The sequence below is a fragment of the Nonomuraea turcica genome (assembly GCF_030718205.1).
Taxonomy (GTDB): domain Bacteria; phylum Actinomycetota; class Actinomycetes; order Streptosporangiales; family Streptosporangiaceae; genus Nonomuraea.
In genome coordinates, this window is sequence record NZ_JAUZQF010000026.1 from 1 (window position 1) to 55994 (window position 55994).

The window sequence follows — 55994 nt, forward strand, 5'->3', positions numbered from 1 at the left end:
CAATAACCGTCAAAAATGACGGGGTCATACATGTGTGATGCACATGCACTGGCTTTTAACACACTGTTGAGTTCTCAAGAAACGGACGCGTTTTCCGGCGTTTCGTTTCGGTCTTGCGTTATGTCTTTATTCTTTCAGCCGTCCGAATCCTTGTCAAATTGACTGGGCTTCTGGTACAACGCGCACAACACGCCAAGTCCACCGGAGTGGAGGAGGAGTGGGTTGCGCCGCACCGTGTCGGCTTCTAAAGATTAGCAGCGCTCTCAGACCGCTCGGGACGGTTCGTCATGTTCTTCGGACACAGAACGATCACGACCGAACATAGACTCCCCACGTGAGCAGCAACACGCCGCCACTGGCGAAGAAGATTCCTACCGAGCGGACCCACCACGGCGACACCGTCATCGACGAGTACGCCTGGCTGAGCAACAAGGAAGATCCGGATACCAAGGCCTACCTGGAGGCGGAGAACGAGTTCCTCAAACAGCAGACCGGTCACCTCTCCGACCTCCAGGAGCAGGTGTTCCAAGAGATCAAGGGCCGCACCCAGGAGACGGACCTGTCGGTGCCGAGCCGCAAGGGCGCGTGGTGGTACTTCAGCCGCACCGAGGAGGGCAAGCAGTACGCGGTCTCCTGCCGCGTCCCCGCGGACAGCGACGCACCACCGGAGATCACCCCAGGCGGCAAGCTCGACCGCGAGCAGGTGATCCTCGACGGCAACGAGCTCGCCGGCGACAGCGCGTTCTTCTCGATCGGCACCAGCGCCGTCACGCCCGACGGCACGATGCTGGCCTACTCGACCGACTACAAGGGCGACGAGCGCTTCACCCTGAGGTTCAAGAACCTCGAGACGGGTGAGCTGCTGCCCGACGAGATCGCCGACATCTTCTACGGGGGCTCCTGGTCGGCCGACGGCTCGGCGTTCTTCTACACGCGCGTCGACGACGCCTGGCGCCCGTTCCAGGTCTACCGGCACACCCTCGGCACCGAGGAGGACGTGCTGGTCTACGAGGAGACCGACGAACGTTACTGGGTCGGCATCGGGCTGACGCGCAGCGAGCGCTACCTGGTGCTCGGCGCGGGCAGCAAGATCACCAGCGAAGTGCGCATCCTCGACGCGAACGACCCCGCCGGCGAGTTCCGTATCGTCCGGCCCCGGACGACGGGGGTTGAATACAGCGTCGAGCACGCGGGCGACTTCTTCTACATCCTGCACAACGAGAACGCCGAGAACTTCGAGCTGGCCACGGCCCCGCTCGACGACCCGGGCGCCTGGACTCCGATCATCGCGCACCGCGACGACACCAGGCTCCTGGAGATCGACGCGTTCGAGGGCCACGCCGTGGTGCACTTCCGCCGCGATGGGCTGACGGGCCTGAGGGTTCTGCCGTACCCGAGCACGATCGCCGACTGGCGCGAGCGCGTCGAGGCGGCCGAGCGGAACGCGTACGAGATCGACTTCCCCGAGCCGCTGTACGACGTCGGCCCGGCCGGCAATCCGGAGTTCAGCACCAAGCGGCTCAGGCTGGCGTACACGAGCATGGTGACCCCGCCCAGCGTGTACGACTACGAGCTCGACACCCACGAGCTGATCCTGCTCAAGCGGCGCCCGGTGCTCGGCGGCTACGAGCCGGCCGACTACGAGCAGTTCAGGGAGTGGGCCACGACCGAGGACGGGACGAGGATCCCGGTGTCCATCGTGAAGCGGAAGGACGCGAGCAAGCCCGCCCCGACCGTGCTGTACGGGTACGGCAGCTACGAGACCTCCATCGACCCGGGCTTCTCGGTGCCGAGGTTGTCGCTGCTGGACCGCGGGTTCGTCTTCGCCGTCGCGCACGTCAGGGGCGGTGGCGAGATGGGCCGCCACTGGTACGAGGACGGCAAGCTCACCAGGAAGCGCAACACGTTCACCGACTTCGTGGCCGTGGCCAGGCACCTGAAGGCGACCGGCTGGAGCGAGCGGATCATCGCCAGGGGCGGCTCGGCGGGCGGCCTGCTGATGGGTGCGGTGACGAACCTGGCGCCGGAGGAGTTCGCGGGTGTGGTGGCCGAGGTGCCGTTCGTGGACGCGCTCAACACCATCCTGGACCCGTCGCTGCCGCTGACCGTGATCGAATGGGACGAGTGGGGCGACCCCCTGCACAACCCGGACGTGTACGCCTACATGAAGAGCTACACCCCGTACGAGAACGTGGACGGCAGGTCGTACCCGCCAATCCTGGCGATCACGAGCCTGAACGACACCCGCGTCCTCTACCACGAGCCGGCGAAGTGGATCGCCCGGCTGCGCTCGACCGCGCAGGGCGGCCCCTTCCTGCTGAAGACGGAGATGGGGGCGGGTCACGGCGGGCGCAGCGGCCGGTACGACGCCTGGCGCGAGGAGGCGTTCGCGCTCTCCTGGATCATCGAGAGGGGTACGTCATGACGTATCAGGCCGACGAGGGGCGCTATGAGCGCCAGCCGTACAACCGCAGCGGCCGCAGCGGGCTGAAGTTGCCCGCGGTCTCGCTGGGCCTGTGGCACAACTTCGGCGACAACCGGCCGATCGAGAACTCCCGGGCGATCCTGCGGCGGGCGTTCGATCTCGGCGTGACGCACTTCGACCTGGCCAACAACTACGGCGTGCCGTACGGGTCGGCGGAGAAGACCTTCGGCCGGATCATGCACGAAGATTTCCGCAAATATCGGGACGAGCTGGTGATCTCCACCAAGGCCGGGTACGACATGTGGCCCGGCCCGTACGGCGAGTGGGGCTCCCGCAAATACCTCCTGGCCAGCCTGGACCAGTCGCTCCAGCGGATGGGCCTGGACTACGTGGACATCTTCTACAGCCACCGTCCCGACCCGGAGACGCCGCTGGAGGAGACCATGGGGGCGCTGGACCGGGCGGTGCGCTCGGGCAAGGCGCTGTACGCGGGCATCTCCAACTACTCGGCGGAGCAGACCACGCAGGCCGCACGGATCATGCGGGAGCTGGGCACGCCGCTGCTCATCCACCAGCCGTCCTACTCGATGATCAACCGGTGGATCGAGGACGGGCTGCTGGACGCTGTGGAGGAGGCGGGGATGGGCTGCATCGTGTTCTCGCCGCTGGCGCAGGGCGTGCTGACCGACCGCTACCTGGATGGGGTGCCCGCCGACTCGCGGGCCGCCACCAGCCGCTTCCTCTCCCCCGACCGGGTCGACGCGGAACTGGCGCGCGATCTCAACGAGGTCGCCAGGGGCCGGGGGCAGACGCTGGCTCAGATGGCGTTGTCGTGGACGCTCAGGGACCCGCGGGTGACGAGTGTGCTCATCGGCGCGAGCAGCGTGAAACAGCTGGAGGACAACGTGGCCTGCGTGGACGGCCCCGACTTCACCGAGGACGAACTCGAGGCCATCGACAAAATCACAGAGCGCTGTGCCGCTGGAGGTAGGTGAAGGAGGCCCAACCGGGCAGCACCGGCAGCCAGAACGTGAGCAGCCGGTACAACAACACGGCCGACGTGGCCACCGCTTGCGGCACACCTGCCGCGATCAGCGCCAGGATGAGCGCGGTCTCGACCGCGCCCAGCCCGCCGGGTGTGGGTGCGGCCGAGCCGATCGCGTTGGCCGTGAGGTAGACGACGGCGACGGCGGTGAAGCTGATCTCACCGCCGAACGCCGCCACGCAGGCGTACAGACAGGCCACGAACGCGATGGTGATCGTGAGCGTGCCCAGGCCCGCCTCGATCATCTTGAGCGGCGACTGCAGCACGTCGAGCAGCCGCGGCAGCACGTTGCCGAACAGCTTGCGCAGCCGCGACGTGACCATCCTGCGCACCGGCGGCACGCCGAGCACCACGACGACCAGCAGCGCGATGGCCAGCAGCGCCACGACGAGCCCGCGCGACGGCGTGAAGGAGGTGGCGGTGGTCGAGCCGGTGATGTAGGCGAACAGCAGCAGCAGCGAGATGTGGAAGACCAGCATGATCAGCTGCGAGGCGCCCACGCTGGCCACCGCGCTCGCCGGCGTGATGCCGCGCTTTTGCAGGTAGCGGGTGTTGATCGCGACCCCGCCCACGGCCGGCGGCGTCACGAGCTTGACGAACGAGGAAGCGAACTGCACGAGCACGGTACGCCAGAGCGGCAGCGGCTCGGGCACGAATCCCCGCAGCATCAGAGCAGCGGCCACGAAACTGGCGAACGCGGCCACCAGCGCCAGCCCCGACCAGGCCCAGTTGGCCGTGGTGATCACCTTGTAGACGTCCACCTGGCTGAGCTGGTAGAGGACGATGTACGCGGCGATCGTGCTGGCGATGATCGTGATCAGCGTGCGCGGACGGAACCGCTCGAGGCGCAGCTCCTCGACCTTGCCCACCGGCTTGAGCGCGACGATGTGCTCGCGGAGCGCGGCCAGCAGGTTTTTCTCCTTCGCCAGGGCCGAGCGGGTCTCCCTGGTGAGCGCGATGCGCTGGAGCAGCGGCATGGCGGCGGCCAGCGCCTCGGGGCCCATCACGGCCGCCGCGGCCCGCACCGAGCGCTCAGGGCCGACGCGCAGCGCCAGGTAGGTGAGCAACTGGGCGACGTCGAGCCGCAGCAGCAGGTCGCCGGCGGCGATCTCGCCGCTGCGCGCGTCGGTCAGCACGACGCGTCCGTCCCGGTCGAGGTGGATGCTGTCGCCGGTGAGCCGCCGGTGCGCCAGGCGCTGGACCTGCAGCAGCTCGACCTGCTCCCAGATCTGGGCGAGCAGCTCGTCGTCGATGTCCGCGTCGGGCACCTCGTCGAGGGGACGCGTCTCGATGTGCTCGTAGGCGAGCAGCGCTGCCTCGGTGCCGATCTCGCTGGTGCCGAGGAGCCGGGGGGTGCTCGCGCCGGCCGCCTGGGCGGCGTACGCCATGAGCGCCTCGCGCTCCAGCTCGGCCCTGAGCGACCTGATGGCCCGGCGCCTGGTCTCGGAGTTGAGCCTGATGCGCCGCCACAGCCGGTAGGGCAGCCCGGCCACCTGCCGGTCCCGGTCGAGCACGGTGACGTCAAGGCTGCTGCCGTCCTTGAGCCCGATGGCGTAACGGCGGCTGCCCTGGTAGTCGTCCTCGACCCGCCGGGCCGACACCACCATGAACGACAGCTTGCGGAGCGCGGACACCACGGCGCTGCCCGGCGGCCTGGTGTTGGGACTGCCGACGCCGTACAGGGTGGCGTAGCCGATGGCCATGCCGACCACCACGGTCACGATGGCGCTCGGCAGCGTGATCTGCCGGCCGGAGAAGAACGCCAGGATGTAGAGAGCGATCGTGGTCCACATCAGCATGCGCCAGGTGGGGCGGCGCGAGATGCGGACGGCGGTGGCGTACGCGACGACCGAGGTGAGCAGCGTGTTCAGCGGCTCGATGTCCCGGTCGCCGGTCAGCAGCACGCGCAGGTCGTCGAGATTGCCCCCGACGAGCCACTGCCCGAGCAGGAACGACCCGGCCATGCCGATGATCGCGGCGATCAGGCCTTCGGCGACCCGCAGGCCGTCACGGTGGAAGACCCGCTCAACGGCGAACGCCGCGGGCACCACGAGCACGGCCGCACCGCCGAGGAAGGCCGCGATCCTGCTGAGCAGCGGGACGAGCTCCGCGCCCTCCTTGACGTCGGCCTCGAGGCCGATGAGCGTCTGCTTGGCGACGAGGGCGAGCAGGATGACCGCGCCGAGCACGATCAGCGTGGCGAAGAAGCGCAGCAGGTCGGACGGGCGCCGCAGGCGCTGCGGCAACAGCGGCTCTACGACGTAGACGTCGTTGTCCGCGCGTGACTCTGCCACGGCTGGGTCCTCCTCCGCGAGGTCCGCCGCGTCATCTCTTTCCCTGATATCGGCCACCGTCAGCGATTCTGCACCTTCCCGGCCGGACCGTACGATCTCTAGCTTCCAGTGTCCTCAATCCAGAGGCCGCGCAGCAAAGCTACACGGTGGAGCTCCAGGAGTTCATTCGGATTCCGCGACGTAAGCTGAGTCCCATGTCGGGCGAATTGAGGGTATTGGGGGCATGTCCGCTGGACTGCCCGGACACCTGTTCCTGGATCGTCACCGTCAACGATGGCAAGGCCGTCAAGCTACGCGGCAACCCCGACCACCCGTACACGCGAGGCGCGCTCTGCGTGAAGGTCAACCGTTACCTGGAGCACACGCAGGCCGCCGACCGCATTCTCCACCCGCTGCGCCGCGTCGGGCCCAAGGGCTCGGGCCGGTTCGAGCGCATCACGTGGGACGAGGCGCTGGAGGAGATCTCGGTACGGCTGCGCGGCATCGTCGAGGAGCACGGCGGCGAGGCGATCTGGCCCTACCTGGGCACGGGCACGCTGGGCTACCTGCAGGGCGCCGAGGGCGTGGCGGGCCGGCGGTTCTGGAACGTGCTCGGCGCCTCCAAGCACTGGCTCAACATCTGCTCGGCGGCCGGGAACAGCGGGCTCAAGCGTACGAACGGCACCCCGGCCGGCATGGACCCGGAGAACTTCTCGCTGGCCAAGCTGATCCTGCTCTGGGGCACCAACACGCTGACCACCGGTCACCACCTGTGGAAGTTCATCCAGGACGCCCGGGCGAACGGCGCGTACGTGGTCGCCATCGACCCCATCCGCACCAGGACAGCCGATCAGGCCGACGAATACCTGCCGATCAGGCCGGGCACGGACGCGGCGCTCGCGCTCGGCCTGCTCAACGTCGTGCTCGCGGAGAACGCGCAGGACGAGGAGTTCCTGGCCGAGCACACCGAGGGCTGGCCGGAGTTCCGCGAGGAGATCCTGCGCCACCCGGTCGAAAAGGTGTCGGAGATCACCGGCATCCCGGTCGCGGATATCCACAGCCTGGGGATGAGGCTGGCCCACACCCGCCCCACCGCCATCCGCGCCACGCATGGCCTCCAGCGGCACGCGGGAGGCGGCACCGCGTTGCGCACGATCGCCGCCATTCCCGGCGTCACCGGAGACTGGCGGCACCCGGGCGGCGGCATGGCGTTCTCGACCAGCGGCCACGTCCACCTGGACCTCGACACGCGCGAGGACCTGCTGGCCAAGCCGGTCCGCACGCTGGTCATGACCAAGCTGGCCTCGCAACTCGACGACGTGAAATGCCTGTGGGTGTACGCGGCCAACCCGCTCGGCTCGACCCCCGACGGAAACGCGATCAGGCGGCAGCTCGCCCGCGAGGACCTGTTCACGGTCGTCATGGAGCAGTTCCCGACCGACACGGTGGACTATGCCGACATCGTGCTGCCGGCCACCATGCAGACCGAGCACTACGATCTGCACGCCGGGTACGGGCACCTGTACCTGCTGTGGAACGAGCCCGCGGTGGAGCCGGCCGGTGAGTGCCTGTCCACGACGGAGACGTTCCGGCGGCTGGCGGCGCACATGGGGCTGACCGAGCCGTCGTTGTACGACTCGGACCTGGAGCTGGCCGAGCAGCTGCTGTCCAGCGGGCATCCGTCGCTGGAGGGCGTCACGCTCGACCGGCTGCGCAAGGAGGGCTGGGTGCGGATGAACTATCCCAAGCCCTTCACCCCGTTCGCCGACGGTTTCCCGACGCCGTCGGGGCGGCTGCGCTTCCCGCCGACCGGCCGGGCGTACGTCCCGTCCCACACGGCCCAGGCGGAGGGCTCGGCGTACCCGCTGGCGCTGATCACGCCGGCCGCGCACACGTTCCTCAACACGATCTTCGGCAACAACCCCGAGCTGCGGCGGCGGGCCAAGGACCCGGTGGTGCTGGTCAACCCGGCCGACGCGGCGGCCCGCGGCCTGGCGGCAGGCCAGCGGGTACGGGTGCACAACGAGGGCGGCGAGTTCCTGGCCGATGTGGAGATCAGCGACCGGGTGGCGGCCGGGGTGGTGGCCTCGACGAAGGGCCGCTGGCCGAAGCTCAGCCCCGGCGGCGCCAACGCGAACGCCGTCGTGGCCGAGCGGGACGGCGACATGGGCAAGGGCCCCGCCTATCACGACAACCTGGTCGAGATCAGTCCAGCTTGAGCTTGTAACCCTCGTGGGAGGCCGTGAAGCCGAGCGAGTCGTAGAAGCGGTGCGCGTCCTGGCGTGACTTGTCGGAGGTGAGCTGCACCATGGCGCAGCCGCGGGCGCGGGCTCGATCGATCGCCCACTGGATCATCGTGCGGCCGAGCCCTTGCCCGCGCGTGGACGCGGCGACCCTGACCGCCTCGATCAAGCACCTCTCGGCGCCGAGCCGCGACAGCCCGGCCAGGTAGGTGAGCTGCATCGTGCCCACCACCTTCCCGTCACGCTCGGCCACGATCAGCTCGTCGTAGGGGTTGGCGTCGATCCGGTCGAAGGCCGCCAGGTAACGCTCGTCGGCGGGGTCGCCCTCACGGGTGGCCCCCAGGGGATCGTCGGCGAGCATCGCGACGATCGCGGGCACGTCCTCCTTGCGTGCCTGGCGGAAGAGCAGGGACAGCACGTACTGCGACTCCGGGAGGTCGGGCCCCGGCTCCCGTGTGATCACGCCGACCTTCCCGCTCGGCACGAATCCCTTCCGGGCGTAAAGCGCGCGGGCGGCGTGGTTGGCGTCCACGACCCAGAGCCTCACCTCCGCGGCCCCGGCGGCACGGGCCCAGGCGACGGCCTCGTCGACCAGCCGGGAGCCCACGCCCGCGCCCCTCGCCTCCGGCGCCACCCACATGGACACCAGATGGGCCCCGGACTCCTCCAGGCGCCCGCACAAGAGCCCCACGTCCACGCCGTCGCCGGTCGCGGCCACCCACCACTGTGAATGCGGGTCTCTCAGCCACTCAGCCCATTTCTCCGCCGGGAACGCGGCCTCGCTCTCATAGGTGGCCCAGAAGGCGTCCGGGGTGTCCCGGAGAGCCCTCAGCCGCACCTCGCGCAGCCGCGCCTGATCCCCCACGCCAAGAGGCACAATATCGATTTCCTGCATGTCTGAATCATGTCAGGGACAGCTCAGGGTCCTTCCCCGATGCCCCCAAGGGATCCCAAAAGGCACGATTTCCCTATGGAGGAACGTCACATGAACGAAATCAGTCGACGCGATGAGGTCTCGCTTTCGGGCGCCGCCCTGCGTGGCGCCCCTTGGAAGGCCGCCGCCATCGGCGGCGGCGCGGTGAGCGCGGTCAGCTTCGGCCTGGGGGCGCTCACGGGCACTGGCGATCTGGTGTGGGCGCTGGGCCTCGGCATCAGCCTGTTCGCCCTGATCGCCGCGATCGGGGCGGTGTCCAAGCCGAACGAGGGCGACCGGGTGACCCGCCAGGCCCGCGTGTGGTCGCTGCGGCATCCGTGGAAGTTCGCGCTGCTGCCCGCGGGCATCACGGCGGTGCTGGACTACCCGGTGCAGCTGGTGCTGGACGGCGAAGGGGTGTTCGGCTCGGCCGTGGACGCGCTGTGGCACGGCGCGCTGGTCTACCTGATCGCCAGCATCCTGACGCTCACGATGCAGGGCCGGGCGCGCTCCGCCCGGTGACCCGCACCCGTCCTCAGGCGGTCGCCGCTTCCCGCTCGGCCTGGCTCCGGCACACGCAGAACTCGTTGCCCTCGGGGTCGAGCATCGTCACCCAGCCGCTGCCATCGGGCTGGCGAAGGTCGTCATAGACGGTCGCCCCCAGCCCGATCAGCCGCTCCACCTCTTCGTCCCTGGTCCGTCCTTCGGTCCCGTTGACGTCGAGGTGCAGCCGGTTCTTCACGGTCTTGCCTTCGGGCACGCGGATGAACAGCAGGAACGGATCGCGTTCGGTCCGCAGCATCACCTCGTCGTCGCCCGGCTTGTCGCCCTCTCCCAGGGGCAGCCCGGTGGCCTTGCTCCACCAGCCGGCGATCTCGTACGGGTCGGCGGCGTCAATGGTGACGGCATGGATCTCGATCATGCCGCCACCCAACCGGACACCGCCGAAAACGTCAAGGTGGTGTCAGTCCCACCAGACGGTGACCCACCGGTCCCGGGGCACCGGCCACATGCCGAGCTCCAGCACCGTCTCCGCCACTTCCACCGCCCTGGACGGATCGAGGCAGACCCGCCGGCACGCGCTCTCCGCCAGCTCCTCCAGTGACGTGAAACGTTCCAGAGGAGCTTCCCTCTCCTCCACGTGCACGGGGTAGCCGAGCGCCGCCGCCAGCGCCACGCAGTCCTCCGCGATCGGCCGCACCGGCCTGCTCACCCCGTGGAAGTGCTCCCACAGCGGCGTCATCCAGCTCATGGGATGGCGATGCGGCAGCTCCAGCACCACCCGGCCACGCGTGCGCGCGTCGAGCGCCCGCAGGAAGTCGGCCAGATCCGGGACGTTGTAGACCACGTGGGCGGAGATGGACGCGTCAACGACCGGCACCCGGTCCGCCACGTCCGGCCAGCGGCCCTCGATCGTCGTGACCGGCACGCCGAGTTTGTCCGCCCTGAGCGTGAGCCCCTCCAGCATGGGCGCCGAGGTGTCCACCGCGTAGAGGTGGCCGATGCGCGCGCCCAGCGGCAACGACGAAGCGCCGGCTCCCGAGCCCACGTCGAGGAGCGTGCCCTGGTCGGGCAGGGCCTCGGCGAGCCGGGTCATGGTGGGCCCGTCGTCGGGCTCGGCCAGCGCCCTGTCGGTGCGTGTGCCGAACCGCTCCGGCGAATGACTCCACGGATCCGCGGGTGCCTTGGCCAGGATCTCCTCGGGGATTGCCCAGGATTCCAGTCGCTCTCGCCATCTGGCGGCGAGTTCTTCGGCGTCCATGGAGACGAGCATGCCATGCATGACGGGGGTTACCCGCGGGTAGCATTGCAGAGTAAGGTTACTCACCAGTACAGACGCCCCCGGTTCAAGGAGATCTACACCCATGGGCCACTACAAGAGCAATGTTCGCGACCTGGAATTCAACCTCTTCGAGGTCTTCGGGCGACGCGAGATCCTCGGCACAGGGCCCTTTGCGGAAGTGGACGAGGATGTCGCGCGCAGCATCCTTGAAGAGGTCAACAGGCTGGCCACCGGGGTCCTCGCCGACTCCTTCGAGGAAGGCGACAGGCACCCGCCCGTCTTCGATCCGGCGACCGGCAGTGTCGAGATCCCCGAGGGCTTCAAGAAGTCGTACAAGGCGCTGGTCGACGGCGGCTGGGCGCACCTCGATCTGCCCACGGAGCTCGGCGGCCCGGGCATCCCGCGGAGCCTGGCCTGGGCGACGGCCGAGATGGTGCTGGGTGCGAACCCGGCGCTCTACATGTACGCCGCGGGCCCCAACTTCGCCTACACGCTGTGGAAGGTGGGCACCCCGGAGCAGAAGCGCTTCGCCGAGCTGGCCATCGAGCGCGACTGGGGCGCCACCATGGTGCTCACCGAGCCGGACGCCGGCTCGGACGTGGGCGCCGGGCGGGCCAAGGCGGTGCGGCAGCCCGACGGCAGCTGGCACCTCGAGGGCGTCAAGCGCTTCATCACCAGCGCCGAGCATGACATGACGGAGAACATCTTCCACCTGGTCCTGGCCCGCCCCGAGGGCCACGGTCCCGGCACCAAGGGGCTGTCGATGTTCCTGGTGCCGAAGTTCCACGTGAACCTGGAGACCGGCGAGCTCGGCGAGCGCAACGGCGTCTACGTCACGAACGTCGAGAAGAAGATGGGGCTGAAGGTCTCCACGACCTGCGAGCTGACCTTCGGCGAGAAGCACCCGGCGGTCGGCTGGCTGGTCGGCGAGGTGCACGAGGGCATCAAGCAGATGTTCATGGTGATCGAGCACGCGCGCATGATGGTCGGCACCAAGGCCATCGCCACGCTGTCCACCGGTTACCTGAACGCCCTCGAGTACGCCAAGAACCGGGTCCAGGGCGCGGACCTGACGAGGATGACCGACAAGAGCGCCCCGCGGGTGACCACCACCCACCACCCGGACGTGCGGCGCGAGCTCATGCTGCAGAAGGCGTATGCGGAGGGCATGCGGGCCCTGGTGCTCTACACGGCCACGTTCCAGGACACGATCCTGATCAACCCGGACGACCGGCACGCGCACGACATGAACGACCTGCTGCTGCCGATCGTCAAGGGCGTCGGCTCGGAGCGGTCGTACGAGCTGCTCTCCCGTTCGCTGCAGACCCTGGGCGGCTCGGGCTACCTGCAGGACTACCCGATCGAGCAGTACATCCGCGACGCCAAGATCGACTCCCTGTACGAGGGCACGACCGCGATCCAGGGTCTCGACCTGTTCTTCAGGAAGATCCTGCGTAACCAGGGCGCGGCGGTCGGCTCGCTGCTCGGCGAGATCAACGAGTTCGCCGGCTCCGACGCGGGCAACGGCCGGCTCAAGGAGGAGCGCAAGCTGCTGGCCGAGGCCGCCGCCGAGGTCAAGACCATGGGCGACACCATGGCGGGCTGGGCGCTCGGCTCGCTGGACAACCCGGCCGAGGTCTACAAGGTCGGCCTCAACACCACCAGGTTCCTGCTGGCGCTGGGCGACCTGGTGATCGGCTGGCTGCTTCTGCGCCAGGCCGAGGTGGCGCTGGCCAAGCTGGGCGACGGCGAGGACCCGTTCTACCTCGGCAAGATCGGCGCGGCCTCGTTCTTCGCCAAGACCGTGCTGCCCCGGCTGATCGCCGAGCGGCGCGTGCTCACCTCCACCGGCCAGGAGCTCATGGAGCTGCCCGAAGAGGCCTTCTAGAACCTGGTCTCACCACAGAACGCCCGCACTTGTGCGGGCGTTCTTCGTGTCCGGCCTGATGGGTGTGATCACGGTTACGCGGGTATGACCGTCGGCATACTCGCCATTTGCCTGGAGGTCGTCATGGGTGTCGGGGTCAGCATCTTCTTCCTCACGCTCGGCGCCATCCTGAGGTTCGCGATCGAGCCCGACGTGTTCGGACCAGCGGTCCACATGGACGTGGTCGGAATCATCTTCATGATCGTCGGTGGCGTGGGCATCGTGCTGAGCGTCGTGCTGGCCCCGAGGCGGGGCCGCACCTCCGACGACAGGCTCATGCACCGGGAGAACAACCCGCCGGAGATCTAGACGCTCAGCTGCGCGGCCGCCCGCGTCGCCAGGATGGGCTTGATGTGCTGGGCGATCACGGCCTGGTGCTGCGGGTGGTCGCGGTAGACCAGGTAGTCCTCGACGCTGTCGAAGTCGGCCACCACCGCGTAGTCGTGGTTGCCCTGGTTGATGCCGGCGTCCGGGCCCACCGTGTAGGAGCGCAGCTGCGGGATGGCGCCGGGCAGCTTGCGCAGCTCGGCCGTCACCGCGGCCTTCTGCTCGTCGGTCGCGTCGTCGGTCCATGTGAACAGCACGATGTGGCGAATCATGCGGCAAACACTATCGACATCCCTTCACGGGCATGGTTATTCTCAGATTGAGATTGACTCAGAATGAGAAGGACGTGCGCGCGTGGAGGACTTCCTGGCCGACTACAACCCGCGGCTCTACGCCCCGGTCGCGGTGACGGTCGACGTGGTGGCGCTGACCATACGCGACCGGCGGCTGCACGTCCTGATCGTCGAGCGGGGCGTGGAGCCGTACGCGGGGGCGTGGGCGCTGCCCGGCGGGTTCATCAGGCCCGACGAGGAACTGGCCGAGGCGGCGGTGCGCGAGCTGGCCGAGGAGACCGGAGTGGCCACCAGGCCGGCGCACCTCGAGCAGCTCGCCAGCTACGGCAGTCCAGGGCGGGATCCGCGGATGCGCGTGGTGTCGATCTCGTACCTCGCCTTCGCCCCCGACTTGCCCGACCCGCAGGCCGGCACCGACGCGGCGGCGGCCGTCTGGCAGCCGGTGGACGACGTGCCGCCGCTGGCCTTCGACCACGCCCGCATCCTGGCCGACGGGGTCGAGCGAGCCCGGTCGAAGCTGGAGTACACGCCGCTGGCCACGGCGTTCGCAGGCGAGCTGTTCACCATCTCCGACCTGCGGCTGATCTACGAGAGCGTGTGGGGCACGCCGCTGCACGCGGGCAACTTCCACCGCAAGGTCCTGTCCGTGCCCGGGTTCGTCGAGGGCACGGGACAGACCACCGAGACGGGCGGCCCCAAGGGCGGCCCGCGCGCCAAGCTCTACCGCGCCGGCGACGCGCGGCTGCTCCACCCCGCGCTGCTGCGACCGGCGCGCGAGGAGGAAATCCGATGACCTTAAGGAGATAGACCATGGGCAGCGGAATCTGGTCCGCGGACGTCTACACCTCGGCCGCCCGTTACCGCGCGGCCTGCGGCCGCAGCGCCTTCGCCTACAGCGACGAGGGCGCCATGACCACCCATCCCGACCTCGACCCGTACGGCGTCACCCGCGAGAGCCGCGACTCCGCTGAGCACCCTGACTCCTTGGCCGTCGCGGTCCTGTTCGACGTCACGGGATCCATGGGGCGGGTGCCCCGCATCCTGCAGAGCAAGCTGCCCGACCTGCTCGGGTTGCTGCGGCGCAAGCGGTACGCCACCGACCCGCAGATCATGTTCGGCGCGATCGGCGACGCCACCTGCGACCGGGCGCCGCTGCAGATCGGGCAGTTCGAGTCCGACAACCGGATGGACGACCAGCTCGGGATGATCCTGCTGGAGGGCGGGGGCGGCGGGCAGAAGCGGGAATCGTACGAGCTGGCCATGTACTTCATGGCCAGGCACACCTCGATCGACTGCTTGGAGAAGCGCGGCAAGCGCGGCTACCTGTTCATCATCGGCGACGAGATGCCCTATCTGCGGCTGTCCGCGCGGGCGGCCAGGGACGTCATCGGGGACCGCGTGCCGGGGCGCATGCCTGTCGAGCAGATCGCCGACGAGCTCCTGACAAAGTACGACACGTACTTCGTCGTGCCACGCGGGGCCAGCCACGCCGGCGACCGCGACGTCCTCGGCATCTGGCGGCACCTGCTCGGCCAGAACGTGCTGGAGCTCGACGACCTCGGCGCCGTGTGCGAGACCATCGCGCTCACCATCGGGCTCGGCGAGGACGCCATCGATCTGGACGAAGGGCTGAATCACCTGTCCGAGCTGGGTTCGGGCGCGGGCGGGTCGGTGTCGCGGGCGCTCGGCCGGGAACCGCGGCAGCGCGGATGAGTGAGCACGTCATCGTCGTCGACCTCGGGTACGGCGACGCGGGCAAGGGCACCGTCGTGGACTGGCTGTGCGCCACGCGGGACGTGCGGGCGGTGGTGCGCTTCAACGGCGGTGCCCAGGCCGGGCACAATGTGGTGCTGCCCGACGGGCGGCACCACACGTTCGCGCAGTTCGGGGCGGGGACGTTACGCGGGGTGCCGACGCATCTGTCGAGGTTCGTGGTGGTCGATCCGCTGGCGTTGGCGGCGGAGGCGGCGCATCTGGAGCTGCTGGGGGTGCCGGATCCGTTCTCGTTGATCACGGTGGATCGGGACGCGTTGCTCGCGACGCCGTACCACGTCGAAGCCGGACGGCGGCGGGAGCTGGCGCGCGGGCAGGAGCGGCACGGGTCGTGCGGGATGGGTGTCGGGGAGGTGATGGCGTTCTGGCTGCAGCAGGGCCCACAGGCGCCGCGTGCCGGGGATCCGCCCAGGGTGCTGGAGCGCAAGCTGCTGGTCCTGCGGGAGGCGCTCGGCGTGCAGGGGCCGCCTGTGGAGGACTGCGTGGCCGCCTACCAGGCCTTCCAGGAGCGGGTGCGGCTCGTGGACTCGTCCTTCGCGGGACGGCTGTTCGCGTCGGGACCGGTCGTCTTCGAAGGGGCTCAGGGGGTGCTGCTGGATGAGAACTGGGGGTTCGACCCGTACACGACGTGGAGCACGACCACGTTCGACAACGCGGAAGAGCTGCTCGGCGGGGTGGGAGCGGTGCGACTCGGGGTGCTGCGGACATACACGACCAGGCACGGGCCCGGGCCGCTGGTGACCGAGGATCCAGCGCTGGATCCACCCGAGCCGCACAACGTGACCGGGCCGTGGCAGGGGCCGTTCCGGTCGGGGCACTTCGACGCGGTCGCGCACCGGTACGCCGCCGAGGCGGCCGGCGGGGTGGACCTCCTGGCGCTCACCCACCTCGACGTGCCGGTCTCACGGATGTGCGTCGCCTACGATCCCCCGGTCTCTTTCGCGCGGGACGAGGAGCGGACCGCGCGGATGATGCGGGCGCGCCCGATTTTCGAAGACGGTGTATCAGACTGGGTCTCCGCTGTCTCAGACGTCATGGGAGCGCCCGTGTGGATCGCATCGCACGGGCCAACCGCGGAGAGCAAACGTGCTCTCGTGCCGGGCCCGCGGTGATCGCCGGGAGAGGGGTCCTCCCGGCGATCATCGTCTCCCGCTCAGCTCCAGGCGAGGATGGCGAGCGGGTCCTCGAGCATCGCGCCCACGTCGCGTAGGAACAGCGAGCCCAGCTCGCCGTCCACGATCCGGTGGTCGAAGGAGAGCGACAACGTCGTCACCTTGCGGACCGCCAGCTCGCCGTCCACCACCCACGGCATGTCCCTGATCTGGCCGAAGGCCAGGATCGCGGCCTCGCCCGGGTTCAGGATGGGGGTGCCGGTGTCCACGCCGAACACGCCCACGTTGGTGATCGTGATCGTCCCGCCGGCCATCTCGGCGGGCTGGGTACGGCCTGCCCTGGCCGTCTCCGTCAGCTGGACCAGGTGCTTGGCCAGGCCGGGGAGCGACAAGGTGTGGGCATTCTTGATGTTGGGCACCACCAGGCCCCTGGGAGTGGCGGCGGCGATCCCCAGGTTCACGTAGTGCTTGATGACGATCTCCTGGGCCTCCTCGTCCCACGAAGAGTTGATCATGGGGTGCCGTCCGGCCGCCGTCAGCACCGCCTTGGCCACCAGGAGCAGCGGGGAGACCTTGACGTCGGCGAAGTCGGGGAGGGCCCGCAGGCGGTGGACGGCCTCCATGGTCCTCGTCACGTCGATCTGGAGGAACTCGGTGACGTGCGGGGCGGTGTAGGCGCTGGTGACCATGGCCTGGGCGGTCATCTTGCGCACGCCCTTGATGGGGATGCGCTCCTCCCGCGGCAGCGGGCCTTCGGGTATGGCTGCCGCTTCCGGCGCCTCTGCCGCCGTGTGCACGTCCTCACGGGTGATCGAGCCCTGCGGGCCCGTGCCGGTGATCGTAGTGAGGTCCACGCCCAGGTCCTTGGCCAGCTTGCGGACTGGTGGCTTGGCCAGGACCGCTACCCGGCCGGACGCTCCCGGCGCCCCCGGTCCCTCCGGCGCTGCTGGTCCCTCTGGCTCTGCCAGTCCCTGCAGCGCCGCCGGTCCCGCCAGCGCTGCAGGTCCCGCCGGCGCGGTGCCGGTCGGAGGGCGTTTGCGGGGGCGGCGTTTCGTCGCGCCCGTTTTGACGCCGTAGCCGACCAGGACGGACTGGCGCTCCTCCTTGGGGGCCGGGCTGCCGTGGGCGCCGGGCTCCACGGCGCCTTCCGCCGGGGGCTTCGGCACCATGTCGTCGGCCAGCGCCTGGGCCCGGCCAGCGGCACCGCTGGCCCCGGCGACACCGCTGGGCTCGCGGACACCGCCAGGCTCGCGGACACCGCTGGGCTCGGGAACACCGCTGGGCTCGGGAACACCGCTGGGCTCGGCGACACCGGCACGGTCGGCGGCAGCGCGGTCAGCGGCGGCGCCCCGGTCGGCGGTCTCTGTGCCCTTGGGCGCCGTAACACGTGGAGGGGCGCCACCCTCCTCGACGGTGTCGACGGCGATGATCGGGACGCCCACGTCGACCGTCTGGCCCTCCTCGGCCAGCAGGCCGGCCACCACGCCGTCCCACGGGATCGGCAGCTCGACGATGGACTTGGCCGTCTCGATCTCCACGACGATCTGGTTGACCTTGACGTCATCGCCCGCCTTGACGTGCCAGCGGACGATCTCGGCCTCGGTCAGCCCCTCCCCGACGTCCGGGAGCTTGAACTCGCGTCGCATGCTCAACCCCCCTCTCAGTACCCGAAGGTGCGGTCGACGGCGTCGAGCACCCGGTCCAGGTCGGGCAGGTAGTGTTCTTCCAGCTTCGACGGGGGGTAGGGGGTGGAGAAGCCGCCGACCCGCAGGACGGGGGCCTCCAGGTGGTAGAAGCACTGCTCGGTGATCCTGGCCGCGAGCTCGGCCCCGAACCCGCTGTTCACGGGCGCCTCGTGGACGACCACGACCCGCCCGGTCCGGCGTACGGAATCCATGACCACCGGCTCGTCCAGCGGGTTGAGCGAGCGCAGGTCTACGACCTCCAGCGAGCGCCCCTCCTCCTCGGCGGCCGCGGCCGCCTCCAGGCACGTCTTGACCATGGGCCCGTACGCCAGCAGCGTCACATCGGCGCCCTGCCGCACCACCTTGGCCGCGTGCAGCGGCGTCCACCAGTCGGTGGAGGTGGTGTCGATGTCGGCCTTCTCCCAGTAGCGACGCTTCGGCTCGAAGAACAGGACCGGGTCGTCGCTGCGGATGGCCTGCTGGATCATGGTGTACGCGTCCGCCGGGTTGGAGCAGGCGACGACACGCAGCCCGGCGGTGTGGGTGAAGTACGCCTCGGGGGACTCGCTGTGGTGCTCGACCGCGCCGATGCCGCCACCGCACGGGATGCGGACGACCACCGGCAGCTTGATCGCTCCTAGCGACCGCATCGGCATCTTGGCCAGCTGGGTGATGATCTGGTCGGCGGCCGGGAAGACGAAGCCGTCGAACTGGATCTCGCACACCGGCCGGTAACCGCGCAGCGCCAGCCCGATCGCGGTGCCGATGATGCCGGACTCGGCCAGCGGCGTGTCGATGACCCGGTCCTCGCCGAAGTCCTTCTGCAGGCCGTCGGTGACCCGGAAGACGCCGCCCAGCTTGCCGACGTCCTCGCCCATGATGAGAACCTTGGGGTCGTCCTCCATGGCCTTGCGCATGCCCTCGTTGAGCGCCTTGGACAGGCTGAGTACGGTCATCGCTCGAAACCTTCCAAGTACGCGGCGAACTGGGCGCGCTCCCGGTCGATCAGGGCGTGGGGCTCGCTGTAGACGTGGTCGAAGATGTCGAGCGGCTGGGGGTCCTGCATCGCCAGGCAGCGCCGGCGCAGGTCGGCGCCCAGCTGGTCGGCCTCGCCGTCCACCGAGTCGAAGAACGCCTGGTCGGCCAGCTCGTTCTTGAACAGGTAAGCCTTCACCCGCTCGATCGGGTCCTTGAGCTTCCACGCCTCCAGCTCGCTGGCCACGCGGTAACGCGTGGGGTCGTCGGTGGTGGTGTGCGCGCCCATCCGGTACGTGAACGCCTCGATCAGCGTCGGCCCCTGCCCGGTACGTGCCGCCTCCAGCGCCTTGCGGGTGACCGCCAGGCACGCGAACACGTCGTTGCCGTCCACCCGGACCCCCGGGAAGCCGAAGCCGGACGCGCGGCGGTATAGCGGGATGCGGGTCTGCTTCTCCAGCGGCTCGGAGATGGCCCACTGGTTGTTCTGGCAGAAGAACACGATCGGCGCGTTGAACACGCTCGCCCAGATGAACGACTCGTTCACATCGCCCTGCGAGGTGGCGCCGTCGCCGAAGTAGACGATCGTGGCGGCGTTGGCGTCGTCACGCTGGATGCCCATCGCGTACCCGACCGCGTGCAGCGTCTGGCTGCCGATCACGATCGTGTAGAGGTGGAAGTTGTGCTCCTGCGGGTCCCAGCCGCCGTGGTTGACGCCCCTGAACAGGCCGAGCAACTTCACCGGGTCCACGTCGCGGCACCACGCCACGCCGTGCTCGCGGTAAGTGGGGAAGGCCATGTCCACGTCGGTGAGCGCACGCCCTGAGCCGATCTGGGCGGCCTCCTGGCCGAGCAGCGAGGCCCAGATGCCCAGCTCACCTTGGCGCTGCAGCGCCACGGCTTCCAGGTCGATGCGGCGGACGAGCACCAGGTCGCGGTAGAGCGACCGGACGTCCTCCGGGGTCAGGTCGATGTCGTAGTCGGGATGCTCGACCCGCTCTCCCTCGGGGGTGAGCAGCTGGACGAGCTCTGGAGGTGCTTCAGCACCACGAGAGGCGTCGACTGTCACGTGCCACTCCTGATGATCTCGGGGCCGGTGCCGATGGGGTCGCCACCTTCCGGCATTTCTGAAGCACAAACCATGTGGTGGTGGTTCGTGCCTGTTTGGGGCCATAGTGGCAGACATCACAGCCCAGCGCGCAAGCCCCATGCCCTAGCCGTTCCCCTTGCGCCCACAACCACACGCCACCGGTAGGGTAGGGACTGTTGCTGGCGCTCGCTATGCGAACCTGCGGTTGCCCATAGAACTGTAGTTTGATTTCTCTGGGTCGATCGGTTGCGACCGAAGGTAATCGCACGGTAACATTCAGTAACGTCTGGGTGTCCGACTGACGCCCGGTCCCCGCCCCCAGTGGTGTCCGCACCAACGGGACAGCGTCCGGCGGGGCGGTGGCCCAAGAGCCGCACTCCATCCAGGAATGCGAAGTCAGGCCCCGACAACGCGGTTCTCAACCACAGTCCGCCCGGCTCGCCGGACGGACGCGGCATCGGCTTCCACCGGATCGCTGCCCAGCCTCGGCCGGCAGGCGACGAGGCTACGCCGATGTTCGCGTTAGTGATGTAAAACACAGAGATCCGAAGACGCTGGCTTTCCCAACTCCACCCGTTATGCAGGAGGAACGCAGTGGCACGCGTCATCGTGGACGTCATGCTGAAGCCCGAGATCCTCGACCCGCAGGGCCAGGCGATCGCACGAGCGCTGCCCAGGCTCGGCTTCTCCGGCGTCTCGGCCGTTCGGCAAGGCAAGCGTTTCGAGGTCGAGCTCGAGGGCCCGGCCGACGAGGCGGCGCTCGCCGAGGTGCGCAAGATGGCCGAGACGCTGCTGGCCAACACGGTGATCGAGGACTACAGCGTGCGGGTCGAGGGGTAGAAGGAAGATATGCCGCCCCGGTTTCCCCCTGGGTGCTTAAAGCCGGGTTCGGGTGTGCCACAATGCCACGGGCATGCCAACAGTAAATAACAACAGCGTGATTTTGCGGTTAGCCCCGATTTCACAGGGAAACCTACTCCAGGTGACATTCTCGCGCCCGGAGGAGTCCGGTGGATATTGAGTTCTCGTTGGCACTGCCTCGGGATGCGATCGGCATACCGATGGTCAGGCGAGTGCTTGGTGATGCCATGCGTTCACTCAACGTGAGTGAGACGTGCATCGCCGACATGCTGCTCGCCGTGTCCGAGGCGTGCTCCAATGCGGTGCGGCACGGGGGACCCGCCAACCGCTACGAGGTGACGGCGTCGATCGGCTCCGGCCAGTGCGACGTGCGGGTGGCGGACAACGGCAACGGGGTGCCGTCGATCCCGCCGCACTTCCCCCCTCCTGACACCGAGAACGGCCGCGGCCTGCTGATCATGCGTTCCGTGGTCGACGAGATCTCCTTCGGCATCACGCCCGGCCGTGGCACCACGGTCCACCTGCGGAAGCTGCTCGACTGGGACGACGAGGCCGACGCCCGTCCGCGGCAGCTGGCAGCCGTCTGAGCTGCGCGTCCGCGTGACGCACCAGCCGATGCGGACCACGCGGCAGCACCCGATAACCTGAGTAGACCGCCGCCGTCCGCCCCGAAGAGACGGTGGCGCGTGCGCGCGCATTCCTCGGAGGGGACGACTGTCATGAGCGCTGTCCGTGTGGGCGTAGTCACGTTTCCAGGAACTCTCGACGACCAGGACGCCGCCAGAGCCGTGCGCCTCGTGGGCGCCGAGGCGGTTCCGCTGTGGCACGCCGACCACGACCTGAAGGGAGTGGACGCCGTGTTCCTGCCCGGCGGCTTCTCCTACGGCGACTACCTGCGCTGCGGCGCCATCTCGCGGTTCGCGCCGCTCATGGCCGAGCTGATCCCGGCCGCCAAGGCGGGGCTGCCCGTGCTCGGCACGTGCAACGGGTTCCAGATCCTGTGCGAGGCGCACCTGCTGCCCGGCGCGCTGACCCGTAACGCCTCGCTCCACTACGTGTGCCGCGACCAGAAGCTCAGGATCGAGCAGACGTCGACCGCGTGGACCAACTCGTTCGCCCCCGGCCAGGAGATCGTGCTGCCGATCAAGCACGGCGAGGGCCGTTACGTGGCCTCCGACGAGACGCTGGCCGCGCTGGAGGCAAATGACCAGGTGGTCGTGCGTTACATCGGCAACCCCAACGGCTCGCTCAACGACATCGCGGGCATCCGCAACGAGGCGGGCAACGTCGTCGGGCTCATGCCGCACCCCGAGCACGCGGTGGAGGAGCTGGTCGGCGCGCCGAGCACGGACGGCCAGGGCTTCTTCACCTCCATCCTCAAGAAGCTGGTGAACGCATGAGCACCGACAATGTGAAGCGGGCGGCTGAGACGCCCGACGAGCCGATGCCCTTCGCCGAGCTGGGGATGAAGCAGGACGAGTACGACCGGGTCAAGGAGATCCTGGGTCGCCGTCCCACCGGCTCCGAGCTGGCGATCTACAGCGTCATGTGGTCGGAGCACTGCTCGTACAAGTCGTCGAAGGTGCATCTCAAGCAGTTCGCCACCAAGGCGCCCAAGTCCGAGGCGCTGCTCGTGGGCATGGGTGAGAACGCCGGCGTGGTGGACATCGGCGACGGCTGGGCGGCCACGTTCAAGATCGAGTCGCACAACCACCCCTCCTACGTCGAGCCGCACCAGGGCGCCGCCACCGGCGTCGGCGGCATCGTCCGCGACATCATGTCGATGGGCGCGCGCCCGATCGCGGTCATGGACTCGCTGCGCTTCGGCGGCGCGGACGCCGTGGACACGCGCCGGGTGCTGCCCGGTGTGGTCGAGGGCATCAGCCACTACGGCAACTGCCTGGGCCTGCCCAACATCGGCGGCGAGGTCGTCTTCGACCCTTGCTACATCGGCAACCCGCTGGTCAACGCCCTGTGCGTGGGCCTGCTGCGCAAGGACCAGATCAAGCTGGCCACCGCGCCCGGGCCCGGCAACAAGGTCGTGTTGTTCGGCGCGTCCACCGGCCCCGACGGCATCGGCGGGGCCTCGGTCCTGGCGTCGGCGACGTTCGAGGACGAGTCGCAGGCCAAGCGGCCCGCCGTGCAGGTGGGCGACCCCTTCATGGAGAAGCTGCTCATCGAGTGTTGCCTGGAGCTCTACGCGGCCGACGTGGTCGTCGGCATCCAGGACCTCGGCGCGGCCGGCGTCTCGTGCGCCACGACCGAGCTGGCCGCCAAGGGCACCGGCGGCATGCAGGTCGACCTCAACCTGGTCCCGCTCCGCGATCCCTCGCTCCGCCCCGAGGAGATCCTCATGAGCGAGTCGCAGGAGCGCATGATGGCCGTGGTCCGGCCCGACGACATCCCGGCGTTCCTGGCGATCTGCGAGAAGTGGGACGTGCCGGCCACCGTCATCGGCGAGGTCACCGACACCGGCCGTCTGGTGATGACCTGGGACGGCGAGATCATCGTGGACATCCCGCCGGGCACCGCCGCCGACGAGGGGCCCGTCTACGAGCGCCCCTACCATGAGCCGGTCGGCCAGGCCGCGCTCAACGCCGACACCCCCGACCGGCTGGAGCGGCCTGACGACCTGCGGGCCACGCTGCTCCAGCTGCTCGGCTCGCCCAACCTGGCCTCCAAGGAGTGGGTGACCTCCCAGTACGACCGTTATGTCCGCTCCAACACCGTGCTGGCCCAGCCGGCGGACGCGGGCATGGTGCGGATCTCCGAGGTCATGGCGGGCGCGGAGCCGACGACGCGGGGCATCGCCCTGTCGACGGACGGCAACGGCCGTTACGCCAAGCTGGACCCGTACGCGGGGGCGCAGCTCGCGCTGGCCGAGGCGTACCGGAACGTGGCCGTGACCGGCGCCAAGCCGCTGGCCGTCACCAACTGCCTCAACTTCGGCTCCCCCGAGGACCCCGAGGTCATGTGGCAGTTCGCCGAGGCCGTGCGCGGCCTGGCGGACGCGTGCAGGACGCTGGGCGTGCCGGTCACCGGCGGCAACGTGTCCTTCTACAACCAGACGGGTGCGACGGCCATCAACCCGACGCCGGTCGTGGGCGTGCTCGGGGTCATCGAGGACGTGGCCAAGCGGGTGCCGTCCGGGTTCGTCGCGGACGGGCTGCGGGTCGTGCTGCTCGGGGACACGCGCGAGGAGTTCGGCGGCTCGGAGTGGGCGCACGTCGCGCACCGCCACCTCGGCGGGCTGCCGCCTGTGGCCAACCTGGCCGCCGAACAGGCGCTCGCCACCGTGCTGGTGGAGGCCGCCAAGCGGGGGCTGCTCGAAGGCTCGCACGACCTGTCGGACGGCGGGCTGGCCGTGGCGCTGGCCGAGTCGTGCCTGGCGCGCGGCGTCGGGGCGACCGTGGCGCTGCCCGGCGACGCCTTCACCTGCCTGTTCAGCGAGTCGGCGGGGCGGGCGCTGGTCGTAGTGCGGCCGGAGGCCTATGACGAGTTCGCGTCGCTGTGCGGGCGGCACGATGTGCCGTGTTACGGGCTGGGGCACACCGGGGGCTCGGCGCTCGTGGTCGAGGGTGAGTTCGAGGTGGCGGTGGAGGAGCTGCGGGAAACGCACTCCGCGGCGCTTCCCGCATTGTTCGGCTGACGGTTTCCCGGAATGGGCCGGTGCGGGGTTCCCGCGCCGGCCCCTTCGCGTTACTGCTTCTTCATGCAGACCACGTAGACGGTGCCGCTGACGGAAGTGCCATGGTTGCCGCCGCTCACGCCGGAGGTCTTCTGGTCGGCGTCCTGCGTGCTGGAGTTGTTGCCGCTGCCGTTGTCGTCCTTGGCCACGCTGACCGTCCAGCCCGCGCCGTTGCCGCTCGGCGCGCTGCCCATGACGACGGCGTTCTTGAGCACGGCGAAGGAGAAGCCGCCGCCGGTCGCCACTCCGCCGAAGTGGCAGGACGCCGTCGCGGAGCCGAGCGAGCTCAGGGATGCGGTCTTGGTGTAGGTCGTGTAGGTGGCGCCGCTGCCGGGTTCGCCCTTCGGGCCCTGCGGGCCCTTGGGGCCGGTGTCGCCCTTGGGGCCCTCAGGACCGGTGTCGCCCTTCTCGCCCTTGGGCCCGGCGAGGCCGTCTTTCCCGTCCTTGCCGTCTGTGCCGTCCTCACCCTTCGGACCCTGCGGCCCCGCCGGACCCGTGTCGCCCTTCGGGCCCTGGAGGCCCTGCTTGCCCTGAGGGCCGACGGGGCCGACCGGGCCGGTCTCGCCCTTGGGGCCCTGCGGGCCCTCGGGGCCGCGCTCCCCCTGCTGGATGGTCGTGGTGCCCTGGCTGCCTCCGCCGATCAGGACCCGCTCCTCCGTCTTCCTGCACTTCGTCGCCGGGTTCACGATCCGGGCGTAGCGGGACTTCTTGTGCACGCACGCGTGCACTTCACCGGCCGCCGACGATGCGGTGGCGACGCCACCGACGGCGAGGAGCGAGGCGGCGAGCGCGCCGACAGTGGCGAGGGTGAGCGTACGCCCACCACGGACCTTGATGGCCACGGTCTTTCCTTCCACGGAACGAGTGTTGCTCATGTTGTTCATGAGGTTCACGTTTCAACCGTTCCAAGGGGTGACAAGGACTACATAACGTATCTGTCACGATGCGTTCCGTTACTGATGGTTTGACCGATTGTCTCGAACCCGGGTGAGTAAAACGACGCGTTGGCAATGGCGATCTCGGATGCATAATCGGTCTGTGTCAACCGCCGATCCCTCCGCTTACCTGCCTCCGGCCACACAACCAGTCCGTGGCGTGGTCTGGGGGATACACCTGGCCATGCCGCTGCTGGGCCTCTGGCTGCTGCTGGCCCAGCCGACGATCAACATCGAGTGGCACCACAATCCCAGCCACTTCTGGATGATCATCACGGTGGCCGGGATCAACGTGGTGCTCGGCGTGATGATCAGCGAGGCGTCCCGACGGCGCCAGGACGCCCGGCTGTTCCTGGTGTCCATGGTCTTCCTGAGCAGCGCCGGGTTCTTCTTCATGCACGGCCTGGCCACGCCGCAGATCATCCTGCCGACCGGCTCGCTCGGGTTCGACCTGGGTCAGCAGGTCGGGCTCTCGATCGCGGCCGCGTTCGCCTTCGCCTCGGCTCTGCCGCTGGGCGAGCAGCAGGCCAAGCGGGTGCTGGGGTCCCAGCACTTCATCCGCGCGGTGCTCTTCGGCTTCATGATCGTCTGGGGGCTCGCGTCGCTCATCCCCGGACTGACGCCGCTCAGTGAGGCGCCCCCCAAGGAGCCGCTTCCCTGGTTCGCCTGGGCGTCCGTTCCCGGTGTGCTCCTGTACGGCGCGGCGAGCGTGATGATGTTCCTCATTCACCGGCGCCGCCCGTCGGCCATGCTGATCAGTTTGATCACGGCGTACGCGCTGCTGGCCGAGGCCGTGATCGCCGGGATGTCGCAGCTCAACTGGAGGCTGTCCTGGTGGGAGTGGCACCTGCTGCTGACCATGGCCTTCGTCTTCGTGGCCTACAGCGCCTACCTGCAGTTCAGGCGGGAGGGGTCGAGCGCGGGCCTGTTCGACTCGGTGACGCTGGCGGCGACCGTGCGGCGTATCCAGCAGGACTACGACCGGGCGCTTGAGGAGCTGGTCGAGCACGTACGCAGGGGCGAGACGCTGGCCGCGACCCGGCTGTCAGGCAAGTTCCGGCTCAACGAGGGCCAGGCCGCGGTGCTCGACCGGGCCGGCGAGGCGCTGGCTAACGAGCGCGAGCTGTCCGAGCGCCTGGCCGCGCTGGTGGACGTGAGCGCCCAGACCAAGGTCGGCCTGGGCGAGCAGGAGCTGCTGGCCACGTCGCTGGAGCGGGTGCGGCAGGCGTACGGCGACGTCAAGATCGCCCTCGTCGCGGACGGCAAGACGGAGATCGGGTCCCGTGCCTACCGGTTCGCCGGCAGTGACCCGATCAGGCGCGACCACCTGATGGCCTTCCCCCTGACCGTCAAGGGCAAGCTGGCGGGCGTGCTCGAGGTGCCCGTCGGCCGGACGCGCCAGGACGAGGCGCTGGCCGCCACGCTGGCCGGACAGTTGTCGATCTCCCTGGAGAACGCCCGGCTCTACGGGGAGCTGCACACGCTGTTCCACCAGTACATGTCGCCCGACGTGGCGCACGCCCTGCTCGCCGACCCCGGGCAGGCGGCGCTCGGCGGCGAGCTGAAGGAGCTGACCGCGCTCTTCGCCGACCTCAAGGGCTTCACGACGTTCTCGGAGCAGGTCACGCCCGGCGAGATCGTCGAGATGCTCAACCGCTACCACACGGCCGCCGTCCCCTGCATCCTCAACAACGGTGGCACGGTCGTGCAGTTCGTCGGCGACGCGATGCTGGCGTTGTTCAACGCCCCCGCCACGCAGCCCGGGCACGCCAGGGCCGCCTGCAAGGCCGCGCTGGAGATGCAGCGGGCCGCGGCCGAGGTGGCCGAGGAGATGGCGTGGAAGCGCGCGGACGACGTCCCGTGGCCGACGTTCCGGATCGGCGTCAACACGGGGCCGGCCCTGGTCGGCAACATCGGCAGCCCCGAGCTGCGCGGCTTCAACGCGATGGGTGACTGCGTGAACGTGGCCGCCAGGCTCGAGGGCATCGCCGAGCCGGGCACCGTGGTCATCGGAGACACGACGCTCAAGCAACTGGGTCGCGGCGCGAAGGTGAACCCGCTGGGGCGGCTCAGCCTCAAGGGCAAGGAGGAGCTCGTGGCCGCCTACGTTCTCACAGAATTGCCATAGAACAGCGGACCACATATCGACATAATCGGGCGCATGAATCCAGAGCCCGGTGAGTTCCTGTCCATGCTGACCGACGAGGAAGCACAAGCCTTCCGCGCGGCCGGTCGCATCCGGCGCTGGGACCGCGGCACGGCGGTGATGAGCGAGGGCGACACGTCCGACTGGGTGCTCGTGCTGCTCGAAGGCCGGGTGAAGGTCTCCTCGCACACGAGCAGCGGGACCGAGGTCGTCCTCGCCGTACGCGGCCCCGGCGGACTGCTCGGCGACATGTCCGCCATCGACGGCTCCCCGCGCTCGGCCACGGTGACCGCGCTGGAGCCGATCACCGGCATCGTGGTGCGCGACTTCCCGGCGTTCCTGGAGGCTCACGGGCGGATCGCGGTGCTGCTCATGCAGCTCGTCACCGGGCGGCTGCGGGACTCGGACCGCAAGCGCATCGAATACGGCGCGTTCGACACCACGGGGCGCGTGGCCACCCGGCTGATCGAGCTCGCCGAACGCTACGGCGAGAAGACCAACAGCGGTGTACGCGTCGCGCTGCCGCTGTCGCAGGACGAGCTGGCGGGATGGACGGGCGCGTCACGGGAGGCCGTCAGCAAGGCGCTGCGTACCCTGCGCGACCGCGGCCTGATCGAGACCGGCCGGCGGCGCGTGGTGATCCACGACCTCGACGGGCTACGCAAGCGCGCCCGGTAACCCGGCGGACGTACGTCGTACGTCATAGTGGAGGCCATGGTCGCCGTCACCCCCGAAGAAGACAGCCGCCTTCGTTACGCCTGGCGGGTGTGCTCGGTCACCAGCCTGGGGCTGATCCTCATCGGCATCGCCGGCAGCACGCTCAACGTCGCGTTGCCCACGGTGGTGCGGCACTTCCACGCCAGCGCGCTGGAGTCGGGGTGGATCCTGCTGGCGTTCCTGCTGGTCAACACGGCCAGCCTGGTGTTCTTCGGCCGGGTGGCCGATCTGCTGGGCCGGCGCGAGGTGTATCTGGGTGGGTTCGCGCTGTTCACCGTGGCCTCGCTGCTGGCCGGCCTGTCGCCGGACGTCTGGTTCCTGGTCGCGATGCGGGTGCTGCAGGCGGTCGGCGCGGCGATGATCCTCGCGAACGGCACCGTGATCATCACCGACGCCTTCCCGCCGGAGCGGCTCAGCCAGGGGATGGGCGTCTACATCGGCACGTTGTCGGTGGCGCAGCTGGCCGGGCCCACGCTCGGCGGGCTGATCGCGGAGACCGCGGGCTGGCAGTGGATCTTCTGGGTGAACGTGCCGGCCGGGCTGCTCGCGCTCGGCTGGGGCGCGGCGATCTTACGCAAGATGCCCAGGCGGCCGCGGCAGCCGGTGGACGCGCTGGGCAACGTGCTGGTGTTCGCGGCGCTGTCGGCGCTGCTGCTGGCGCTGTCGGAGGCGGGCTCGGGCGGGGTGGGCAGCCCTGTGGTGCTGACCGGGGCGGCGGTGTTCGCGCTGCTGCTGCCGCTGATCGTGCTGGCCGAGCGGCGATCCACCAATCCGGTGCTGGATCTGCGGTTGTTCGGGGGGCGGCTGCTGGCGTACGCGAACCTGGCCTCGTTCTGCAACGCGCTGGCCCGCTCGGCGCTGATCCTGGTGGTGGCGCTGTACTTCCAGGCGGCGAGAGGGCTGGACGCCTTCGAGGCGGGGCTGAGCGTGTTGCCGGTGCCCGTGGGCATCGGGCTGACCTCGCCCATCGTGGGGATGCTGGGCAGGAAGGTGTCGCCGTACGCGCTGTCCATCGGAGGGGCGGTGCTGAGCGCCGCCGGGCTCGGCACGCTGATGCTCACGGCGGACCCGCGCACGCCGTACTGGGTGATCGGGATCGGTTTGTTCGTGGCCGGGTGCGGCAGCGGGACGTTCCTCACCGGCAACACGACTCAGGTGATGAGGGCGCTGCCGCAGGACAGCCTCGGTGTGGTGAACGGCTTCCGCGTCATGGTCATGAACATCGGGATCGTGCTCAGCGTGGGCCTGTCACTCAGCGTCCTGACCAGCAGCGTGGGGCCTGACCTGCGGGCTCAGGTGTACGCGGGCACGCTGTCGGAGCTGTCGCCGGTGGCGGTGGGGCAGCTGATGGAGGGGTTTCAGCACGCGTACGCGGTGTTGTTCACGGTCGCCCTGGCAGGCGCGCTGATGGCCGCCCTGGCCCGGCCTCGCCACCCCTAGCGTGTTACAGAACGTGTCACACATTTTGTGTGGGCACTCTCAATGTACGCACCGATGAGGCCACGGACACGGCTCTGCGCGCACTGGCGGGAGGGACGCGAAGCCGGTCCGAGGCCGTTCGCTACGCCATCATTCGCACGTACAAGGAGATGCTGCTAGAGCAGGCGGCCGCGGATGCGGATCGGTTGCGGAATGATCCTGACGATCAGGCCGAGATGCTCGCCATCCAGCGCTTCATGGGCGTAGCGGAATGCTGAAGTTCGGCCTTATTTGAGGGCGGCGGCCAGCCTGGACTCCACGTCGCGGTAGCGGGCGACCGGGACGAGGTGGACGCCGGCGAAGGCGCCGGAGTCGCGCAGGGCGAGCACCTGCTCGCAGGCGGCCTCCACACCCGCCATGCGATCCGCGGCCACGCGTGCGACCAGGTCGTCGGGGATGGCGATGTCCGGGATCGCGGCGGCGAGGGTGTGGGCATGGCGTTCACTGGCCAGGACCATGACGCCGGCGTAGACCGGCACGTCCACCGGCTGGGCTTCGCGCCAGCGCAACTGCGCCTCCAGCGAGAAGCTGACCTGGGAGAACAAGAAGTCGGCCGTACGCTTCCATGCCGGGATCGGGCGCAGCGCGGCGGCCGCCCCGAGCCGGAACCCCGGCGAGAAGTCCCTGGCTTCCTCGATCATGGAGCGGACCGTCAGGTCGCTGGTCCGGTTGCCGCTCGTCGGCTTGTCACCGTAGACGAAGAGAAACTGATCCACCCCGTACGCCGCCGCCGTCAGCAGGTCGCGGCGGAAGCCGAGCAGGTTGCGGTCGCGGGAGTTGAGGCAGGCGATGCCGCGTCCCCCCATCGCCTCCACCTCGTGGGCCACGGCCACGCTTGACACGGTCGCGCGGCCGATGTGGTTGTCCGGGATGAGGAACGAGTGGGCGATCTTGCCGAGCGTGCCGATCTGGTGCCTGACGTGCTTCAGATCCGGCTTGGTCGGCGGTTCGATCTCGCAGATCAGCTCGAAGGTCACAATCACAACTCTAGCGTCTGGCCGCCAGCGTCTCGATGCCGCTGAGGACGAGGTCGACGCCGAACGTGTCGTACAACATCGCGTCCATCCCGTCGATCAGCGGGCCGGCCATCTCCACCAGATACGGGTACTTCTCGAGAGGCAAGGACTGCAGGCCGGCCCGCTTGGCGCGGACGATGTACTCCTCACCGGGCCGGACGTGCACGGGGGCGTCGGCGATGGCGATGGCGCTCTGCAGCAGGTATTTGCTGATCAGGCAGCTCTCCTCCACGCTGAAACCCGCCGTGCGGGCCAGCCGGAGCGCCTGGTCCCAGACGGCCAGGAAATTCGGCACCGCGATCACGTCGACCTGCTCGAAGACGTGCTTGGCGCACGGGTGCACGCGCAGCGTCCCGACCAGGCCCACCATGAGGTCACGCAACTGCTCCTGCCACGGGCGCTCGTCGGCCGGCTTGGGCGCGAAGCCGGCGATCAGGTGGTCGGCCATGCCGACGAGCAGCTGCTCCTTGTTCTTGTAGTGCCAGTAGAGGGCCATCGGCGTCACGCCGAGGTCCGTGGCCAGACGCCTGATCGTCACGGCGTCGAGTCCTTCGGCGTCGCCGACCTCCAGGGCGTGCTCCGCGATCGCCTGCGCGGTCAGTTTTCCCATCACGGTTGACAACTATACGCCGTACAAGTTCAACTATACGCCGTACAAGTACAGCGTATAGGAGGCATTTGTCATGCGCTGGTGGGCGCTGATCGCGGTGACCTTGGGCACCTTCATGACCTATCTCGACAACAACGTGGGCAACGTCGCCTTACCCACCATCCAGCGGGAGCTCGGGCTCACGATCTCGGGGCTGGAGTGGATCGTGAGCTCGTACATCCTGGTCTTCGCGGGGCTCATGCTGGCCGGTGGGCGGCTCGCGGACGTGTTCGGGGCCCGCAGGGTGTTCCTCGGCGGGCTCGCGATCTTCACGGTGGCCTCACTGGCGGCCGGGTTCGCCACCAGCGGAGGCGTGCTCATCGCGGCGCGGGCCGTGCAAGGGGTGGGGGCGGCGCTGCTCACGCCGACCGCGCTGGCGCTGATCGGGCAGATCTTCCCCGATCCCGGCGAGCGCGGCCGGGCCGTGGGCATCTGGAGCGCCTCGGGGGCGCTGTCCATGGCGCTCGGCCCGGTGACGGGCGGCTTCATCACGGAGAACCTGCACTGGGGCTGGATCTATCTGATCAATGTGCCGATCGGACTGGTGACGTTCGGGATCGCGCTGTGGGCGCTCCAGCCCGCGTTCACCGAGCTCCGGCGGGTGCGTCACAGCCTCGACCTGCCGGGGCTGATCACGTCGGCGCTGGCGCTGTTCGCGCTGACGTACGCGCTCATCGAGGGCGAACGGGCCGGCTGGACCTCGCCGGAGATCCTGGCCACGCTCGGCGTGTTCGCGGCCGCGGCGGTCGCGTTCGTGCTGGTCGAGGCGCGGGCCGCGGAGCCGATGATCGTGATGTCGCTGTTCAGGTCCCCGACGTTCACCGGCGGGCTGCTCACCAGCGGGATCTGGTCGTTCGGGGTGTTCGGGATCTACTTCTTCAGCGCGCTCTGGTTGCAGAACGTGCTCGGCTTCTCCCCGACTGAGGCGGGCGCGTCGTTCGTGCCCATGGCCCTGGTCATGGCCGTGATGGCGATCCTGTCCCAGCGGGTGAGCGCGCGGCTGGGCATCGGCCCGACGGTGGCGCTCGGGATGGCGCTCATGGGCGCGGCCATCTACCTGCTCTCCGGAGTCGGCGCCGACGCCGACTACGCCGACGTGGCACCCTGGTTCCTCCTGTACGGGCTCGGCGGCGGCCTGCTGGTGCCGCTGACCGCCGCCATCCTCAGCGGGATGCCCAAGGACCGCTCCGGCGTCGCCTCGGGCATGCTGAACGTCTCACGCGAGGTGTTCGGGCTGCTCGGCATCACCGTGCTGGGGGCGATCCTGACCTCCAGGCAGAGCGCGAGCGACCGGGCGCCGCTCGCCGCCTTCCTTGACGCTTACCAGTTCACGCTGGTGGTCGCGGCGGTGGTGGTGCTGGCGGCGATCCCGGTCGCGCTCTACGCGCTCCGCAGCCGAAGGGAAGAGCCTCAGGCGGCGGCCTCCGTCACCGTCGGGTCCTCGAACTGAGTGCGGTAAAGCTCCTCGTAGCGGCCGCCGACAGCGAGCAGCTCGGCGTGTGTGCCGCGCTCCACCACGCGGCCGTCCTCGATCACCAGGATGAGATCGGCGGCGCGGATCGTGGAGAGCCGGTGCGCGATCACCACGGCGGTCCGGCCCGCGAGCGCCTCGCCGAGCGCCGCCTGCACGGCCGCCTCCGAGGTCGAGTCGAGCGCCGCCGTGGCCTCGTCCAGGATGACCACCCTGGGCCTGGCCAGCAGCAGCCGGGCGATCGTGAGCCGCTGGCGCTCGCCGCCCGACAGGCGGTAACCGCGCTCGCCGACCACGGTGTCGAGCCCGTCGGGCAACGACTCGATCAGGGTCGCCAGCCTGGCCCTGGTGAGCGCGTCCCAGATCTCGTCCTCGGTCGCCTCCGGCCGGGCCAGCAGCAGGTTGGCCCGGATCGTTTCGTGGAACAGGTGACCGTCCTGGGTGACCATGCCGAGCGTGTCGCGGATGGCGTCGAAGGTCAGGTCGCGCACGTCCACGCCGCCGAGCCGGACCGCGCCGGAGTCGACGTCGTACAGCCGAGGCAGGAGCTGGGCGATCGTGGACTTGCCCGCGCCCGACGAGCCGACCAGCGCCACCATCTGGCCGGGCTCGGCCCGGAACGAGACGCCGTGCAGCACCTCGACGCCGCCGCGCGTGTCGAGCGCGGCCACCTCCTCCAGCGAGGCGAGCGAGACCTTGTCGGCCGACGGGTACGCGAACCGCACGTCCTCGAACTCGACCGCGACCGGCCCGTCAGGCACCTGCCCGGCGTCCGGCTTCTCCTGGATGAGCGGCTTCAGGTCGAGCACCTCGAAGACCCGCTCGAAGCTGACGACCGCGCTCATGATGTCCACGCGGGCGCTGGCCAGCGCGGTCAGCGGGGCGTACAGGCGGGTGAGCAGCATGGCCATCGCCACGAGCGCGCCCGGCGCCAGCTGGGCACGCAGGGCGTAGAAGCCGCCGAGCCCGTACACCAGGGCCAGGGCCAGCGCCGAGACCAGGGTCAGCGCGGTGACGAAGGCCGACTGGGTCATGGCGGAGCGCACGCCGATGTCCCGCACCCGCCTGGCCCGGCTCGCGAACTCGGCCGACTCGTGCGCGGGCCGGCCGAACAACTTCACCAGCGTCGCGCCCGGCGCGGAGAACCGCTCGGTCATCTGGGTGCCCATGGCCGCGTTGTGGTCGGCGGCCTCCCGGCGCAACCGGGCGATCCTGGTGCCCATCCGCCGGGCGGGCAGCACGAAGATCGGCAAGAGCAGCAGCGCGAGCAGAGTGATCTGCCAGGAGATGCTGATCATCGCCGTGAGCGTCAACGCGAGCGTCACGAGGTTGCCGACCACGCCGGACAGGGTGTCGGTGAACGCCCGCTGCGCCCCGATCACGTCGTTGTTGAGGCGGCTCACCAGCGCGCCGGTGCGGGTCCTGGTGAAGAACGCGATCGGCATGCGCTGCACGTGGTCGAAGACGGCCGTACGCAGGTCCAGGATCAGACTCTCACCGAGTCCCGCGGACAACCACCTGTTGATCAGCCCGAGCCCCGCCTCGGCGACGGCCAGGCCCGCGATCGCCAGGGCCACCATGACGACCACGTCCAGTGGCTCCGCATTGAAGATCGCGTCAACCACACGGCCGGCGAGCAGCGGAGAGGCCACCGCCAGACCTGCCATCACCACGCTGAGCACCATGAACAGCGCCAGTCTCCGGCGGTGCGGGCGGGCGAAGCCGCCGATGCGCCGAAGCGTCGCCCTGGACAGGGGGCGACGCTCCGGCCGGTTGTTCATCGAATACAGCTGGTGCCAAGCGGTCATTTCCATGCTCATGGCATGGAACGCTACTTCCTCAAGTTAAGTTGAGGTCAAGCGCCGATCTTCTTGCCCTTGCTGTGCCAGACCACGGCGACCGAGGGGCGCGGCTGGCTGCCGCCTCCGTCGGGCCAGTGGCTGCTCGGCTGCTCCGGGGTGGCGTCGTCGGTCTCGCCCGGGTGCTGCACGGCCACGAACACGCTGCGCTGGTCCTGGGTGATCAGCGGGCCGCAGGTCTCGGCGCCGACGGGGACCGTGAGGAACTGGCGCAGGTAGCCGCGCTCCTTGCCGCGGACGGGCATCACGAACAGGCCGTCGTTGGTGCCGAGCGCGTTGCCGTCCGTGGAGATCCACAGGTTGCCGTCGCGGTCGAACGCCAGGTTGTCCGGGCACGAGATCGGCGAGACCTTCGACTTGTCGAAGCCGGCGAAGTACGTCGCGGCGTCGTTCGGGTCACCGCAGACCAGCGGCAGCGACCAGGCGAACTTCGTCGCGGCCGCGTCGTTGCGCTGCTCGACGATCTCCAGCACGTGGCCGTGCTTGTTGGAGGGACGCGGGTTGGCCTCGTCCACCTGGACCGCGGTGCGGTTGCTGTTGTTGGTCAGCGCCACGTAGATGGCACCGGTGACCGGGTTGCGCTCGACGTCCTCCGGGCGGTCCATCTTGGTCGCGCCCACCTTGTCGGCGGCCACGCGGGTGTAGACCAGGACCTGCTCGGCGGTCATGCCGTCCACGAACGACTTCTTGCCCGAGACCAGCGGGATCCACTCGCCGGAGCCGTCGAACAGGCCGTCGGCGGGCAGCTTGCCGGTGCCGTCGATCTCGGACGCCGGGCTGTCGCCGGTGAACTTGGCCACGTAGAGAGTGCCCTCGTCCAGCAGCGTCCGGTTGTGCCGCTCGTTTCCGGGGATGTAGCGGTCCTTGGAGACGAACTTGTAGACGTACTCGAAGCGCGCGTCGTCACCCATGTACGCGACCAGGCGGCCGTCCCTGGCGATCGACGTGGTCGCGGCCTCGTGCTTGAAGCGGCCGAGCGCGGTGCGCTTGATCGGCGTGGAGTCGGGATCGAACGGGTCGATCTCCACGATCCAGCCGAACCTGTTGGCCTCGTGGGGGTGCTTGGCCAGGTCGAAGCGCTCCTCGACACGGTCGAACCTGCGGCTGCTCGACGGGGTGCCGTTGGTGAGCGTGTAGCGAGTGGCGTACTGCTTCTGCTCCGCAGGCACCTTGTCGGCGTTGACGAAGTACTGGTCGAAGTTCTCCTCGGCGGTCAGCACCGTGCCCCACGGGGTGGTGCCGCCCGCGCAGTTGTTGAGCATGCCGACCGGCTTGAGACCCTGGGGGTCGGCGGCCGTCTTGAGCAGGTCGCTGCCGGCGGCCGGACCGCTGAACTTCATGGGGGTCTGAGCGGTGATGCGCCGGTTGTAGCGGCGACGACCGCTGGTGACCAGCTTCCATTGGCCGCTGCCCTCGCGGGCGATCTCCACGATCGAGCCGCCGTGCGCGGCCAGCCCGATCTTGATCTGCTCCTCGGTCGCGGTGGCCCCGCCCGTGTAGCCGCGGAACATCAGCGTCTCGTCGCTGTACTCGTGGTTCACCCAGAGCAGCCCACGGTCGCGGCCCATCGGGAACAGCGTCACGAAGTCGCAGTTGTAGCCGAACTGCTTGTTCTGGGCCTCGGCGGTCTGCTTCTCGTAGTCGAAGGCCGGCGCGCCGGGCAGCACCGGGTCGCCCCAGCGCACCACAACAGAGGAGCTGTAGCCGTCCGGGACGGTCAGCGCGTCTTCTTTGTTCGGCGCCACAGGGGTGAAACGCAGGTCGCTCCCAGACCAGCCGCGATCGGTTGCGGCCGCCTCGGGGTCGGCGGCGAGCGCCGGGGCCGCCCCGGCCACGCCCACGCCCGCCACCAGAGCGCCCAGGGCGCCGGCGCGCAGCACGCCGCGGCGCGACAGCGCCTCCTTCACCACATCGCCGAAGTACGCGTTGTCAGAGGTGTTGCCGTCCTCGTGCGCGCACGCGTTGCCGCAGCGGAACTGACAGGTCAGCGCAGATCGGCCACCTTTGTGCGGGGTGGATAGCAGCGGCAGCAGCCGCCGGCCTCCCATGAGGTTCGCCACAGGTCCTCCAGATAAGTGCGCGGTTGTACGGCGGGGACGCTACGGCCACCGCTGAAACCGTAGGTGAACGAAGACCTCCGTCTCGATGAACGCTTCCCGGGAGACAATAGTGGGGTGCCGGCACGCAAAATAGAGCCAGAACGGCTGAAATCAGCCCTCGATGACCAGTTGATCGCCCTCGACGAACCTTCCTACGACGGGCCCGCGTCCGCCCTGCCCGACGCGCTCGTCGCCGCGGTGCTGGCCGCCTACGACCGGGGGCTGCGGCCGGAGCGTGACGCGGCCAGGCACGCGGTGCGTTACCTGCTCGACAAGCTGGCCGCCGCCGCGCCCGGCAGGACCGTCGAGATCCGCGTCCCGCCGTACGCCGCCGTCCAGGCCATCGCCGGCCCTCGGCACACGCGGGGCACGCCGCCGAACGTGGTCGAGACCGACGGGCGGACCTGGATCGAGCTCGCGCTGGGCCGGCTGACATGGGAGGAGGCCATGGCGAAAGGCGCGATCTCCGCCAGCGGATCACGCGCCGATCTGTCAGAGCACCTGCCGCTGCGCTAGCGGCCGGCCCCGCTCATCCAGGGGAACCTCTCCTCGAAGCAGCGGTCGACCTGATCGCTGGGGAGGTAGGCGCATTGCTGGACCACGTTCCAGAACCAGAGGGCCACGATCGAGAAGAGCACCAGGGACAGGACGCTGATCACGATGCCGGCGATGGCGCGGCCCCTGCCCGCGTGCCTGGCCAGTGCCACGCACCCGAAGACGATCGACAGGATCGCGGTGATCAAGCCGGTGAAGCAGACGAACACCAGGAAAGGGCTCGCCACGCCGAGCACCAGCGCGGCCGTGGCCAGGCCCTGGCCGGTCCTGTCCTGCTGCTCGGGCTGCGGGTAGGGAGGGCCCGGGTGGCCGTACGGGGCTCCGGGCGGGGGCGGCCCGTAACCCGGCGGGCCGCCGTACGGGCTGGACGGGATGGTGCCGGGGACGCTGGGCGGCTGCTCCGGTGGGCCTGCGGCGTACTGGCCGTACGGGCTGACGGGTGGCTGGCCGCTCTGGGCCCCCTGCTCGTACCGGGACGGCGCCGGCCTGCTCGGCGGCTCCTCCTCCCGTGGCGCGCCTTCCCAGCCGGGATACCGCGGCGTGGCGCCAGGAATCGGGTACGCCTGGGTCGTCTCGGCGTCGCCGACCGACGGCTCCGGGGTCTCGGGCGCGGTGGGCAGGTCGGGGTGCGTGGGCTCGACCGGCCGCGGCTCATGCGTGGGCTCGGCCGGCCGCGGCTCGTGCGTGGGCGGCACGTCAGGCGGCGGCACCACGGGTGGCGCCGGCGCGATCGGCTCCTCGTCCTCGCGGGCCGGCGGCTCCGGCTCCGCCTCAGGCTCGTAGGGCCTGGGCTCGTAGGGCCCAGGCGTGGGCGGGCGCTCCTCCTGCCCTGGCCGCTCGTTCTCCTCGGCGCCCTCGCGCCACCACTCGGGCGCGTGCTCACCCTCTTCCGGACGGTCCTCGCGTGGGTCCTTCCCCTGGCGCGGCTCGTTCGGATCCCCAGATGTGGTCACGTCTGCGTCTCCCGACGGGTTTGCATGCCGGATACTTCACCCTTTCGCGGAGGGCGTCGGCTAAACCACATGACACGGTAAGAGGCCGCCCATACTTGGGTCTCCATGCACCAAAGCGGCAGGCGACGGGCAAGATGAGGGCATGCTGGACGAGACCCTGTCGTACGCATTGATCAAGCTCATGAAGGCGCAGCGCAACCAGCTGGCCGCGGCCCTGGCGCCGCTCGGCCTCCACGTGGGACAGGAGATGCTGCTCAACCAGCTGTGGCGCGAGGACGCGCTGACGCAGGGCGAGCTCATCGCCAGGCTGGGCGTCGAGCCGCCGACCGTGACGAAGACCCTGCAGCGGCTGGAGCGGGCCGGCTTCGTCTATCGGGCGCCCGATCCTGACCGGCCGCGGGTGGGCCGCGTGCACCTCACCGACGCGGGCAAGGCGCTGCGCGAGCCGGTCGAGGAGATCTGGACCAAGATGGACGAGAACCTCCTGCGCGGCCTGGCCGACGCCGAACGCGATCTGCTCACCCGCCTCGTCCGCGCCAAGCGCCTCTAGTCCTTTCACTTCCAGCGAACGGCCCTTGCGTGGCCACCACACTTCGAGTTAGCTGGCTAATTAGTCGGCTAATCTCACTTTTGAGGGGAAATTTACATGCATGTGCTCATCACCGGTGGTTCGTCGGGCGTCGGCGCCGCGACCGCGCTCGCGTACGCCCAATCAGGCGCGCGCGTCACGATCACCTACAAGTCCGGCGCGGATCGGGCGGCCGAGATCGTCAAGCGGATCGAGGCGGAAGGCGGCGAGGCGGCGGCCGTCCACCTGGATCTGGAGGACCACACGACGATCGCGCCCGCCGTCGCCCAGGCCGGCCCGGTGGACGCGCTCATCGCGAACGCCGTGCGCTGGGGCACGATCATGCCCAACAGCATTCCTTTCGAGGACGTGCCCGCCGCGGAGTGGACGGCCGCCCTGCACGCCAACGTCGTCGGCAACGCCCTGCTCGCCCAGGCCGTGCTGCCCGAGATGAGGCGGCGCGGGTTCGGCAGGATCGTGTTCGTGTCGTCCGGGGCGGCCGAGGAGGGACTGCCGGGTCCCGGCCCGTACGGCACCGCGAAGATGGCCCTGCACGGCATGGCCCGCGCCCTGGCCTGGGAGGCCGGCAGGGACGGCATCCTGGTGAACGTGGTCGTCGCCGGCCTCACGATCACCGGCGTCTCCCGCCCCATCCCGCAATCGGCCCTGGACCAGATCGCCGCCCGCACGCCCAGCCGCCGCCTGTCGACGGCCGACGACCTGGCCGCGCTGATCGTCTTCCTCGGCTCCGCCGCCAACCGCAACGTCACCGGGGAGTTCGTCCGTGACGGATCCAATGCGGGCAGGTCATCCCACGCGCTGTGATATCGACCCGGGGTGCGAGCACGGATTCGGTCAACCTAGACTGAGGCATGTGCTGAAGGGCGACGGCCGACTCGGCCATGACCTGGACCTCGATGACCGCGCTCCTAAAGACGCCTGTGGCGTCTTCGGCGTCTGGGCTCCGGGCGAGGAAGTCTCAAAACTGACCTACTACGGGCTGTACGCGTTGCAGCACCGCGGCCAGGAGTCCGCGGGCATCGCAGTCAGTGAGGGCAGCCGCATTCTCGTTTACAAGGACATGGGCCTGGTGGCTCAGGTCTTCGACGAGTCTGTGCTGGGCACCCTCCGCGGTCACCTGGCCATCGGCCACTGCCGCTATTCCACGACCGGATCGAGTGTGTGGGAGAACGCGCAGCCCACGCTGAGCTCCACCGACGTCGGTGGCCTCGCGCTCGCGCACAACGGCAACCTGATCAACACTCCGGAGCTGGCCCAGCGCCTGACTCCGGGGTCCACCAGGGCCACCACCGACACCGAGGTCCTGACCACGCTGCTGGCCCAGGACCGCACCCGCTCCGTCGAGGACGCGGCCGCCGAGCTGCTTCCGCAGGTCAAGGGCGCCTACTCGCTGGTGTTCATGGACGAGAAGACGCTCTACGCGGCCCGCGATCCGCAGGGCATCCGCCCGATGGTGCTCGGCCGTCTCGAGCGCGGCTGGGTGGTGGCCTCGGAGACGGCCGCGCTCGACATCGTGGGCGCCACGTTCGTCCGCGAGATCGAGCCGGGCGAGCTGCTCACCATCGACGAGCGCGGCGTGCGGTCGCGCCGCTTCGCGCTGGCCGAGCCGAAGGGCTGCCTGTTCGAATACGTCTACCTCGCCCGCCCCGACACCACCATCGCGGGACGCGGCGTGCAGGTCACCCGGGTCGAGGTGGGCCGCGTGCTGGCCCGCGAGCATCCCGTGGAGGCCGACCTGGTCATCCCCACGCCGGAGTCCGGCACCCCGGCCGCCGTGGGTTACGCCCAGGAGAGCGGGATCCCCTACGGGCAGGGCCTGGTCAAAAACTCCTACGTGGGCCGCACCTTCATCCAGCCCTCCCAGACCATCCGCCAGCTCGGCATCCGGCTCAAGCTCAACCCACTGCGCGAGGTCGTCGAGGGCAAGCGGCTGGTGGTCGTGGACGACTCGATCGTGCGGGGCAACACCCAGCGCGCCATCGTCAAGATGTTGCGCGAGGCGGGGGCGCGTGAGGTGCACGTACGCATCTCCTCGCCGCCCGTGGCCTGGCCGTGCTTCTACGGCATCGACTTCGCCACCAGGGCCGAGCTGATCGCGGGCTCGCTGACCGTGGAGGAGATTCGGGCCTCGCTCGGCGCCGACTCCCTCGGCTACATCTCCCTGGAGGGCCTCACCAAGGCCACCACGATTCCGGCCGACCGCCTCTGCCGGGCCTGTTTCGACGGCTCGTACCCGATCCCCATCGACCAGGACAACGTGGGCAAGTTCGTGTTGGAGACGAAGGCGTGAGCGAGCGTAGCGAGCGAACCATGGACACAGCAGTACAAGTGCTCACGCTGCCGACGAAGGAGGCTGCGTGAGTACGTACGAGGCCGCAGGGGTGGACATCGCGGCCGGTGAGCGGGCCGTCGACCTGATGAAGAGCAAGGTGGCGCGCTCGCGGCGGCCCGAGGTGGTCGACGACGCCAGCGGCTTCGCCGGCCTGTTCGACGCCTCGGCCCTGCTGCGCTACCAGCGGCCGCTGCTGGCCACCTCCACCGACGGCGTGGGCACCAAGGTCATGATCGCCCAGCAGTACGGCAAGCACGACACCATCGGCATCGACCTGGTGGGCATGGTCCTGGACGATCTCGTGGTCTGCGGAGCCGAGCCGCTGTTCATGACCGACTACATCGCCTGCGGCAAGGTGGTGCCCGAGCGCGTCGCCGAGATCGTCGGCGGCGTGGCCGAAGGCTGCCGCCTGGCCGGAGCCGCGCTCGTGGGCGGCGAGACGGCCGAGCACCCGGGCGCGATGGGGCCGGACGAATACGACCTGGCGGGGGCCGGCACGGGGGTCGTGGAGGCCGCCGCCATGCTCGGGCCCTCCCTCGTCCAGGAAGGCGACGTGGTGCTGGGGCTCGCCTCCTCCGGCGTGCACTCCAACGGCTACTCGCTGGTGCGCCACATCCTGCGTGAGGCCTCGCTGTCGCTCGACACGGTGCCGCCCGAGCTGGAGCGGCCGCTGGGTGAGGAGCTGCTCGAGCCGACCCGCATTTATTCGCTCGACTGCCTTGAGCTGGCTCGTACGGGGACGGTCCACGCGTTCGCGCACATCACGGGTGGCGGGATCGAGGGCAACGTGTCCCGCTCACTTCCCGGGCACCTGGACGCCTTGCTCGACCGCTCATCCTGGACACCTCCCCCGATCTTCGGCCTGCTGGCCGGGCATGGGCGGGTGGCCCAGAAGGACATGGACCGCACCTTCAACCTGGGAGTCGGCATGGCGGCCATCGTCGCCCCCGACGCCGCCGACGCCGCGATCCGCCTCCTCGGCGACCGCGGCCTGCCCGCCTGGGCCATGGGCGAAGTCGTCCCAGGCACCGGCCACGCCCGCTACCGCTGACCCCGCCGCACCTCCACGCCTCCTGGCCGACGCGGGCGCGCCAAGGCAACGGCGCCCGTGCTCGGCCGACTGCTGACGCGGCGGCGAGCACGACCCAGGCGGACGCTGACTCAGGTGCTCTTGTGGCGCTGGTAGTAGCGGGCCACGCGCACGCGGTTGCCGCACAGGTCGGGTGAGCACCAGCGGCGGCGCGGGTGTGCGGGCAGGAACACCATGCGGCAGTCGGGGCCCTCGCAGCCCCGGATCCGGCCCGCGGCCGGGTCGGTGAGCAGGTCGGCCGCGGCCTCGGCGAGCTGGGCGAGCAGGCGGGCCAGGTCGTCGCCGTCCCGGCCCGTGCCCGTGCGGAAGGTGCCGTCCCGCCACTCCAGCACACGGTAGGGCGGCGCGGCGCGAGCCGCCTCGTTGAGCGCGGCGACCGCCGCGTCCGGCGGCGGTGCGCCCTCGCGCACGGCGTTGAGCGCCGACTCCACCTGGCCGCGCAGGCGGCGGACGGCCGCCAGCCCAGCGGCCGTGAGCGGGGCCGACGGCAGGGTGAGCCGATCGGCCTGGCGGGCGAGCCACGTCTGGAAGTCCCCGGGCGCGTCAAGGGCGTCGAAGTCCCGCGTGCGGGTGTTGACCAGGTCCAGCGCGAGCGGCTCACCGATCAGGAACTCCATGGCCCTAATGGTACATCCCAGGGTTGACCCATTAGATGTCGCACGCTTATAACTAATGCATCTTCCACCGAAAGAGGCATTAGTCATGAACATTCCCGAGGTGCGGCACGGGTTCGTGGACGTGGACGGCGTGCGAGTCTTCTACCGGGAGGCAGGGCCGCGAGACGCGCTGCCGGTGCTGCTACTGCACGGCTTCCCGTCCGCCTCACACCAATACAGGCGGCTGATGGACGCGCTGGGCGACCGCTACCGACTGGTCGCGCCCGACTACCCGGGGTTCGGGCACACGCAGGCGCCCGACGGCTTCGTCTACTCCTTCGACCGGCTCGCCGACGTGGTCGAGGGCTTCGTGCGGGCGATCGGGCTCGAGCGGTTCGTGTGGTACGCGTTCGACTTCGGCGGCCCGGTGGGCTTCCGGGTCGCCGCCCGGCATCCCGAGTGGATCGCCGCCTTGATCGTGCAGAACGCCAACGCCTACGACGAGGGGCTCTCCGACGTCGCGCGCAAGACCATCGGCGCCCCGCCCGAGGAGCTGTTCACCTTGCCGGTCACGCGGAGCCAGTACGAGGACGGCACGGCCGACCCGTCACTGATCGCGCCCGACGGATGGACACTCGACCAGCACTTCCTGGATCTGCCCGGACGCAAGCAGGCACAACTGGCGCTCGCGCTCGACTACCGGTCGAACCTGGAGCTGTATCCCGCCTGGCAGGCATGGCTGCGCGAGCACCGCCCGCCCACGCTGGTGCTCTGGGGGCGGGGAGACGCGATCTTCCTGGAGGCCGGCGCGCACGCGTACCGGCACGACGTGCCCGAGGCCGAGGTGCATGTGTTCGACACCGGGCACTTCGCGCTGGAGGAGAAGCTTCCAGAGATCGCCCCGCTCATCGCCGGATTCCTTTCCCGGCAAGCGTGACGAAAGCCCCACGGTTGCCCGTGGGGCCCGACGAACGTGGGCGAGGATCCGGCACGCCGGGCCCTCGGCCACGTCAACCAGGAGTGTGGCTATCGACGGCCGGACGGACGGCTGTCGTCGTCGTCTCCGGTGTCATAGTCATCGGCGTAATCGGCATAGCGATCCGCCAGCTCATCGTTGAGGTCGTCGGCGTCGTCACTGCGGCTGGAGTCTCCGACCCCGAGTTCGTCGCGAAGACGGTCAAGATCCGTGCCACCGCTGTTGTACTTCAGCTGGCGAGCAACCTTGACCTGCTTGGCCTTTGCTCGGCCGCGCCCCATTGGCTCGACCCCCTCGTGTGGGGTCGTCCCCGACCCCTCGTCGCTAACGCACCACACACTGACGCCGCCTGACTTTGGGCGTCAGCCTATCGTTCGCCTATTACCGTACCTGTTTTGTGCCCAGCTCGGTACGCCGTATGGGCGTGGGGCGTCAGTGGCCCAGCCAAATAGCCCGAATACGCCCGACTTCCGACATTCTGCGCTCAGCTAGCCTATCCGCTGCGACCGCGGGAGGAACGCCCTCATCCGCCGCGATTCGGAAGATCTTCAGAGTCGTGTCATAGATCTGGGCGGCCTTGGACCTGGCCCGATCCATGTCGAAGCCCTTGATCTCGTCGGCGACCTGGATCACCCCGCCGGAATTGACGACGTAGTCCGGCGCGTACAGGATCCCGCGTTCGGCGAGTTGCTTCTCGACGCCCGGGTGAGCGAGTTGATTGTTGGCCGCACCGCAAACGATTTTCGCTTTCAGCCGAGCCACGGTGTCGTCATCGAGCGCGCCGCCCAGCGCGCACGGCGCGAACACGTCGATGTCGGCCGACGTCAGGGCCCTGGCATCGGCCACCACGTCCACTTCCGGGTGCCGCAGGCGGACGCGTTCGATCGCCTTGGGGCTCACGTCGCAGATCACGACCTCGGCGCCGTCTTCACGCAGGAGCTCGACCAGACGGTGGCCCACCTTGCCGACCCCTTCGACGCCGACCCGCTTGCCGTGCAGCGACGGTGTGCCGTAAACCCGCTCAGCCGAGGCACGCATGCCCTGGAATACGCCGAACGCCGTCAGGATGGACGAATCCCCCGCCCCGCCGTTAGCCACGGTGCGGCCGGTGACGAAGCGCGACTCACGGGCGACGATGTCCATGTCCTCGCTGTAGGTGCCGACGTCGCAGGCGGTGATGTAGCGGCCGCCGAGCGACTCGACGAACCTGCCGTACGCGCGCAGCAGCGCCTCGTTCTTGTCCTGGGCCGGATCGCCGATGATGACGGCCTTGCCGCCGCCCAGGTCCAGGCCGGCCAGGGCGTTCTTATACGCCATGCCCTTGGCCAGGTTGAGCACGTCGGCGAGGGCCGCATGCTCGCTCTCGTACGGATAGAACCTGGTGCCGCCCAACGCCGGCCCGAGGGCGGTGTTGTGGATGGCGATGATGGCACGCAGGCCGCTCTGCTCGTCGGCGCAGAACACGACCTGCTCGTGGACGTCCTTGTGGGACGAGCCGAAGACGTCGGTCACGGTAGTGACTCCCTGTCCGGTCCGCCGCACCGTTGCGGCGGAGATCACCTCACAGAGTAGTAAGCCACAACGGTGCATGCAGGGTCGCTTCGTGACACGATGCCTCCGTGCTGCCCTATGCCGCCTACCTCCGCGTCTATGAGCCACTGACCGCGTTCGCCGAGTCCGAGCGCAAGGTGTGGGCCGATTACGCCGACTCACGGGACCGCCCGCGCCGCGCGAACGCGCTCAATGCGGAGCACGGCGAGTCGGTGATGCGCCTGCTCGGCATGCCCCCTCAACCCGTTCCCGCTCAGGAGAGTCCCAACGCCTATCTACGGCGTGTTGAAGACCGTCTGTACGTGTGCCCCTGGCAAAGCCGTCTGCGCTCATGGCTGGCGTTCTCAAGGCTGCGCGGGGCGACTCCCGCGAAGCTGATGGACCGCCTCGTGCCCAAGGGCGTGGCCGAGCAGATCGCCGACGACTTCGACCGGTTCAAGCGCCAGGTCGACTCGTCCGCGTTGCGCACGCACATTCGCACTACGGCGTGGCATGTGCCGCCATCGTGGTTCGTGCCGTTTGATGGGAACGAGCGCTGGCTGGTGCTCGGCTCCTCCACTCCTGGGCAGGACGTGAAGACGACGGCGACCGGACGCAACCTCATCTACGTCACCTCCATGGCGCAGGCCAGGAGGCGGGCGGCGCGGGCACTCAATGTGCTGCGCAGGCATCTGGGCGAGGTGTCGGCCAACTTCGACGTGGAGGACATCGCGCGGTGGCTGGAGGAGTTCCACCCGCATTCGCTGGTCGAGCTGGACTACGGCGGTCTCGTGCATCTCATGAACGACGACGCGCTGCAGGCGGACCAGTCGGTGGCGGAGCTCGCGGCGGCTCTGACGGGCCTGGACACGGGTCAAGAAGAACTTGCCTACGCCATGTACCAGAGGGTGATCCTCCGGTGGAAGTCAATGCAACAGCTGGAATCTGCCAACTGAACCCCAATACGGCCGTCTGACCTGCATGAGTAGGTCACGTCTCACGGCTGCTCTCTTCTGCGAACTGAGTAGTTTGCCGTTTTCACTGCGATACCACGAACCGTGTCGCTAGAATCACCGAGCGTGACATGGCCACGGGGGCGGGCAGTTGGGTCAAAGAAGGGCTCGCCAATCGCTCTGCGTGGCGGTATGGTCACATCGGGTGATACCGCATATGGCTCAGAAAAGCCGCACGCTCTGGGCCGTAGGTGGACATCCGTGACACGCGCAAAGGCAGTCACAGGATCGCGAAGCCGGTCCACACGGAGGAGAGGCCGCACAAATGTCAGCTCGTACACCCGAGGCCGAGCCACTGCTTACGCCCGCTGAGGTCGCCACCATGTTCAGGGTCGACCCCAAGACCGTCACGCGGTGGGCCAAGGCGGGCAAGTTGACGTCGATTCGCACCCTGGGCGGTCATCGGCGTTACCGGGAGACCGAGGTTCGGGCACTGCTCGCGGGCATTCCGCAGCAGCGCTCGGAGTGACCAGAGGCTCGTGACTCACGAACCTCAGGGGGGTTGAGGGGTGGACCAGGCTGACTGGGCCCGGTCCACCACTGTTGGGAGCTGGCGCCGCCCGCCCGGCGCCATCCTTCCTGCTCACCCCAGACGCTGCAGCAGCTCCGCCACATCATCGTCGTGGGTGGCGGCAACCCCTAGCAGCGCCGCCATCTGGGCGACGAGCATGCGCTCGAGCGTCGGACGCTCGATGTCGCGATGCTCCAGCCAGTCGAGACCCGCCGTCTCCACGGAGGCGATCCACGACCGCAGCGTCGTGCGCAGCACCGGGCTCGGCTCCTCGACGCCCATTTGCTTCTGGATGAGGCGGAAAAGCCGCCGCCGCACGCCGTCCACGATCTCGCCGATCTCGCCCGTCCTGTTGGCCGGGCCGCCGCGCAGCAGCGCCGCGAATCCGGCCGCGTGCTCCTCGACGAAGTCGAAATACCGCTTGAGCCCGGAGGCCAGCTCGTCCAGCGGCCTTCCGCCGTTCTGCGGACGCAACCGGGACTCCAGCTGCTCCGCCGCGCTCTTCAGCGCGGCCACGTAGAGCTCCTGCTTGCCGCCGAAGTAGTGGTAGACCAAGGCTCGAGAGGCGCCTGCCGCCGACGCCACGTCGTCGATCGAGACGTCCTCCGCGTCGCGGGTGCTGAACAGCTCCAGAGCGGCCGCCATGAGCTCCTCGCGACGGCGGTCCACGCTGAGCCTGCGCCGTGCCGGCCGTGCCGTCTCGGCTGACTTCCCGCTTGTCACATCTGCACAGTATCGAATGGCTGACGTGTGCATATCCGGTCAATATCGGCATCTTGGAGTCAATCGGTGACGGAGGCCGTACCCTGCGGCTAACTCGATCGTTTGGTCAGACAGGTGCCCGTATCCGCATCGCGGGGGAGACACATGTCAGGACCGCCCGTCAACACTTCAACCATCACTGAGCTCAGAGAGGTAGATGCCCTGCCTCGGCCCAGACCGACCATCCGCAACGTCGCCGAGCGAGCCGGCGTCTCGAAATCGCTGGTCTCTCTCGTGCTACGCGGATCCCCGCACGTGAGTGAGCACCGGCGCCAAGCGGTGCTGCAGGCCGCCCGCGAGCTCGGCTACCGGCCGAACGCGGTCGCACGCAGCCTGGTCGAAGGCCGTACACACCTCGTCGGCGCGCTCGTCGCCGACCTGCACAACCCGTTCTATGCCGAGTTCCTCGACGGCCTGCAGGAGAGCCTGCACGGCGACGGCCTGCGCATGCTGATCGGGAACAGCCAGTGGGATCCGGCGTTCGAGGACGAGGCCGTGGAGGCCTTCCTCGAGCTCAGGGTCGACGGGCTGGTCCTGCTGGGCATCCCGCCGACCAGCGAGACGCTGATCGAGGCCACCGCCTACACGCCGACCGTCGTCGTCGGGGAACGTGACATCGAGCTCGACAGCGTCGACATCGTGGTCGACGACGACCAGCTCGGCGCCCGCCTGGCCATCGACCACCTGGTCGAGCTCGGCCACAAGCGCATCGCGCACATCGAGGGCCCGCGCTCGTCGCGCTGCGAGGGATATCTCGTGGCGATGCGCAGGCACTCGCTGGCGCCGTACATCATGGTCGAGGCCGCGAACTCCTCGGAGGACGGCGGCCGGGAGGCGGCGATGGCGCTGCTGACCCGCGACCCCAGGCCCACGGCGATCTTCGCCGCCAATGACGTGGTCGCGCTCGGCGTGCTGTCAGCCGCGAGCGAACTGGGCCTGACCGTGCCGGATGACCTCTCCGTGGTGGGGTACGACAACACGCACCTGTCGGCCTCCCGGCACATATCGCTGACCTCGGTCGACCAGCCCCGCCGTGCGATGGGCAGGTCGGCAGCCGCGCTGCTGAGCGACCGGATCGGAGAACCCGCCAAGGTCGCCCGCATGCGTGAGATCCGCCCCGAGCTGATCGTCCGCCGCAGCACCGGGCAGGCCAAAACTGAGTGACGACTCTGCCAAGCAGGCTGCCACTGCGGGGGCCTGCTAGAGCAGGTTTCGCCCAAGGCTGGGTCAAGCCGCGTGGCGTCGTGGCCGCACGGCGGTTTACTCGGCAGGGTCATGCTATTTGTGGCCGGATCCATCCGACCACGATCTGATCCGGGGGAACAGTCATGCGTGATCCGGAACTGGTGTCCTGCGCCCAGCGCGCGGCGGCCGAGCTCGAGCGCGCCTGGGGGCACTGGCGCGCGGGCAGGGGGCGGGGCGTCGACGCCGGCGCCGAATCGGTCGCCAGCTACGTCGCCCACTCCCTCGACCATCCGTGGGGTCGCCCCCGCGTCGTCCTCGGTCTCGACGCCGAGGACGCGCGGGAGCTGGCCGCCCTGCTGGATCGTCAGGAGGTCGGCGCACCGGGGTTCTCATAACGACGGTTTGAGTACCGGGTTTCCCGTAAGTTGGAGGCCATGCGTGCTCTACCAGCGTCAGTATTCGCCGTCTGCGGCCTGATCGCCTCCGCGTGCGGCGGCACCGGCTCCGGTGGCGCCGCGGCAGGTCAGGCCGCTCCCGCGACCGCCGTGCAGCAGCAGGCTCCGGCACAGCGGCAGGCCACGGCGAAGGACGGACCGACGGAGAGCAAGCCGCTGGACGGCAAGGTCGTCGTCATCGACCCCGGCCACAACGGCGGCAACCGGCGCGCCCCTGCGGCCATCAACCGCAAGGTCAACGTGCTGACCAAGTGGAAGCCCTGCGACACGACCGGCACCGCCACCAACAACGGCTACAGCGAGGCCGCCTTCACGTGGGACGTGTCCACCCGCCTCGCCAAGATCCTCAGGAGTCGCGGCGCCACGGTCAAGCTGACCAGGACGAGCAACACGGGCGTCGGCCCGTGCATCACCGAGCGCGCCGCGATCGGCAACAAGGCCGAGGCGGACGCCGCAATCTCCGTGCACGCCGACGGCTCGGCCGCGGGCAACCGCGGCTTCCACGTCATCATCCCCAAGAAGATCAACGGGCCCGTGGACAAGGTCGTGAGCAGGTCCAACAGGCTCGGCCTGGCCGTACGCGACGCCTTCGCCGAGGGCACCGGCCTGCCCTACTCCACCTACATCGGCCGCGACGCCCTGAGCTACCGCAACGACCTGGGCGGTCTCAACCTGTCGACCGTGCCGAAGATCTTCATCGAGTCCGGCAACATGCGCAACGCGGTCGAGGCGGCCAAGTTCCAGGACCCGAAGTTCCGGCAGAAGATCGCGGTGGCGCTGGCGAACGGATTGCAGCACTATCTCGAAGCATGATTCCTCGCCCTGAGCTGCTCACCCACCTGTCCGCCTCTTATGAGCTGACCGCGGGCGCCACCGTGTCCGGCGACCTGGTGGACGCCGTGCGCCTGGCCCTCCCGGTGCTCGACCTGCGTCCCGGCGACTCGGGTGAGATCGACGTCCGGCGGGATCCCGCGCTGGGTGAGGAGGCCTACCGGCTGACGGTCGGCTCGCGGGGCGTTGAGATCGTGGCCGGCGGGCGGGCCGGCGCCTTCTACGCGGCGCAGTCGCTGCACCAGCTGCTGCCCGGCGCCTCTTACCGGTCCGCTGGGCCCGCGTCGTGGACTGCGCCCGGGGTGCGGATCGAGGACGCGCCGCGGTTCTCCTGGCGAGGGTTGCATCTGGACGTGGCCCGGCATTTCTTCCCCAAGCGGGAGATCCTGCGCCTGGTGGACCTGATGGCGGTGCACAAGCTCAACCGGCTCCACCTGCACCTGGTGGACGACCAGGGGTGGCGGGTGGAGAGCAGGGCCTACCCGCTGCTGCACGAGGTCGCCTCCCACCGGACGCGTACGGCGGTCAACTCCTACGGGGAGCCGGAGGCGTACGACGACGTCCCGCACGGCGGCTACTACACGCTCGACGACCTGGCGGAGATCGGGGCCTATGCCCGGGCGCGGTGCGTCACGGTCGTTCCCGAGATCGACGTGCCGGGGCACGCGTCGGCGATCCTCGCGGCGTACCCGGCGTTCGGGGCCACCGGCGAGCGGCACGACGTGCTGGACCGGTGGGGCATCTCCCCCGCGATCCTGTCACCGCTGCCGCCGACCGTGGAGTTCCTGGCCACGATCTTCGACGAGCTGATGGGGGCGCTGGGCGAGACACCATACGTCCACATCGGCGGGGACGAGGTGGTGCTCGACCATTGGGCCGGGTCGGCGGAGATCACGGCGTACCGGGACTCACTGGGCCTGGCCACCGCCAACGACCTGCAGGCGTGGTTCCTGCGGCGGCTGGCGGACACGCTGGCCGAGCGGGGGGCGCGGGCCGTGGTCTGGGACGAGGCGTTCGTCAGCGGCGGGCTGCGGCAGGACACCGTCGTCATGCCGTGGCGCGGCATGGGCGTGGGCCGGCGCGCCGCGGCCGCCGGGCACGACGTGGTGGCCACGCCGGTGTTCCCGCTGTACTTCGACTACGCCGAGTCGGCCACGGCCGACGAGCCGATGGCCATCGGGGACGCGATCACCGTCGAGGATGTGGCCGCGTTCCGTCCCGCGCCTGAGGAATGGACGGACGAGGAGCGCGCCCGGGTCGTGGGGGCGCAGGCGCAGTTGTGGACCGAGCGGGTGCCGGACGCCCGCACGGTGGACTACCGCATGTGGCCGCGGGCCTGCGCGCTCGCCGAGGTGGCCTGGTCGGGCACCGGCCAGGAGGGCTTCGCCGGGCGGCTGGAGGAGCACCTGGGGCGGCTGGACGCGATCGGGGTGGAGTATCGCCCGCTCGCCGGGCCGCGCCCGTGGCAGCGGCGGCGGCCGCACCGGCCGAGCGGCGTGCGGGTGGCGGACGTGATGTCCCGCATCGAGGGCATGACGCACGACCCCGAGTCCACCCGGCCGAGCATGTAGCTCAGAAGGCCGGGCGGTCGTTGAGTATGCGCTGGAACAGCCGGTGGTCCTGCCACTTGCCGTCGATCTCCAGATAGCGCGGCGCGAGGCCGTAGGGCTCGAAGCCGCACTTGAGCAGGACGCGCTGCGAGGCGGCGTTGTGGAGCACCGTGGCGGCCGCGATCCTGTGCAGGCCCAGGTCCTGGTCGGCCATCCTGCACACCTCCACGACGGCCCTGCTGGCCAGGCCGCGGCCGGTGTAGCGGGCGTCCATCCAGTAGCCGAGGTCGGCGCTGAGCCACGGCCCGCGGACGATGGTGTTGAGCGTCATACGTCCGACGATCTCGTCGCCGTCGGCGAGCACCCACGGCACCGTCCGGCCCGCCGCCTGCTGCTCCAGCACGTCCTCGAGCCGGCGGGCCTGCCCGCGCAGCGTGAAGAACTCCTCGGGCCGGCGCGGCTCCCATGGCCGCAGGTGGTCGCGGTTGCGGACATAGGCACGGAGCATGGCTTCGGCGTCCTGCTTGGTGGCCAGGCGCAGGACGACGTCGTCGATCAGGGACACGGCTTCGATCACCGTCCCACGATAGTGGGCTAGGCGGTGCGGCCGATGGCCTCCGTAATCGACTTCAGCCCGTGGCGGCGTGCGCGCTTGGCGAGCCGGCGGTGGATGCGAGCGGCCCAGAACGGCCCGCCGTAGATCCAGCCCGTGTAGCCCTGGACCAGCGTCGCGCCCGCCAAGAGGCGCTCCCAGACGTCGTCCTCGTCCTCCACCCCACCGGCCGACACCAGCGTGAGGCGGTCGCCGACCCGCGCGCGCAGGCGCCGCAGCACCTCCAGCGAGCGGCCCTTGAGCGGCCGTCCTGACAGGCCACCGGTCTCGCCGCCGTGCTTGATCGTGGTGTTGGTCGCGATGATCCCGTCAAGGCCGAGCTCCAAAGCCAGGTCGGCGATCGCGTCCACGTCCTCGTCGGCGAGGTCGGGGGCGATCTTCACCAGCAGCGGAGTGCGGCGGGGCGTGTTGTCCGCGACCTCCTTGACCGCGGTGAGCAGCGGACGCAGCAGCGACACGGCCTGCAGATTGCGCAGCCCGGGCGTGTTGGGAGAGCTGACGTTGACCACCAGATAGTCGGCCAGCGGGGCCAGCTGCTTGGCGCTGGTCACGTAGTCGGCCGCGGCCTCGGACTCGGGGACCACCTTGGTCTTGCCGATGTTCACCCCGACCACGACGGGCAGGCCCCGTGTGCGGCGCAGGCGGCGGGCGGCGGCCGCGGCGCCGGCGTTGTTGAAGCCCATCCTGTTGATCACGGCGCGCTCTTTGACGAGGCGGAACAGGCGCGGGCGCGGGTTGCCCGGCTGCGCGTGGGCGGTGATGGTGCCGACCTCGACGTGCCCGAAGCCGAGCGCCGCGACCGCCTCCGCGCAGGCGGCGTCCTTGTCGAAACCGGCGGCCAGCCCCAGCGGGCCGGGGAAGTGCACGCCGAACGCGGTCACGCGCAGGACCGGGTCGTGCGGCGCGAGCGCACGGTGCAGCAGCCGCTTGAGCAGCGGCAGCCGCGCGAGGAGCGCGAGGGCGCTCACCGTCAGATGGTGCACGGCCTCGGCGTCGAAACGCCGCAAGACCTGCGTGAACACAAGGCGATACATCACGGGTCAGGCTACCAACCCGGCCTCGTGGGCGATGATCGCGGCCTGGACGCGGTTGCGGACGTCGAGCCGGGTGAGGATGGCGCTCACGTACGCCTTCACGGTGCCCTCCACGATGTGCATCCTGCGCGCGATCTCGGCATTGGACAACCCGGCGCCGAGCAGGGCGAGCACCTCGCGTTCGCGCTCGGTGAGCGCCTCGATGCGGTCGCGCGCCCGCGCGCCCCTGGCCATTCTGCCGCCGGAGAGCTGCGCGATGACCCGCTGCGCGACCTTGGGCGACAGGTAGGCCGCGCCTTCGGCCACCGCGTGGATCCCGGCGATCAGCTCGCGCGGGTCGCCCGACTTCAGCAGGAAACCCGCGGCGCCGACGTCGAGCGCCTTGGCGATGTAGTCGTCCTCCCCGAATGTGGTCAGCATCACCACGGCCGTCTCCGGGGCGACCCTGCGGATCTCGGCCGCGGCGCCGAGCCCGTCGAGCCTCGGCATGCGGATGTCGAGCAGCGCCACGTCCGGGCGGTGGCCGATGGCCAGGTCGACGGCCTGCCTGCCGTCGCCCGCCTCGGCGACCACGTCGAGCGAGGGGTCGGTCGTGAGGATCGCGCGCACCCCGGCACGGATCATGGCTTCGTCGTCGGCGAGGAGGATACGGATCACGGCTCTATAGTGGCCGACATGGCTCAGGTGAAGATGTACGGCCGCCGGGACGTGTGGTCCGGGCGGCAGCGGGAGATTTCGGACCTGGTGCAGTCGTGCCTGGTGAGCGCGTGGGGGTTGCCCGAGGACAAGCGGTTCCACCGGTTCCTGCTGCTGGACGCCGACGACTTCGTGTGCCCGCAGCGGAGCGAGCGCTACCTGATCCTCGAGGTGGTCTGCTTCACCGGGCGCACCGACGACGCCAAGCGGGCGCTGATCCGGGAGCTCTACGACAAGTGGCCGCACGACCCCGAGGACCTGGAGATCACCATCATCGAGATGCCCAAGGTCAACTGGGGAATTCGTGGTGTTCCCGCTGATGAGCTCACCCTGTCGTACAAGGTGGAGGTCTAGCGAAGAGGTGAGTTCGGGCGGACGGTATGGTCCGACTCATGAGCACTCACTATGACGTCGTCGTTCTCGGCGCGGGTCCGGGAGGATACACGGCCGCGGTCCGCGCCGCCCAGCTCGGGCTGCGCGCCGCGGTCGTCGAGGAGAAATACTGGGGTGGCGTCTGCCTGAACGTCGGCTGCATCCCCTCCAAGGCGCTGCTGCGCAACGCCGAGCTGGCCCACATCTTCCACAACGAGGCCAAGACCTTCGGCATCAGCGGCGAGGTCACCTTCGATTACGGCGCGGCCTTCCAGCGCAGCCGCAAGGTGGCCGACGGGCGGGTCAAGGGCGTTCACTACTTGATGAAGAAGAACGCCATCACGGAGTACGACGGCCGCGGCACGTTCCTGGACGCGAACACCATCCAGGTCAACGGCGAGACGATCACGTTCTCCCACTGCATCATCGCGGCCGGCGCGACCACCCGGTTGATCCCGGGCACGCAGTTGTCCGAGCGGGTGGTGACGTACGAGGAGCAGATTCTCACCGAGGAGCTGCCGGGCAGCATCATCATCGCGGGCGCCGGCGCCATCGGGGTGGAGTTCGCGTACGTGCTGCACAACTACGGCGTCAAGGTGACGATCGTGGAGTTCCTGGACCGGGTCGTGCCTCTGGAGGACGAGGAGGTCTCGGCGGAGCTGGCCAAGCGCTACAAGCGGCTCGGCATCGAGGTGATGACCTCGACCCGGGTGGACGGCATCGAGGACACCGGCGCCTCCGTCAAGGTCACCGTCACCAAGAACGGCCAGCAGCAGGTGCTCGAGGCGGACAAGGTCCTGCAGGCCATCGGGTTCCAGCCGCGGGTGGACGGCTACGGCCTGGAGAAGACCGGCGTGGCGCTGACCGACCGCGGCGCGATCGCGGTGGATGGGCGCCTCCGGACGAACGTGCCGCACATCTTCGCCATCGGCGACGTCACCGCCAAGCTGATGCTGGCGCACGCCGCGGAGTCCATGGGCATCATCGCCGCCGAGACCATCGCGGGCGCGGAGACCATGGAGCTGGACTACGTGATGATCCCGCGGGCGACCTACTGCCAGCCGCAGGTGGCCAGCTTCGGCTACACCGAGACGCAGGCCCGCGACCTGGGCTACGACGTGAAGGTCGCGAAGTTCCCGTTCACCGCGAACGGCAAGGCGCACGGCCTGGGCGACGCCGCCGGGTTCGTCAAGATCATCAGCGATGACACGCATGGCGAGCTGCTCGGCGCCCACCTGATCGGGCCCGAGGTCACCGAGCTGCTGCCGGAGCTGACCCTGGCCCAGCAGTGGGACCTGACGGTGCACGAGGTGGCGCGCAACGTCCACGCGCACCCGACGCTCGGCGAGGCGGTCAAGGAGGCGATCCACGGCCTGGCCGGCCACATGATCAACATGTGATCGGGGCTCAGGGGCGCGCGGCCCCCGGAGTGCGTCGCGGGTCGCCGGCGGCGAGCTCCGAGTCGAGCGTCTGGCCGGCGGCGATCGCTTCACGCAGGCTCCCGGTCAGGGCGTCGGCCTGGTCGATCAGCTGACGCAGACCCTCCGTGTCGCCGGTCTTGGCCAGC

At 69.5% G+C, this 55994-nt stretch carries 53 protein-coding genes and 1 pseudogene (1 of these 54 running past the window's edge); 31 read left to right on the forward strand and 23 right to left on the reverse strand.

The window, feature by feature from the left end:
* Positions 1 to 334: 334 nt before the first annotated feature.
* Both Q9G87_RS46940 and mgrA read left to right on the forward strand, forming a co-directional pair.
* The gene (locus Q9G87_RS46940; RefSeq protein ID WP_305923157.1) at positions 335 to 2425 is read left to right on the forward strand and encodes a S9 family peptidase; all 2091 of its coding nucleotides are present in this window, start codon (positions 335 to 337) and stop codon (positions 2423 to 2425) included.
* Entirely contained in the window at positions 2422 to 3420 is a 999-nt protein-coding gene (mgrA, locus tag Q9G87_RS46945) for an L-glyceraldehyde 3-phosphate reductase (protein WP_305923158.1), read from the forward strand. The genes Q9G87_RS46940 and mgrA overlap by 4 nt, the downstream gene beginning before the upstream one ends.
* Here mgrA and Q9G87_RS46950 read toward each other — a convergent pair.
* The gene (locus Q9G87_RS46950; protein WP_305923159.1) at positions 3389 to 5764 is read right to left on the reverse strand and encodes a lysylphosphatidylglycerol synthase transmembrane domain-containing protein; all 2376 of its coding nucleotides are present in this window, start codon (positions 5762 to 5764) and stop codon (positions 3389 to 3391) included. The genes mgrA and Q9G87_RS46950 overlap by 32 nt on opposite strands.
* Positions 5765 to 5958: 194 nt before the next feature.
* On the opposite strand from Q9G87_RS46950, the gene Q9G87_RS46955 reads away from it, so the two are divergent.
* A complete protein-coding gene (locus Q9G87_RS46955; RefSeq protein ID WP_305923160.1) occupies positions 5959 to 7962 on the forward strand; it encodes a molybdopterin-containing oxidoreductase family protein in 2004 nt (667 codons plus the stop codon).
* Here Q9G87_RS46955 and Q9G87_RS46960 read toward each other — a convergent pair.
* Positions 7949 to 8347, reverse strand: a complete 399-nt coding sequence (locus tag Q9G87_RS46960) for a GNAT family N-acetyltransferase (protein ID WP_305923308.1) — start codon at positions 8345 to 8347, stop codon at positions 7949 to 7951. The genes Q9G87_RS46955 and Q9G87_RS46960 overlap by 14 nt on opposite strands.
* Before the next feature lie 120 nt (positions 8348 to 8467).
* Positions 8468 to 8881 (reverse strand): annotated as a pseudogene (locus Q9G87_RS46965) (N-acetyltransferase family protein); the annotation flags it as partial.
* Between the two features lie 90 nt (positions 8882 to 8971).
* Here Q9G87_RS46965 and Q9G87_RS46970 point away from each other — a divergent pair.
* Entirely contained in the window at positions 8972 to 9421 is a 450-nt protein-coding gene (locus tag Q9G87_RS46970; RefSeq protein WP_305923161.1) for a hypothetical protein, read from the forward strand.
* Positions 9422 to 9434: 13 nt separating this feature from the next.
* On the opposite strand, the gene Q9G87_RS46975 is transcribed toward Q9G87_RS46970, so the two are convergent.
* Both Q9G87_RS46975 and Q9G87_RS46980 read right to left on the reverse strand, forming a co-directional pair.
* On the reverse strand, positions 9435 to 9821 hold the full coding sequence (locus tag Q9G87_RS46975; RefSeq protein WP_305923162.1) for a VOC family protein: 387 nt from the start codon (positions 9819 to 9821) through the stop codon (positions 9435 to 9437).
* Between the two features lie 42 nt (positions 9822 to 9863).
* Positions 9864 to 10661 carry a class I SAM-dependent methyltransferase gene (locus Q9G87_RS46980; protein WP_305923163.1) on the reverse strand — a complete coding sequence of 266 codons (798 nt, stop codon included), beginning with the start codon at positions 10659 to 10661 and terminating at the stop codon, positions 9864 to 9866.
* Between the two features lie 103 nt (positions 10662 to 10764).
* Between Q9G87_RS46980 and Q9G87_RS46985 the strand changes: the two genes are divergently transcribed.
* Together Q9G87_RS46985 and Q9G87_RS46990 are read left to right on the forward strand one after the other, a co-directional pair.
* Positions 10765 to 12570 (forward strand): acyl-CoA dehydrogenase, encoded by a 1806-nt coding sequence (locus Q9G87_RS46985; RefSeq protein ID WP_305923164.1) that lies wholly within the window; start codon positions 10765 to 10767, stop codon positions 12568 to 12570.
* An 84-nt stretch (positions 12571 to 12654) separates the two neighbouring features.
* Positions 12655 to 12918 (forward strand): hypothetical protein, encoded by a 264-nt coding sequence (locus tag Q9G87_RS46990; RefSeq protein WP_305923165.1) that lies wholly within the window; start codon positions 12655 to 12657, stop codon positions 12916 to 12918.
* Here Q9G87_RS46990 and Q9G87_RS46995 read toward each other — a convergent pair.
* Positions 12915 to 13208 carry a Dabb family protein gene (locus Q9G87_RS46995; RefSeq protein ID WP_305923166.1) on the reverse strand — a complete coding sequence of 98 codons (294 nt, stop codon included), beginning with the start codon at positions 13206 to 13208 and terminating at the stop codon, positions 12915 to 12917. The two genes, Q9G87_RS46990 and Q9G87_RS46995, sit on opposite strands and share 4 nt — an antisense overlap.
* Before the next feature lie 82 nt (positions 13209 to 13290).
* On the opposite strand from Q9G87_RS46995, the gene Q9G87_RS47000 reads away from it, so the two are divergent.
* From Q9G87_RS47000 to Q9G87_RS47010, 3 genes are read left to right on the forward strand one after another with little or no spacing between them, the layout of a single operon-like run.
* Positions 13291 to 14022: an NUDIX hydrolase gene (locus Q9G87_RS47000; RefSeq protein WP_305923167.1), complete on the forward strand. Its 732-nt coding sequence runs from the start codon at positions 13291 to 13293 to the stop codon at positions 14020 to 14022.
* Between the two features lie 17 nt (positions 14023 to 14039).
* Entirely contained in the window at positions 14040 to 14942 is a 903-nt protein-coding gene (locus Q9G87_RS47005; RefSeq protein ID WP_305923168.1) for a hypothetical protein, read from the forward strand.
* A complete protein-coding gene (locus tag Q9G87_RS47010; RefSeq protein WP_305923169.1) occupies positions 14939 to 16114 on the forward strand; it encodes an adenylosuccinate synthetase in 1176 nt (391 codons plus the stop codon). Before Q9G87_RS47005 ends, Q9G87_RS47010 begins: the two co-directional genes overlap by 4 nt.
* 41 nt (positions 16115 to 16155) lie before the next feature.
* Here the strand turns inward: Q9G87_RS47010 and Q9G87_RS47015 are convergent, their stop codons facing one another.
* From Q9G87_RS47015 to pdhA, 3 genes are read right to left on the reverse strand one after another with little or no spacing between them, the layout of a single operon-like run.
* Positions 16156 to 17760 carry a dihydrolipoamide acetyltransferase family protein gene (locus Q9G87_RS47015; protein WP_305923170.1) on the reverse strand — a complete coding sequence of 535 codons (1605 nt, stop codon included), beginning with the start codon at positions 17758 to 17760 and terminating at the stop codon, positions 16156 to 16158.
* A 14-nt stretch (positions 17761 to 17774) separates the two neighbouring features.
* A complete protein-coding gene (locus tag Q9G87_RS47020) occupies positions 17775 to 18755 on the reverse strand; it encodes an alpha-ketoacid dehydrogenase subunit beta (protein WP_305923171.1) in 981 nt (326 codons plus the stop codon).
* Entirely contained in the window at positions 18752 to 19843 is a 1092-nt protein-coding gene (gene pdhA / locus Q9G87_RS47025; protein ID WP_305923172.1) for a pyruvate dehydrogenase (acetyl-transferring) E1 component subunit alpha, read from the reverse strand. The genes Q9G87_RS47020 and pdhA overlap by 4 nt, the downstream gene beginning before the upstream one ends.
* Positions 19844 to 20458: 615 nt before the next feature.
* Here pdhA and purS point away from each other — a divergent pair.
* The 4 genes from purS (at position 20459) to purL (ending at position 24374) form a co-directional block, all read left to right on the forward strand.
* Positions 20459 to 20704: a phosphoribosylformylglycinamidine synthase subunit PurS gene (purS, locus tag Q9G87_RS47030; protein ID WP_305923173.1), complete on the forward strand. Its 246-nt coding sequence runs from the start codon at positions 20459 to 20461 to the stop codon at positions 20702 to 20704.
* A 221-nt stretch (positions 20705 to 20925) separates the two neighbouring features.
* Positions 20926 to 21312, forward strand: coding sequence for an ATP-binding protein (locus Q9G87_RS47035; protein ID WP_305923309.1), 387 nt, complete (start codon positions 20926 to 20928; stop codon positions 21310 to 21312).
* 132 nt (positions 21313 to 21444) lie between these two features.
* Positions 21445 to 22125, forward strand: coding sequence for a phosphoribosylformylglycinamidine synthase subunit PurQ (gene purQ / locus Q9G87_RS47040; protein WP_305923174.1), 681 nt, complete (start codon positions 21445 to 21447; stop codon positions 22123 to 22125).
* A complete protein-coding gene (gene purL / locus Q9G87_RS47045) occupies positions 22122 to 24374 on the forward strand; it encodes a phosphoribosylformylglycinamidine synthase subunit PurL (RefSeq protein WP_305923175.1) in 2253 nt (750 codons plus the stop codon). The genes purQ and purL overlap by 4 nt, the downstream gene beginning before the upstream one ends.
* Before the next feature lie 50 nt (positions 24375 to 24424).
* Here the strand turns inward: purL and Q9G87_RS47050 are convergent, their stop codons facing one another.
* Positions 24425 to 25288: a collagen-like domain-containing protein gene (locus Q9G87_RS47050; RefSeq protein WP_305923176.1), complete on the reverse strand. Its 864-nt coding sequence runs from the start codon at positions 25286 to 25288 to the stop codon at positions 24425 to 24427.
* 163 nt (positions 25289 to 25451) lie between these two features.
* Here Q9G87_RS47050 and Q9G87_RS47055 point away from each other — a divergent pair, with 163 nt between their 5' ends.
* From Q9G87_RS47055 to Q9G87_RS47065, 3 genes are read left to right on the forward strand one after another with little or no spacing between them, the layout of a single operon-like run.
* On the forward strand, positions 25452 to 27476 hold the full coding sequence (locus Q9G87_RS47055) for an adenylate/guanylate cyclase domain-containing protein (protein WP_305923177.1): 2025 nt from the start codon (positions 25452 to 25454) through the stop codon (positions 27474 to 27476).
* A gap of 33 nt (positions 27477 to 27509) precedes the next feature.
* The gene (locus Q9G87_RS47060; RefSeq protein ID WP_305923178.1) at positions 27510 to 28172 is read left to right on the forward strand and encodes a Crp/Fnr family transcriptional regulator; all 663 of its coding nucleotides are present in this window, start codon (positions 27510 to 27512) and stop codon (positions 28170 to 28172) included.
* A gap of 36 nt (positions 28173 to 28208) precedes the next feature.
* Positions 28209 to 29651, forward strand: coding sequence for an MFS transporter (locus Q9G87_RS47065; protein WP_305923179.1), 1443 nt, complete (start codon positions 28209 to 28211; stop codon positions 29649 to 29651).
* Positions 29652 to 29917: 266 nt separating this feature from the next.
* Here the strand turns inward: Q9G87_RS47065 and Q9G87_RS47070 are convergent, their stop codons facing one another.
* Both Q9G87_RS47070 and Q9G87_RS47075 read right to left on the reverse strand, forming a co-directional pair.
* Complete coding sequence (locus Q9G87_RS47070; RefSeq protein WP_305923180.1) at positions 29918 to 30667, reverse strand: methylenetetrahydrofolate reductase; 750 nt, start codon at positions 30665 to 30667, stop codon at positions 29918 to 29920.
* Between the two features lie 10 nt (positions 30668 to 30677).
* Positions 30678 to 31316: a TetR/AcrR family transcriptional regulator gene (locus tag Q9G87_RS47075; RefSeq protein ID WP_305923310.1), complete on the reverse strand. Its 639-nt coding sequence runs from the start codon at positions 31314 to 31316 to the stop codon at positions 30678 to 30680.
* 73 nt (positions 31317 to 31389) lie between these two features.
* On the opposite strand from Q9G87_RS47075, the gene Q9G87_RS47080 reads away from it, so the two are divergent.
* Entirely contained in the window at positions 31390 to 32805 is a 1416-nt protein-coding gene (locus Q9G87_RS47080) for an MFS transporter (RefSeq protein ID WP_305923181.1), read from the forward strand.
* Here Q9G87_RS47080 and Q9G87_RS47085 read toward each other — a convergent pair.
* On the reverse strand, positions 32766 to 34646 hold the full coding sequence (locus Q9G87_RS47085; RefSeq protein WP_305923182.1) for an ABC transporter ATP-binding protein: 1881 nt from the start codon (positions 34644 to 34646) through the stop codon (positions 32766 to 32768). The two genes, Q9G87_RS47080 and Q9G87_RS47085, sit on opposite strands and share 40 nt — an antisense overlap.
* Before the next feature lie 35 nt (positions 34647 to 34681).
* A complete protein-coding gene (locus tag Q9G87_RS47090; protein ID WP_305923311.1) occupies positions 34682 to 36733 on the reverse strand; it encodes a PhoX family protein in 2052 nt (683 codons plus the stop codon).
* Between the two features lie 126 nt (positions 36734 to 36859).
* On the opposite strand from Q9G87_RS47090, the gene Q9G87_RS47095 reads away from it, so the two are divergent.
* Entirely contained in the window at positions 36860 to 37300 is a 441-nt protein-coding gene (locus Q9G87_RS47095) for a sterol carrier family protein (protein WP_305923183.1), read from the forward strand.
* Here Q9G87_RS47095 and Q9G87_RS47100 read toward each other — a convergent pair.
* Entirely contained in the window at positions 37297 to 38292 is a 996-nt protein-coding gene (locus Q9G87_RS47100; protein WP_305923184.1) for a DUF4190 domain-containing protein, read from the reverse strand. The two genes, Q9G87_RS47095 and Q9G87_RS47100, sit on opposite strands and share 4 nt — an antisense overlap.
* A 142-nt stretch (positions 38293 to 38434) precedes the next feature.
* On the opposite strand from Q9G87_RS47100, the gene Q9G87_RS47105 reads away from it, so the two are divergent.
* The 4 genes from Q9G87_RS47105 (at position 38435) to purM (ending at position 42264) form a co-directional block, all read left to right on the forward strand.
* The gene (locus tag Q9G87_RS47105) at positions 38435 to 38842 is read left to right on the forward strand and encodes a MarR family winged helix-turn-helix transcriptional regulator (protein WP_305923185.1); all 408 of its coding nucleotides are present in this window, start codon (positions 38435 to 38437) and stop codon (positions 38840 to 38842) included.
* A 96-nt stretch (positions 38843 to 38938) separates the two neighbouring features.
* Positions 38939 to 39685 carry an SDR family NAD(P)-dependent oxidoreductase gene (locus tag Q9G87_RS47110; protein ID WP_305923186.1) on the forward strand — a complete coding sequence of 249 codons (747 nt, stop codon included), beginning with the start codon at positions 38939 to 38941 and terminating at the stop codon, positions 39683 to 39685.
* A 49-nt stretch (positions 39686 to 39734) separates the two neighbouring features.
* On the forward strand, positions 39735 to 41171 hold the full coding sequence (purF, locus tag Q9G87_RS47115) for an amidophosphoribosyltransferase (RefSeq protein ID WP_305923187.1): 1437 nt from the start codon (positions 39735 to 39737) through the stop codon (positions 41169 to 41171).
* Positions 41172 to 41238: 67 nt separating this feature from the next.
* On the forward strand, positions 41239 to 42264 hold the full coding sequence (gene purM / locus Q9G87_RS47120; protein ID WP_305923188.1) for a phosphoribosylformylglycinamidine cyclo-ligase: 1026 nt from the start codon (positions 41239 to 41241) through the stop codon (positions 42262 to 42264).
* 110 nt (positions 42265 to 42374) lie between these two features.
* On the opposite strand, the gene Q9G87_RS47125 is transcribed toward purM, so the two are convergent.
* Positions 42375 to 42920, reverse strand: a complete 546-nt coding sequence (locus Q9G87_RS47125; RefSeq protein WP_305923189.1) for a CGNR zinc finger domain-containing protein — start codon at positions 42918 to 42920, stop codon at positions 42375 to 42377.
* An 85-nt stretch (positions 42921 to 43005) separates the two neighbouring features.
* Here Q9G87_RS47125 and Q9G87_RS47130 point away from each other — a divergent pair, with 85 nt between their 5' ends.
* Positions 43006 to 43836 carry an alpha/beta fold hydrolase gene (locus tag Q9G87_RS47130; protein ID WP_305923190.1) on the forward strand — a complete coding sequence of 277 codons (831 nt, stop codon included), beginning with the start codon at positions 43006 to 43008 and terminating at the stop codon, positions 43834 to 43836.
* Between the two features lie 89 nt (positions 43837 to 43925).
* Here the strand turns inward: Q9G87_RS47130 and Q9G87_RS47135 are convergent, their stop codons facing one another.
* Positions 43926 to 44156: a DUF3073 domain-containing protein gene (locus Q9G87_RS47135; protein WP_305923191.1), complete on the reverse strand. Its 231-nt coding sequence runs from the start codon at positions 44154 to 44156 to the stop codon at positions 43926 to 43928.
* A 151-nt stretch (positions 44157 to 44307) separates the two neighbouring features.
* Positions 44308 to 45387 carry a Glu/Leu/Phe/Val family dehydrogenase gene (locus tag Q9G87_RS47140; protein ID WP_305923192.1) on the reverse strand — a complete coding sequence of 360 codons (1080 nt, stop codon included), beginning with the start codon at positions 45385 to 45387 and terminating at the stop codon, positions 44308 to 44310.
* Positions 45388 to 45494: 107 nt separating this feature from the next.
* Here Q9G87_RS47140 and Q9G87_RS47145 point away from each other — a divergent pair, with 107 nt between their 5' ends.
* The gene (locus tag Q9G87_RS47145; protein ID WP_305923193.1) at positions 45495 to 46361 is read left to right on the forward strand and encodes a hypothetical protein; all 867 of its coding nucleotides are present in this window, start codon (positions 45495 to 45497) and stop codon (positions 46359 to 46361) included.
* 322 nt (positions 46362 to 46683) lie between these two features.
* On the forward strand, positions 46684 to 46887 hold the full coding sequence (bldC, locus tag Q9G87_RS47150; RefSeq protein ID WP_013133571.1) for a developmental transcriptional regulator BldC: 204 nt from the start codon (positions 46684 to 46686) through the stop codon (positions 46885 to 46887).
* A gap of 114 nt (positions 46888 to 47001) precedes the next feature.
* Here the strand turns inward: bldC and Q9G87_RS47155 are convergent, their stop codons facing one another.
* The gene (locus Q9G87_RS47155; RefSeq protein WP_305923194.1) at positions 47002 to 47652 is read right to left on the reverse strand and encodes a TetR/AcrR family transcriptional regulator; all 651 of its coding nucleotides are present in this window, start codon (positions 47650 to 47652) and stop codon (positions 47002 to 47004) included.
* A gap of 144 nt (positions 47653 to 47796) precedes the next feature.
* Here Q9G87_RS47155 and Q9G87_RS47160 point away from each other — a divergent pair, with 144 nt between their 5' ends.
* From Q9G87_RS47160 to Q9G87_RS47175, 4 genes are all read left to right on the forward strand, one after another.
* On the forward strand, positions 47797 to 48855 hold the full coding sequence (locus Q9G87_RS47160) for a LacI family DNA-binding transcriptional regulator (protein ID WP_305923195.1): 1059 nt from the start codon (positions 47797 to 47799) through the stop codon (positions 48853 to 48855).
* 164 nt (positions 48856 to 49019) lie between these two features.
* A complete protein-coding gene (locus tag Q9G87_RS47165; protein ID WP_127937030.1) occupies positions 49020 to 49271 on the forward strand; it encodes a hypothetical protein in 252 nt (83 codons plus the stop codon).
* Positions 49272 to 49310: 39 nt separating this feature from the next.
* Positions 49311 to 50144, forward strand: coding sequence for an N-acetylmuramoyl-L-alanine amidase (locus tag Q9G87_RS47170; protein WP_305923196.1), 834 nt, complete (start codon positions 49311 to 49313; stop codon positions 50142 to 50144).
* Positions 50141 to 51733, forward strand: coding sequence for a beta-N-acetylhexosaminidase (locus Q9G87_RS47175; protein ID WP_305923197.1), 1593 nt, complete (start codon positions 50141 to 50143; stop codon positions 51731 to 51733). Before Q9G87_RS47170 ends, Q9G87_RS47175 begins: the two co-directional genes overlap by 4 nt.
* 1 nt (position 51734) lies before the next feature.
* Here the strand turns inward: Q9G87_RS47175 and Q9G87_RS47180 are convergent, their stop codons facing one another.
* From Q9G87_RS47180 to Q9G87_RS47190, 3 genes are read right to left on the reverse strand one after another with little or no spacing between them, the layout of a single operon-like run.
* Positions 51735 to 52289 (reverse strand): GNAT family N-acetyltransferase, encoded by a 555-nt coding sequence (locus Q9G87_RS47180; RefSeq protein ID WP_305923198.1) that lies wholly within the window; start codon positions 52287 to 52289, stop codon positions 51735 to 51737.
* 17 nt (positions 52290 to 52306) lie between these two features.
* On the reverse strand, positions 52307 to 53359 hold the full coding sequence (locus Q9G87_RS47185) for a quinone-dependent dihydroorotate dehydrogenase (protein ID WP_305923199.1): 1053 nt from the start codon (positions 53357 to 53359) through the stop codon (positions 52307 to 52309).
* Positions 53360 to 53365: 6 nt separating this feature from the next.
* The gene (locus Q9G87_RS47190) at positions 53366 to 54016 is read right to left on the reverse strand and encodes a response regulator (protein ID WP_305923200.1); all 651 of its coding nucleotides are present in this window, start codon (positions 54014 to 54016) and stop codon (positions 53366 to 53368) included.
* A gap of 18 nt (positions 54017 to 54034) precedes the next feature.
* Here Q9G87_RS47190 and Q9G87_RS47195 point away from each other — a divergent pair, with 18 nt between their 5' ends.
* Both Q9G87_RS47195 and lpdA read left to right on the forward strand, forming a co-directional pair.
* Positions 54035 to 54409 (forward strand): tautomerase family protein, encoded by a 375-nt coding sequence (locus tag Q9G87_RS47195; RefSeq protein WP_305923201.1) that lies wholly within the window; start codon positions 54035 to 54037, stop codon positions 54407 to 54409.
* Positions 54410 to 54447: 38 nt separating this feature from the next.
* Positions 54448 to 55827, forward strand: coding sequence for a dihydrolipoyl dehydrogenase (lpdA, locus tag Q9G87_RS47200; protein WP_305923202.1), 1380 nt, complete (start codon positions 54448 to 54450; stop codon positions 55825 to 55827).
* 7 nt (positions 55828 to 55834) lie between these two features.
* On the opposite strand, the gene Q9G87_RS47205 is transcribed toward lpdA, so the two are convergent.
* On the reverse strand, positions 55835 to 55994 hold the end of the coding sequence (locus Q9G87_RS47205; RefSeq protein ID WP_305923203.1) for a hypothetical protein. It continues 701 nt past the right edge of the window; 160 of the gene's 861 nt are visible here — the last part of the coding sequence; its start codon lies off the right edge, out of view; it ends in the stop codon at positions 55835 to 55837.

Bases quoted from the DNA above. Each gene is read 5' to 3' on its own strand.
- Q9G87_RS46985 (WP_305923164.1), top strand. From the start codon at position 10,765: ATGGGCCACTACAAGAGCAATGTTCGCGACCTGGAATTCAACCTCTTC.
- Q9G87_RS47080 (WP_305923181.1), top strand. From the start codon at position 31,390: ATGCGCTGGTGGGCGCTGATCGCGGTGACCTTGGGCACCTTCATGACC.
- Q9G87_RS46975 (WP_305923162.1), bottom strand. From the start codon at position 9,821: ATGATCGAGATCCATGCCGTCACCATTGACGCCGCCGACCCGTACGAG.
- Q9G87_RS47020 (WP_305923171.1), bottom strand. From the start codon at position 18,755: ATGACCGTACTCAGCCTGTCCAAGGCGCTCAACGAGGGCATGCGCAAG.
- Q9G87_RS47110 (WP_305923186.1), top strand. From the start codon at position 38,939: ATGCATGTGCTCATCACCGGTGGTTCGTCGGGCGTCGGCGCCGCGACC.
- Q9G87_RS47135 (WP_305923191.1), bottom strand. From the start codon at position 44,156: ATGGGGCGCGGCCGAGCAAAGGCCAAGCAGGTCAAGGTTGCTCGCCAG.
- Q9G87_RS47015 (WP_305923170.1), bottom strand. From the start codon at position 17,760: ATGCGACGCGAGTTCAAGCTCCCGGACGTCGGGGAGGGGCTGACCGAG.
- bldC (WP_013133571.1), top strand. From the start codon at position 46,684: ATGTCAGCTCGTACACCCGAGGCCGAGCCACTGCTTACGCCCGCTGAG.
- purL (WP_305923175.1), top strand. From the start codon at position 22,122: ATGAGCACCGACAATGTGAAGCGGGCGGCTGAGACGCCCGACGAGCCG.
- Q9G87_RS47130 (WP_305923190.1), top strand. From the start codon at position 43,006: ATGAACATTCCCGAGGTGCGGCACGGGTTCGTGGACGTGGACGGCGTG.
- Q9G87_RS47065 (WP_305923179.1), top strand. From the start codon at position 28,209: ATGGTCGCCGTCACCCCCGAAGAAGACAGCCGCCTTCGTTACGCCTGG.
- Q9G87_RS47185 (WP_305923199.1), bottom strand. From the start codon at position 53,359: ATGTATCGCCTTGTGTTCACGCAGGTCTTGCGGCGTTTCGACGCCGAG.
- Q9G87_RS47035 (WP_305923309.1), top strand. From the start codon at position 20,926: ATGGTCAGGCGAGTGCTTGGTGATGCCATGCGTTCACTCAACGTGAGT.
- Q9G87_RS47085 (WP_305923182.1), bottom strand. From the start codon at position 34,646: ATGAGCATGGAAATGACCGCTTGGCACCAGCTGTATTCGATGAACAAC.
- lpdA (WP_305923202.1), top strand. From the start codon at position 54,448: ATGAGCACTCACTATGACGTCGTCGTTCTCGGCGCGGGTCCGGGAGGA.
- Q9G87_RS46990 (WP_305923165.1), top strand. From the start codon at position 12,655: ATGACCGTCGGCATACTCGCCATTTGCCTGGAGGTCGTCATGGGTGTC.
- mgrA (WP_305923158.1), top strand. From the start codon at position 2,422: ATGACGTATCAGGCCGACGAGGGGCGCTATGAGCGCCAGCCGTACAAC.
- Q9G87_RS47195 (WP_305923201.1), top strand. From the start codon at position 54,035: ATGGCTCAGGTGAAGATGTACGGCCGCCGGGACGTGTGGTCCGGGCGG.
- Q9G87_RS47105 (WP_305923185.1), top strand. From the start codon at position 38,435: ATGCTGGACGAGACCCTGTCGTACGCATTGATCAAGCTCATGAAGGCG.
- Q9G87_RS46960 (WP_305923308.1), bottom strand. From the start codon at position 8,347: ATGCTCGCCGACGATCCCCTGGGGGCCACCCGTGAGGGCGACCCCGCC.
- Q9G87_RS46955 (WP_305923160.1), top strand. From the start codon at position 5,959: ATGTCGGGCGAATTGAGGGTATTGGGGGCATGTCCGCTGGACTGCCCG.
- Q9G87_RS47175 (WP_305923197.1), top strand. From the start codon at position 50,141: ATGATTCCTCGCCCTGAGCTGCTCACCCACCTGTCCGCCTCTTATGAG.
- Q9G87_RS47165 (WP_127937030.1), top strand. From the start codon at position 49,020: ATGCGTGATCCGGAACTGGTGTCCTGCGCCCAGCGCGCGGCGGCCGAG.
- Q9G87_RS47090 (WP_305923311.1), bottom strand. From the start codon at position 36,733: ATGGGAGGCCGGCGGCTGCTGCCGCTGCTATCCACCCCGCACAAAGGT.
- Q9G87_RS47170 (WP_305923196.1), top strand. From the start codon at position 49,311: ATGCGTGCTCTACCAGCGTCAGTATTCGCCGTCTGCGGCCTGATCGCC.
- Q9G87_RS47060 (WP_305923178.1), top strand. From the start codon at position 27,510: ATGAATCCAGAGCCCGGTGAGTTCCTGTCCATGCTGACCGACGAGGAA.
- Q9G87_RS46980 (WP_305923163.1), bottom strand. From the start codon at position 10,661: ATGGACGCCGAAGAACTCGCCGCCAGATGGCGAGAGCGACTGGAATCC.
- Q9G87_RS46970 (WP_305923161.1), top strand. From the start codon at position 8,972: ATGAACGAAATCAGTCGACGCGATGAGGTCTCGCTTTCGGGCGCCGCC.
- purQ (WP_305923174.1), top strand. From the start codon at position 21,445: ATGAGCGCTGTCCGTGTGGGCGTAGTCACGTTTCCAGGAACTCTCGAC.
- Q9G87_RS47160 (WP_305923195.1), top strand. From the start codon at position 47,797: ATGTCAGGACCGCCCGTCAACACTTCAACCATCACTGAGCTCAGAGAG.
- Q9G87_RS47005 (WP_305923168.1), top strand. From the start codon at position 14,040: ATGGGCAGCGGAATCTGGTCCGCGGACGTCTACACCTCGGCCGCCCGT.
- Q9G87_RS47125 (WP_305923189.1), bottom strand. From the start codon at position 42,920: ATGGAGTTCCTGATCGGTGAGCCGCTCGCGCTGGACCTGGTCAACACC.
- Q9G87_RS46995 (WP_305923166.1), bottom strand. From the start codon at position 13,208: ATGATTCGCCACATCGTGCTGTTCACATGGACCGACGACGCGACCGAC.
- Q9G87_RS47010 (WP_305923169.1), top strand. From the start codon at position 14,939: ATGAGTGAGCACGTCATCGTCGTCGACCTCGGGTACGGCGACGCGGGC.
- Q9G87_RS47075 (WP_305923310.1), bottom strand. From the start codon at position 31,316: ATGGGAAAACTGACCGCGCAGGCGATCGCGGAGCACGCCCTGGAGGTC.
- Q9G87_RS47050 (WP_305923176.1), bottom strand. From the start codon at position 25,288: ATGAGCAACACTCGTTCCGTGGAAGGAAAGACCGTGGCCATCAAGGTC.